This is a genomic window from Bacteroides sp. An269 (assembly GCF_002159755.1).
Taxonomy (GTDB): Bacteria; Bacteroidota; Bacteroidia; order Bacteroidales; family Bacteroidaceae; genus Phocaeicola; species Phocaeicola intestinalis.
In genome coordinates this window covers 1-52,364 of the sequence record NZ_NFJG01000012.1, presented here as the reverse complement: position 1 = coordinate 52,364, position 52,364 = coordinate 1, and the positions used below count along the sequence as shown (strand labels likewise).

Below are 52,364 nucleotides of genomic sequence, written 5' to 3'. Positions count from 1 at the left end.
TTTGCACCGCAATTCAACGGAATGCCCAGATGGCGGAATCGGTAGACGCGCTGGTCTCAAACACCAGTGGAGTAAAATCCATCCCGGTTCGACCCCGGGTCTGGGTACATAAAAAGGCTGATAATCGACTGATTATCGGCCTTTGTTATTTTCCGTTTTTTTAGAGGAACAAAAGTTCACTATCTCACGAAAAATGCGTATCTTTGACCGTTTTAAAAAGTAGACTGAAAAGATATGAGCGAAGAACTGACCCTAAACAGCGGAAATACGTATTCGGCAAGCAGCATTCAAGTATTGGAAGGACTGGAAGCCGTACGCAAACGCCCCGCTATGTATATTGGCGATATCAGCGAAAAAGGATTACACCATCTGGTGTACGAAGTAGTAGATAACTCCATTGATGAAGCACTCGCCGGTTATTGCACCCACATAGAAGTAACTATCAACGAAGACAATTCAATCACCGTGCAAGACAACGGGCGAGGCATCCCAGTAGATTTTCACCAAAAGGAAAAAAAGTCGGCACTGGAAGTTGTGATGACCGTCCTCCATGCCGGAGGTAAATTCGACAAAGGCTCATACAAAGTATCTGGAGGACTGCACGGTGTCGGTGTATCGTGTGTGAATGCATTGTCTACCCACATGGTGACCAATGTGTTTAGAAACGGAAAAATCTACCAACAAGAATATGCATGTGGAAAGCCACTTTATCCTGTAAAGGAAGTAGGAACGACCGATATTACTGGAACCCGTCAGACTTTCTGGCCTGATGCATCGATTTTTACCACTACCGAATACAAGTATAACATTCTCCAGGCACGTATGCGCGAGCTTGCCTACCTGAATAAAGGTATTACTATTACCTTGACCGACAAGCGCGAAAAAGAAGAGGATGGTTCGTACAAACAAGAGGTCTTTCATTCGGAAGAGGGCGTAAAAGAGTTTGTACGCTTCCTTAATTCAAGCAATACACCACTCATCGATGATGTCATCTATCTGAATACTGAAAAACAGGGTATTCCTATCGAGTGTGCCATCATGTACAACACAGGCTTCCGCGAAAACCTCCATTCATATGTAAACAACATCAACACCATCGAGGGAGGTACGCACGAAGCAGGATTCCGCACGGCATTGACTCGTGTGCTGAAGAAATATGCCGAAGACAGCAAGGCATTGGAAAAAGCCAAGGTAGAAATTTCGGGCGAGGACTTCCGTGAAGGGCTGATAGCAGTCATTTCGGTAAAAGTAGCAGAGCCACAGTTTGAAGGACAGACTAAAACCAAATTGGGTAACAACGAAGTGAGCGGTGCTGTCAACCAAGCCGTGGGTGAAGCTCTAACTTATTATTTGGAAGAACATCCGAAAGAAGCCAAACTTATCGTAGACAAGGTAGTATTGGCAGCTACGGCACGCATTGCAGCCCGTAAGGCACGTGAATCTGTACAACGTAAAAGCCCGATGGGTGGAGGAGGGCTTCCGGGCAAGCTTGCCGACTGCTCCAGCCGCACACCCGAAGAATGCGAACTGTTCCTTGTCGAAGGTGATTCGGCAGGTGGCTCTGCCAAGCAGGGCAGAAGCCGCCAGTTTCAAGCCATCTTGCCGTTAAGAGGTAAAATCTTAAACGTAGAGAAAGCCATGTGGCACAAAGCGTTTGAAAGTGACGAAGTAAACAACATCATACAGGCACTGGGGGTACGCTTCGGTGTAGATGATTCGGAAGACAGCAAGAAGGCAAACATTGAGAAGCTGCGCTACAACAAAGTCATAATCATGACGGATGCTGATGTTGACGGCTCGCACATTGATACCCTGATTATGACTTTATTCTATCGCTACATGCCTGAAGTAATCCAGGGCGGACACCTTTACATCGCCAATCCTCCTCTCTACAAATGCACCAAAGGCAAAATCAGCGAATATTGCTATACCGATGAAGAACGTCAGGCATTTATGCAGAAATACGGTGACGGTACCGAAACAGGTATCCACACTCAGCGTTACAAAGGTTTGGGTGAAATGAATCCGGAACAGTTGTGGGAAACGACCATGAATCCGGAAACCCGCATTCTGAAGCAAGTCAGCATCGAAAACGCAGCAGACGCCGACTACATTTTCTCCATGCTGATGGGTGATGATGTAGCTCCACGACGTGAATTCATAGAAAGACACGCCACATATGCGAATATCGACGCATAAGGCGTTTTTATTAACTTCATATTCATTCACAATTAAAAATCCAGCCCCGCATCTTACACTAGGGGAAGCTCCAGCAATGCATTTTGTTGCTGGAGTTTTTTTTATTCCCACATTGACACATTCCCACATTTGCATATTATCATATAATTCCTTATATTTGACACATAAACTAACCAACAGAATCAGATGAAACTCACATTCCGTATCCAATACCATACTGTTTGGGGAGAAGACCTCCGTGTCATCTTCGATGAAGGTGACCCTCTCTTTCTCCAGCTTTCCACCCGCGACGGAAGCGAATGGAAAGGAAGTTGCGATTATTCGCCTGCCGAGTCCGGACGTCCTATCACCTATCGTTACGGGGTGTTCCGCGACGATATGTGCATCCGCAAGGAACTGGGAGCTATTGCACACACCGTGTATTCGGGCAATGTCCAGCAACATCAATACCTCATAGAAGATTGCTGGCGCGATCTTCCTACCGAAAATTACCGTTATAGTTCCGCCTTTAATGATGTCCATCCACTGACATCGCCCAATCGATTGAGCAACAATGTGGGAAGCTGCATCACTTTCCGTGCCCTTTGTCCGGGATTGCATGTACAAGGACAGGAACTGGGAATTATCGGGAGCTGTAGTGCACTGGGTAATTGGGAGTATTGCCGTCCTATCCGGATGCACGAGGTTGCTTCGGGCGTGTGGCAGCTCACATTGGATGCATCGGCACTAAAATCACCATTCGAGTATAAGTTTGTCGCCATCAACGAGAAGACGGGAGCTGTAGAAGAATGGGAAACGCGTCCTAACCGCCTTTTTCAGATACGTCCGCTTCAACGCGGAGAAACTTATCTGCCTGCCGAAGCAGAAGTATTCTTCAACCGTCCTGCCTGCCGTATTGCGGGAACAGCCATTCCTGTGTTTTCGCTCCGCTCGGAAGGAAGTTGCGGTGTAGGTGACTTCGGCGACCTGAAACGGTTCATCACGTGGGCCATCGAGACCGGACAACGTGCCGTACAGATACTCCCTATCAATGATACTACAATGACTGGTACGTGGATGGACTCATATCCCTACAACAGTATCTCCATTTATGCTTTTCACCCGATGTATATTGACCTGCGCCAGTTGCCTGCATTGAACGATGAAGAAGCAATGAAGGCTTTCGAGCGACGCCGTATTACCCTGAACGGCTTGTCGCAGGTTGACTATGAAAAAGTAAACTGCCTGAAACGGGAATACCTGCATACCTTATTCCACCAAGAGCAAGAACAATTTCTGGAAATGCCGGAATTCAAAGCTTTCGTGCAAAAGAACGAAGAATGGCTACAGCCTTACGCTGTATTCAGCGTGTTGCGCGACCGGAATGGCACTGCCGATTTTCGCCGATGGGGAGTGGACAGCGTATACCAAGCAGACCGAGTGCAGCAAATGTGCATCCCCGGAAGTACGTACTACGAAGACATCTGTTTCTACTATTTTTTGCAATACTACTTGCACGTACAACTGCTTGATGCCTGCACCTACGGACGCAGCCAGGGAGTCATCGTGAAAGGTGATATCCCTATAGGTATCAGCCGCAACAGCGTGGAGGCATGGGTAGAGCCTTATTATTTCAATATGAACGGGCAAGCAGGAGCTCCTCCCGATGCTTTTTCCACCAACGGACAAAATTGGGGAATGCCCACCTACAACTGGCAAGTGATGGAGAAAGACCAGTACCATTGGTGGCAACGACGTTTCCGCAAGATGGCAGAATACTTCACGGCCTACCGCATCGACCATATCCTTGGTTTCTTCCGTATCTGGGAGATTCCTTATCATTCTGTCCACGGATTATTGGGGCAATTCGTCCCTTCGCTTCCAATGAGCAAAGAAGAAATACAAAGCTTCGGACTCGATTTCGACAAGGAACGTATGACACGTCCGTACATTGATGACCAGTTGATAGATAAACTTTTCGGTGACAAGGCACACGAGGTGCGCCACACTTTTTTGAAACATCTTCCCAGCAAACTGTATGCCTTGCGACCCGAATACAACACTCAACGTAAGGTCGAGACATACTTTGACGGAAAGGATGACCCCGCCAGTACGGATATGCGCGAAAAACTCTATTCACTCATCAGCGATGTGCTCTTCATCGCTGACCGCGATGACCCTAATAAATTCCATCCACGCATCGCCGTACAGAACGAACCGGTATTCTGCCACCTTTCTGCTAAAGAACAGCAAGCATTCAACCGCCTTTATGATCATTACTACTACCAGCGTCATAATGAATTCTGGTACCACGAAGCGATGAAAAAACTACCCATACTGCTTCAAGCAACCCCGATGCTGGTATGCGGAGAAGACTTGGGTATGGTACCGGGCTGCGTACCTTGGGTAATGAACCAGTTACAAATACTTTCACTCGAAATCCAGCGGATGCCCAAACAAACCGGTATAGAGTTTGGCAGACCCGAGAACTATCCTTACCTCTCGGTATGTACCATCGGCACCCACGATATGACTACCCTGCGCGGCTGGTGGAAAGAAGACTCCACCGTTACCGACCGCTTCTATCATAACGAACTGCACTACTGGGGCACAACACCCGAAGAAGCTCCTGGCTGGTTATGCGAGGAAATCGTCCGCCGTCACCTGCAGTGTCCTTCGATGCTTTGTATCCTGACGTGGCAAGACTGGACCGCAATGGACGAAGCCATCCGTAATGCAGACATTGATGCCGAACGCATCAATATCCCGGCCAATCCACATAATTACTGGCGCTGGCGGATGCATATCACCCTCGAAAAGCTGATGAGTCTTACCGACTTCAATCAACATATTCGCCAGATGATTGCTGAAAGCGGAAGAGCAGACGGATAAAGTTTTTTCTTTAAAACACAGTTTTTCGTTGACTAGTTCTATAGATTGAAAATTCAAAACAGCTAATCTGCGAAAAACTGTGTTTGCTTGCTTAGAAACTGTTTTGAATTTCTCCCAAAAGTTTTTCTCGTCTTGATGCATTCGTTTTCGTATGTACTTTGGGCAATTTTTTGTTCCTTTCCGTTTCTATTCTTCGTCAGCTAGCCCACTATCTTCCTCATCACACAAACGGGAATGCCTCAAAAACGCATTACGGTAAATTCAAAACAATTTCTTAATTTTTAATCCGAATCAGCAGATTCGCCAATATTGCCGTAAGTCCTCCGGTAGTGATGCCTGATGAAAAAATAGTGCGTAGGGTTTCGGGAAGCTGGCAGAGAATGTCAGGTACCAGTTCTACGCTTAAGCCAAAGGAAAAACTTAGGGCAACAACCAATGTTGCCTTGCGGTCAATGTCTTGTGAAGCAATGATACGTATACCTGCTGCTGCCACCGTGCCGAACATCAGCAACGTGGCACCGCCCAGTACCGGTTCAGGCATCAGCGAAAAGACCAATCCCACTGCAGGAAACAATCCCAATATAATCAGCATCGCGGCAATGTAGTAACCCACATAACGGCTTGCTACACCCGTCAGTTGTATCATCCCGTTGTTTTGGGCAAAAATGGAATTGGGAAACGAATTAAGGCAAGCAGCTATCATCGAATTAAAGCCATCAGCAAAGATGCCTCCTGAAGCACGGCGGACAAACTTCTCTCCCTCTACAGGCTCGCCCGAAATTAGTGAGTTTGCCGTAATGTCACCATATGCCTCAATGGCGGTAATAAGATAAATCAATGCCAAGGCTATGATAGAAGATATATCAAAAGAAAGTCCATAACGGAAAGGCATGGGAACATTCAGTCCGCCATAATCCGGGATAGAAGCGAAATCTACCATCCCCAGACACCATGCCACTATATAACCGATAGCGAGTCCAATGACAATGGAACTCATACGCAGGTAACGGTTTGAACTACGGTTAAAAAAGATAATCAAAACCAACACCAGTCCGGCGAGTCCCACATGACGCAGGCTGCCGAAAGTTCCGTCGGCTTGTGCTGCAGCTCCGCCTCCGCAAGCCGTGATGCCCACCCGTATCAGACTCATGCCAATAAGAGTTACCACAATACCCGACACCAACGGGGTGATAATCCGACGGGTATATTTCAATAAACGACTGATAAACATCTCGACCGATGCAGCAGCCATACAGGCACCAAAGATAGCTGAAAGCCCTCCGGTCAGTCCTGCTGCAATAATAGGACCGATAAACGAAAAGCTGGTACCTTGTATGCACAGTAAACCACATCCGATAAAACCTATGCGGCGACATTGGATGAAAGTGGAAATGCCCGAAGCAAATAATGCCATTGATACCAGATAACCAGTTGTTTCCAAATCCAATTTTAGAGCACCGGAAATAATGAGCGGCGGGGTGATAATTGCCACAAAAATGGCCAAGAGATGCTGCAATGCGGCAAAAAGAGTCTCACGCAAGGGCGGACGGTCATCCAGCCCATAGATTAACCCGGAAGATACTACAGGTCCTTGATGTTCTTCCATTATTCGCGGATTTTGATTTCACAATTCTCCAAACTCTCAATGATAGCAAGCGACTCGACGTGTATCCCCTGCTGACGCAAGTAGTCACCTCCGTGCTGAAACGCTTTTTCTATTAAGAATCCCATCCCCACCAATTCAGCTCCTGCCTGCTGTACCAGATCAATGACACCTTTGGCTGCATTACCGTTCGCCAGAAAATCATCAATAAACAACACCCTGTCGCCCGGACACAGGTAATCACGGCTGACACAGACTTCATACGAACGGTCTTTGGTGAACGAATAAACCATTGTGGTCAGCATATTCTCCATGGTACTGGGACGTTTTTTCTTGGCGAACACTACCGGCAATTCGAGAAGATAGCCTACCATAATGGCTGGAGCAATGCCACTCGCCTCGATGGTCATCACCTTATTTATATCTGTACTTGCAAACCGGCGGACAAACTCTACCGCCATCGATTTCATCAAAACCGGATCCATCTGGTGATTGATGAAATTGTCTACTTTCAAGATTCCTCCTTCAAAACATTTTCCGTCCCGCAAAATACGCTCTTTCAGTGCTTTCATATTGTGTAAATTTTGTCTTTCGCGCCACAGATTACATAGATTTGAGAACAATGCTTACATCCGTATTACTATGTTCTTCAGTCTATGTAATCTGTAATGAGTTAATTTTGTGCAAAGGTACGGCTTTTTATCCTATTTCCGGCAATACATGGAGCAGAGATATTATCTGGAAAGCGAAAAAAATCAAACATTCTCCGGTTCTCCATCTACCACCAAGTTTCCTCCACCTGTTACTTCACCGGTAGCCCATTCGGTCACATCGGAATCGCCAATAATCAGTTGTCCGTCATTGATACGGATGGTATACTGGTAGCAATAACCGGCGGCAAATGCGTGACTGATATTTTGCGTGCTTGCCGTGAACGATACGCCGTCGCGTGTATAGCCAATAGAGAATGTCAGCGTCACTTGGCTTTCCGACGGATTGAGCAACAAGGCTATCTGTGTATCGGTAACATCATCAATGGTTGTGCCTCCTGCAGACATCGTCCACTTGTTCTTCGCTTCGGCTCCCGATATTTCAGTCATTAATTCGCTGGTGAAATTGTATGTATGCTCCGTAAAACAACCTTCACCTTCAATGCTGACTTCATTTAACAAAGTTTCCATATTGCCCTCGTCAACCAAAGTTATCAACAACAGACTGTATGTGTGTTTGAACGCATTGGCACCGGTAAAATTAACCGTACCATTATTGTCGCCGAAGTTACATTCTTTTGTCGCTACCAAAAAGTCGTATGTCCCCAGTTCGGCAAGTTTGCCTGACTGAAGACTGAGGTCGGGCATTGGCACTTGGCTGCGCGTAGCTCCCGCTTGGTAAGGATAAAATGCGCAGAAAGCAAAATCACTGGTCAGGTCGGGCCAAGACAGTCTGGCGGCAGCTTCCCAAGTGCCTGCTTTGTTGGTAAACAATGTCGGGCTATCTTCCTCGGGCATAAAGAAACCAATTTCATCCCCCGGATTGAATGACACATTGCCACCCTCATCTGTCGTTGTACGGCTTTCCACACTGCCCGAGACTTCAGCACGCAGGCGGATATCGGTATTTTCTTTTGCCGTTCCCACTTCGGGAACGTTCTCTTGCTGGCAGGCAAACATTGTCAATGACAAAGCTATGCCCAATAATACTTTTGTTTTCATCTGAATATAATTTAATATACTAATCATTTATAACTAACGCAACATTTGTCGGTTGTATCTGTTTGGCACCAGTTTTTTTTCAAGATTATTTCTGCATTCCTTTATTTTCCTTACCTTTGCCCTTAGAAGCTGTTTTGAATTTATCGCACGAAAACGGATACATTAAGCCGAGAAAAACTTTTTGGAGAAATTCAAAACAGCTTCTTAGATAGTAACCAAATTTAAAAACAGCGATATGAAAAAAATTTCATTCTTCCTTCTTTGTTCCCTGATTTCCGTATGGACATATGCACAAGAAGCCAAATACGTGTTTTTCTTCATCGGCGACGGAATGGGAGTCAACCAAGTACAGGGTACCGAACTTTATTTGGGCGAACTGGATGGTAAAATCAGACTTACCCCGCTCGACTTTACCGAATTCCCCTATGCCACTACCAGTTCCACCTATTCAGCAACCAATGGCGTAACCGATTCAGCAGCCGGAGGCACTGCACTTGCCACTGGCACAAAGACTAAAAACGGTACCATCGGCATGGAGCAGGACCAGCAGACCCCCATCGCCAGTATCGCCATGCGGGCAAAAGAGAAAGGATGTCGTGTGGGTATCGCTACCAGCGTAAGTATAGACCATGCCACACCTGCTGCTTTTTATGCTCACAACCCGAACCGGAAAAACTATTACCAGATAGGGAAAGACTTGTTTACTGCCGGTTTCGACTTTTACGCCGGTTCTGATTTTCTCGACCCCGATAACCACGGGCAAGGCGAAAGTCTCTATACGCTTGCCTCACAGTATGGATATACCTTGGCAAGAGGATACGAAGACTTCATGGCAAAAAATGAACAGGCCGACAAACTTATCCTGCTGCAGACCGAAAAAGCTTCGGCAACCTACCGTGATGCTATTCCCTATGCTATCGACCGTCGCGAAGGTGATCTTTGCCTGAGCGACATCACAAGTGCTGCTATCCGTTTCCTTTCGAAAGACCTAAGCAAAGGTTTCTTCTTGATGGTAGAAGGTGGAAAAATTGACTGGGCATGTCATAGTAACGATGCTGCTACAGCATTCCGGGAAGTGGTTGATCTGAACGAATCCATCCGCCAGGCACTTCAGTTTTACGAAAATCATCCCGATGAAACTCTCATTGTCATCAGTGCTGACCATGAGACAGGTGGTTTGGTGCTGGGTACAGGTGCATATGCCCTCAACCTGCAAGCCCTGCAATACCAGCGCGTAAGCGAAACTGCCTTTACCTCCATACTGAACAGTCTACGTCGCCAGACGGGCAACCGCGTGACGTGGGAGCAGGCACGTCAGGCACTTGCCGACAACTTCGGGTTCTGGAATGAACTGAAACTGACCGAACAACAAGCAAAACGCCTTGAGGAAGTATATTGCCGCACTTTTACTGGCTCCGATGTAGAAATGGAAAAAAGTGAATATGCACAAGACGAACCACTGGCAGCCGAAGCCGTACGCATTATCAATGAAATAGCCATGGTAGGTTGGGTCAGTGGCGGCCACTCGGCTGGCTACGTACCCGTATTTGCCATTGGAGCCGGAGCCGACCATTTCCAGGGACGAATGGACAATGTCGAGATTCCGGCACGCATTGCCGAAATTGCACACTACCAGTAAAAAACTGTTTATATTTTACCTAGGTTTGTTTTGAGAATTGTTTTCGAAGGTGTTTTTTGATTTTATAAGGAGGACAAGTAAGCTATCTGACGAAGAACAGAAGCGGAAAGGATCCAAAATTCGTCAAAATAGTTAAAGTTGTTGATTGGGTTGTATTATCAATCCAAAGGGTATCTTTTTATAGTTTCCATATCAAAACCGTACGTTCTTGATATGGAAACCGTATGTTTTCGATATGGAAACCGTACGGTTTCCATATGGAGAACGTAAAAAGAAGACAGTTTGAAACAGATACTGAACCTTTCAATCATACATTGATTTGTATCTGTCCAACAAACTTATCGGAGAAATTAAGAAGCTGTTTTGAATTTCTCCAAAAAGTTTTTCTTGGCTTGATGTATCCGTTTTCGTGTGTGCTTTGGGCGATTTTTTGGTCCTTTCCGCTCCTGTTCTTCGTCAGATAGCCCGCTATCTTCCTCATCACAAAAGCGAAAATGCCTCAAAAACTCATCCCAAATCATCGCACGATAAATTCAAAACAGCTTCTGAAAAAGGAAGAAAAAAATTCGATTATCGAGATTTGCCCAGTCCGTAATGTAATAGCACGTTTCGGTAACAAGTGGGCGTTGCTGGTCGTACTGGTAATCAGCGAGCACGAATGTGTCCGTTTCAATGAGTTATGCCGCCTGATTCCGGATGTTTCTTCACGGGTGTTATCGGGTACGCTCAAGACACTGGAAGCCGATGCCCTTGTTGCCAGAAAAGTGTATCCTACCGTGCCGCCAAAGGTAGAATACCGTCTGACGGATATAGGCCGCTCGCTCGTGCCGCTCATCGCTCAACTGACCGAATGGGCGCAGACGAACATGAAGACCATCGTCAAGCACCGTAAGGCGTTCGATACAAAGGCTGCGAAAGCAAATTAACAGGTTGTTTTCCTGTATATATAACACTTTCTCCTTTTTGTTTAACATCCAAAAGTTTGTCCATGCATATTTTTGCAGTCGTAAAAATATATCTTGTAAAAGCGGTGTGAATATCTATTGTGGCAAAGTAAAGAAATAATGAAAATACAGAAAGGGAAAATTATTGAAATCAATACAGTGGAGGAATACGTCGCCCTGTTTGGCTGTCCGCCGATATGCCATCCACTGTTGAGCGTCTGCCGCCTGTCTGATGTAAAAGACTACAGTCCTATCGGTAAACCGGTGCGGTTGAACCTCTATACCATCACGATAAAGGACAAGACCACCTGTAATGCAAGCTACGGGTGGCGCAGCTATGACTTTACACGCGGCTGCATGAATTTCTTTGCACCGGGGCAAGTGCACAGTTGGGAAGAGAAAACTGTAAACACCGGCAGATGGGGATGGATGCTGGCTTTCCATCCCGACTTCATACGCAAATATCCGTTAGGCGCAAAAATCGGCAGGCTGAAATTCTTTTCCTACGATGTGAGGGAAGCCCTGCACATATCCGACATGGAGCGGAACGTAGTGGAGAATATCCTGGAAAACATCGAGAACGAGTACAGGCAAAACATCGATGCACATACGCAGGACATTATCGTCTCGCAGCTTGATGTCCTGCTGAATTATTCGGAACGCTTCTATACGAGGCAATTCCAGACACGCAGTAGTGTGGAGCCCGACATCGTGACACGGGTACATCTCCTGCTTCAAAAGCATATAGACGAGCATCGCAAAGAGTTTATTTCCGTCAATGCCTTAGCCAGTGAATTGAACATGTCTCCCCATTATCTCAGCGACCTATTGCGCAGCCAGACCGGAATGAACACGCAACAGTACATCCACGCATTTCTGATAGAGCAGGCAAAATCCTTGCTGGCGACTACACAACTGTCCGTAAGCGAGATTGCATACCGGTTGGGATTTGAATATCCCCAACACTTCAACCGCCTTTTTAAGAGCAAGACGGGCATTACCCCATTGGAATATAGAAATATGAACTGACACGTATATGGAACAAACTGAAAACAAAGGAATGTCGCGCCGTTCTTTCCTGAAACGGCTGGGTATCATCGGTGCGTCTACCGGATTGTCTGCCTGCGGACACGGGCAAGCCGGACAAGAAACCATGGGCGGGGAAATGGCTTACCGCACCGACCCTAAGACAGGACAGCAAGTCTCCCTGTTGGGCTACGGTTGTATGCGCTGGCCACCCGCCACCTCTCCACAAAAGGACGGTTGTCCGATAGACCAAGAGACGGTAAACGGATTAATAGACTATGCCATAGAACATGGCGTGAACTACTTCGATACCGCTCCCATTTACGGGCAAGGTTGGTCGGAAACCGTTACGGGGAAAGCATTGAAGCGTCATCCCAGAGAAAAGTTCCTCATTGCCACCAAGATGTCAGGGGCATCCGACCTTTCTCGCGAGAATCTGACAGTCATGTATCACCGCTCGCTTCAGCATTTGCAAGTCGATTACATAGACTATTACCTCCTGCACGGCATAGGTGGTGGCGGAATGAGCCTGTTCAACAAGCGTTTCATACAAAACGGGATGCTCGACTTCCTACTTGAGGAACGGGAACAGAGAAGAATCCGACATCTCGGCTGGTCCTTTCATGGCGATATTGAAGTGTTCAATCGTGTGCTGCAGATGCACGAACAAGCGCATTGGGACTTTGTGCAAATCCAACTCAATTATGTGGACTGGAGGCATGCTTCCGCTTACAATGCCGACTGGCAAAAGGCCATGGGAGACGACACCAACGCCGAATACCTGTACGGAGAATTGGCAAAGCGTGACATCCCCGTAGTCGTCATGGAACCTTTACTGGGCGGAAGGTTGGCCAACGTCACACAAGACGTACTGGCTCAGATGAAACAGAAGCGTCCGGATGACACGGCTGCGGCATGGGCTTTTCGCTTCGCCGGGTCATTCCCGAAGGTGCTGACCGTTCTTAGCGGAATGACTTATAAAGAACATTTGCAAGATAACCTACGTACCTTCTCACCGCTCGTCCCTTTGTCTGAAGCCGAACAGGATTTTTTACAAGACGTAGCGGAACGAATGAAGGACAGCCAGAATATCCCCTGCACCGACTGCAGGTATTGCATGCCCTGTCCATACGGGATAGATATTCTGGCGAACTTCCTCCATTACAACAAATGCGTCAACCACGGCTATGTTTCCAAAAGCCATCTGGATGCCAATTATGAGGAAGCCCGGAGAGCCTTTCTGATAGGTTATGACCGCCGCGTGCCTAAATTGAATCAGGCAAGCCACTGCATCGGTTGCGGGCAATGCGTGTCCCAATGCCCGCAGGGCATCGACATACCGTCACAGATGAGAATGATTGATGATTATGTGGAGCAGTTGAAGCAAGGAACTTTATAGGAAATGATTTCGGTACATTTATCCCACTTCCAATTATTGAAACATTTCTCATAAATGCAGTGCCTGCTTGCTTGATTCTTGCGCAAAATCATTACTTTTGTGCTTATTGAATCCTTTAAGCAAAAGGAATATATGGAGAATTACGAAGATTGCTTCCACCAAACATTGATCGGAAAAGAACGGATGAAGATAAAACAAACTTTGCAAGAGCCGATGAACACATACAATATCATATCCCTTCATGCCCACCCTGAATGGCGCATTCCTGCAGCCAGATGGTTTCAAGAAAAATGGGAAATTCCTTTAGAGGAGTATCTGACAAGTATCGATGAAAGTATTAAAGGAACTGTAGCTGTTCCTCAATGGTACATAGTAATTGAAGGGCAACAGATAATTGCCGGAGCCGGTGTGATAGAAAACGACTTTCACGACCGCAAAGACCTGACTCCGAATATCTGTGCCTTATATGTGGAACCGGAACGACGTTGCCGCGGCATTGCCGGACATCTGTTGGAACATATCTGCAAGAATATGGCTGTAAAAGGTATCAGCACCCTCTACCTCATCACGGAGCATACCTCGTTTTACGAACGTTATGGCTGGGAATACCTGTGCATGGTGAAGGGCGACGATGGGGAACAGATGCGGATGTATAAAAAATCGCCCAAAGCACACACGAAAACGGATACATCAAGACGAGAAAAACTTTTTGGAGAAACTCAAAACAGTTTCTAAAACCTGAGATTCGGTTACTCAAACGACAAATAAGGCATCAATCGCTTCAAATCTTCTTCGCTAAACTCTTCAAAAAGGGATAATTGTGCTATATCTTTCAAATTCCCACGTTTACGGCGATATTCGATGATGGCTTTTGCCTTGTAAAAATCCATATAGGGATGCGAGCGCAGACGGTCAAGGCTGGAATGGTTAACTCTTAACTTCCGGAAAGGAGGAGTTGTTATCCGGAACCAACGGTTCACCAAAGTATCAATGTAAGGAATTTCCTGTAACTGGCTCACGGCGTGAAAGCCTCCAAGACGGTTGCGGTAAGCTACAATCATCCGTGCCAGTCCACTACCGATACCTGGTATATGTTTCAACATAACCGTATCGGCCATATTCAAATCAATTACTGTACCTTCAACATATTTAACCGTTACCGGATAAAGCGTAGTACTATCGCGAAACACTGTTGCTGGCCGGCTCATAGCCGTGTCTTGTCTGCGCAACCGATTATGTATTCCGATACGAACGTAAGGATGCAGCGCTTCGTATTGTTCCGATGTCAAGCCATATATTCGTCTAAAAGCTTCGGGAGTGCGGAATATACCACCTTTCGCACGGTATTTTAGGATATTGCTTATGACGAAATCAGATAGTCCCAAATCACTAAGAGTTGTCGAATCCGCAGTATTAGGGTCAAAAGGAAATAAAACTGTTACCGTAGGGCTAGAATGCATAGGCGATGAACGTCGGTGCAAGCGTTCTTTCTTACGGACGTTTGCCAGAAAAGAGTCTACAGATTCATTATCTGTAGCCGAAGGCAATAATGCTTTACCTTGTTTTTCTTTCAACCATAAATTGCCGCACACAAGAAGTATCAGTACCGCCAACAACATCACAATGGCACGCCGGTCGGCTTTGCTGAAGTAAAAAAAATGTTTCCACATTACGAATAAGACCTATAGCCAACCCAGTTCGTTGACAAAAACCAACAAAATGCCGATAGGAGTAAGATAGCGCAGCAGGAAGATAAGCAGCGGATAATAAGGAGCACGCAATGTCCCCCAATTAGTCACTTCCTCACGTACCTTCTTCTGATCCAATTTCCACGACACAAAGATAGCGACAAACATGCCTGCTACAGGTAACATAATTTTTGCCGTAAGAAAATCCAGTGCATCAAACAGGTTCATACCAGCTATCCGCACATCATTCCAATCACCCAATGCCAGCGATGAAACCACACCGATAATCAAACTACCTGTTGTTACCAGCCACGCTGCGCGGCTGCGCGTAAATCCGAATTTCTCGTGCAGGAAAGCAGTGGGAACTTCATGAAGTGAAATGGTAGAGGTAAGTGCTGCCAGTGCCAAAAGAATGTAAAACAGTATCGCACTGATACAAGCAAATAATGGAACTGCTCCAAAAGCTTGTTGAAATACATTAGGCAGGGTAATGAAAATAAGTGAAGGACCAGCATCGGGTTGGATTCCTACTGAAAAAGCAGCCGGAAAGATAATGAATCCCGATAATATGGAAATGCACGTACCAATGACACATACACTCATAGCTGTATATCCTAGCCGGGTGTCACGATTGAAATAAGAAGCATACGTCGAAAGGCATCCCATACCGAGGCTGAGCGAAAAAAAGGCCTGTCCCATAGCTCCTAAAACTGCATCGGAAGTAATTTTACTGAAATCGGGCTTAAGCAGGAATTCCAATCCCTTTACTGCACCCGGTAACATCACAGCACACACCGCAAGCAGCACAATCAAAATGAACAGCATCGGCATCATAATTTTCGAAGCACGCTCAATACCAGCCTGTACGCCCTTAACCACAATAATATGAGTCAACGCCACAAACACTACCAGCCAGATCAGCGGACGCCAAGGATTCTGAGAAAATTCATTGAACATTGCTACAAAGTCGTCTGCGGACTTGCCAAGCAAATTACCCGTTGCAGACTGGAATATATATTCCAGCGTCCAACCAGATACTACCGAATAATAGCCTAAGATAAGGAATCCAGTCAATACTCCCATATATCCTACATACTTCCATGCGGTTCCGGGAGCCAGTTTCTTGAATGCTTCACCCGTACTTGCCTTGGCACGCCGTCCGATAGTAAATTCAGCGATCATGATGGGTAATCCAAAAAGGAACACACACCCCAAATAAATAAGTATGAAGGCAGCACCTCCATGGTTCCCTGTCTCGTAAGGAAAACGCCACACATTTCCTAAACCTACCGCCGAACCTGCCGCAGCCAAGATGGCACCCAACTTGCTTGCGAAACCGACACGCTCACTATTTTGCATACATTCTGTCCTTTCTGTTTACATTTTAAAGTTCAAGTTCGGCAAATGTACGAAAAAGTTTGTATTTTCGCGGAAAATATGAATAAATTATATGATGAAACACTATCCGCTATCTATCTTCATTATAATTGCGATCTGCTACCTGTCTTTTTTCACTCCACCGAAAACCGAGATGGATGAAATCACCAATTTCGACAAATTGGTGCATCTCTGCATGTATGGGGGGCTGACTGTTATCATCTGGTTCGAATACCTGCGCCGGCACTCCCGTATCCATTGGCATCAGCTGATACTGGTCGGTATCTGTTTTCCAATACTGATGAGCGGCATTGTCGAAATTCTACAAGCGACTTGCACCTCCGACCGCAGTGGCGACTGGCTTGATTTTGCCGCAAACTGTACCGGTGTGTTGTTCGGTTGTCTGTTCAGCTGGTATGTCACACGACGGATAATTCAGAAAAATATGAATAAACCGGTTTGACAAATATATAATCAACAACAGAACTTTATTATGGATATATTGCTGATTATCATTGGTATCATCTGCCTGATAACAGGCTTGTTAGGTTGTGTGTTACCAATACTTCCCGGTCCACCACTGGCATATATCGGTATGCTATGCTTTCATTTTACTGCCCGTATGCAGTTCACTCCTACCCAATTGATTGTATGGGCTGTACTGGTGCTTATCGTGCAATTGCTCGACTATATTATACCTATGTTGGGAAGCAAGTATGCAGGCGGGACCAAATGGGGAAACTGGGGATGTATCGTGGGAACAGTGATAGGCTTGTTTTTTCCTCCTTGGGGCATCCTTGCCGGACCTTTTGTAGGGGCTGTTGCCGGTGAATTGCTCGGCGACAAAGACCTGAAGCACGCTTTGAAATCGGGCTTAGGGTCTTTGGCAGGTTTTCTGTTCGGCACCGCAGTCAAGCTGGTACTTTGTGGATATTTCATCTGGCAATTCATTGCGGCATTCTGAGGTATTATCGGAAATCTTTCAGTTCTTCCTGCAATCGTTGACGGGTAGAATGAATGCGGCTCTTTATTGTTCCTAGTGGCAAATCCATTTTATCAGCTATCTCTCGGTATTTGAATCCCGATACATACATCAGGAACGGAATACGGTATTCTTGAGGTAAGGCATTAACGATACTGTTCATTTCCTTCAAGTCGTATCCGTTATCTACCGTTACAGGCTCATCACTTTCGTTTTTATTTAGGTAAAACAGATTATCAGTCTGGTCAACATAAGTCTGGTCACGTTGTGTCTTACGGTAATTATTGATAAAAATATTACGCATGATGGTATAAACCCATCCCTTGAAATTAGTTTCATCGGTATACTTGTCTTCATTATCCAATACCTTTAGCGAGGTTTCCTGCAGCAGGTCATTGGCATCTTCACGGTCTGCTGTAAGCTTATAGGCGAAGTGACGTAATTCGGTTTGTACGCTCAGTAGATTCTGAGCAAAATTAGCTGTTCTCATTTACTTGTTGTTTATTCGGGTTAATATATGTCTGTCTCTATCGACACTGCAATATTAGCCCGAAAAACAACCCGGAACCTCCTAAAATCCGGTATTCCACCGGTTAAAATCTATCAACGGATAGTTTTTACCCCCTTTTCTATCAGTTCACAGGAGGTATCATCTGTTTTTTCTCCTCCATCTTTCCAAGTAGTATAAGGCTGCTTCATCAGAAATGAATTGTAATATCGGGTCTGACCAGTCACTTCCTTACCGATAAAGGCTGGCAGTTCCACCGATTCGGTTTCCGAACAAAGTTCTACTTCAGCAATTACCAGTCCTTCGTTTTCTCCGTGAAACTCGTCTACTTCGAACACATGTCCGGCATAATCGGCTAGATAACGGTATTTCTCGATGCGCCCCGGCTCACACAATTTCATTAATTCTTCGGCATCAGCCAAGGGGATTTCTTGTTCCCACTCATATCGGCTGGTACCTGCGGCGTTAGAAGGTCCTTTGATAGTAAGGTAACCTTTATTGTCGCGGATGCGGACTCTTACCGTCTTGCCTCGCGCACTACATATATAGCCTTGTTCGATACGGCTTTTTGCACGAGCCAAGCGGCGGTAAGAATCGTCAGTCACCAAAAATTTGCGTTCTATTTCTTGCGACATGGCTGAAGAAGTTTACATGACCGAAAAAGCGACAATCATCAGAATAGCCAGCAGCACCAGTACGATACACATATACTTGATAAGGCGATTGGCTTTTTCTTCTTCCCGGTTGCCATGTACCGGTTTTTTGTTACGTTTTGTTCCCATAGTGTTTTATGTTTTAGATTGGTTATGATTTTAATAAACCGGCAAGGTTCAGGTTTTTATGAAAACCTTGCCGACTTGTTAATTGATTCATGCCTCGCTGTCCGAGAATTCCATCAGATAGGCTTTGATAAAACCGTCTATTTTCCCATCCATTACCCCGTTGACATCCGAAGTCTGGTAATTGGTGCGATGGTCTTTCACACGACGGTCGTCGAATACATAGCTGCGTATCTGTGAGCCCCATTCAATCTTCTTCTTTCCAGCTTCTACCTTTGCCTGTTCTTCCATACGGTGTTGCAACTCTTTATCATACAAGATAGAACGCAACTGACGCATGGCGTTCTCCTTGTTTTTAGGCTGGTCGCGCGTTTCGGTGTTTTCAATCAGGATTTCTTCTTCCTCACCCGTATACGGATCTTTGTATTGGTAACGCAAGCGTACCCCCGATTCTACCTTGTTGACGTTCTGGCCACCGGCACCGCCACTCCGGAACGTATCCCAGGATAAACGGGCGGGTTCTACAGTCACTTCAATCGAATCATCTACCAATGGTGTGACAAATACAGAAGCAAAAGAAGTCATTCGCTTGCCTTGTGCATTGTAAGGCGAAACACGTACCAGACGATGTACTCCGTTTTCTCCTTTCAGGTAACCGTATGCATACGCCCCTTCAATATTCATTGTAACCGTCTTGATACCAGCCTCATCACCTTCCTGCAAGTTAGCGACCGACAACTTATAACCATGACTTTCTGTCCAGCGCATATACATACGCATTAACATGGATGCCCAATCTTGGCTTTCTGTACCTCCGGCACCCGAGTTAATTTTCAGTACACAGTCCATCTGGTCTGCTTCAGAACGGAGCATATTTTTCAGTTCCAATTCTTCCACCGCCTTAACCGCCTTGGCATAAGCCTCATCTACTTCGGCTTCTGTCACCAGTTCATCTTTATAAAAATCAAAAGCCAGTTCCAGTTCATCTGCCAAAGTTTTTACTTCATTATATCCGTCAATCCATGCCTGCAAAGCCTTTACTTTCTTCATCTGAGCCTCTGCCTTTTTCGCATCGTCCCAAAATCCAGGCACTTGTGTGCGAAGTTGTTCTTCCTCTACCTGCATTTTCTTGTTATCAATATCCAGATAACGGTTCAGTGCTTCTGTACGTTCTTTTATGTCTTTTAGTTGGTCTGTTGTTATCATATGTTTACTACTCCTTATTCAACTTGCAAAATTAGCCATTTTTACGTTAGTGTAAAAATTAGGAAACAAGAAAATCACTCTTCATACATTTTGTTGATTTCATTCGCATAATTTTTCATCAATACCGGACGTTTGATTTTCAGGGTATTGGTCAATTCACCTTTTTCCAAACTGAATGGTTCGGGCAATAAGGTGAACTTCTTGATTTGTTCGTAATGGGCAAATTCCTGCTGTAACGTATCGATACGCATCTGGAACAAGGCAATGATTTCGGGTTTCTTCAACAGGTCCGCACGGTCGGCATAAGCAATGTGATGGTCTTGGGCATACTTTTCCACCTGTTTGTATTCGGGCACAATCAGTGCAGAGACGAACTTGCGTTGGTCTGCTATGATAGACACCTGATCAATGTACCGGTCTACCACCAGTTTGGTTTCTATCGCCTGAGGGGCGATATATTTACCGTTTGATGTCTTGAACAAGTCCTTTATCCGATCGGTAAGGTATAAAAAACCATCTTTCATATAACCTGCATCCCCCGTATGAAACCATCCGTCTTCGCTGATTACCTTGCGAGTCAGGGCTTCTTTCTTGTAATATCCCTTTGTCACGGTCTCGCCTCGAAGCAAGATCTCACCATCCTCGCCGAACTTCAGCTCAAGTCCGGGAATAAGCCGTCCCACGGAACCCGTGCGGAAGTCGTCCATCCATCCCAACGAAACAGTGGCCGTAGTTTCAGTCAACCCGTATCCTACTACCATGTTGACGCCTACTGAATGGACGAATTCTTCTATTTGCTTTGACACCGCTGCTCCGGCTGTGGGAAAGAAATTGCCCCGTTCGATACCGATAGTCTTTTTCAGTACACTGTAAATCGTCTTTTCGTAAAACTTGTATTTCAGATGTAACATCGGAGGAGGTGTCTTACCGTTCATCAGATAATCGATGTTGTGTTCGCGTCCTGTCTTAAGCGCATCCAGCATCAGGCTTTTCTTTAGCCCCGAAGCTTCGTTTATCTTTTCATGGACACCTGCATATACTTTTTCCCAAAAACGTGGCACACTGCACATTGCCGTAGGACGAATTTCCTTAATAGTCATCTGTATATCTTGCGGATAAAGGTTGATGCAGAGCAGGCAACCCTTTGTCAGGCAGTAATACGACCACGCACGTTCGAACACGTGCGTAAAAGGTAGAAAATTCATCACCACATCCTGGTCGGTCAAGGTAAGCAATACCTTGTTATGCGCTTGGAAAGCTGCCTCATAACATGAATGATGCAACATCACTCCCTTCGATTCGCCCGTAGTACCTGAAGTGTAAAGAATGTTAGCAAGGTCAGTCGACACTGCAGCCCCCGTGCGCCGGTCTACTTCTGCCTGCAGTTCGTTTGCCTCACCCAACTGGAGGAAATCGTCATAATAAATAGAATGAGTATCTTCTGCTGCCCGCATTACATCGGGACTGAAAATGATGATTCGCTTCAGAGTCTTGCAAAGCTGCTGCACCCGATAGGCCACATCATATTGATATTGTTCGCCCACAAACAAATAGCGGATGGAGGCATCTTCTACGATATAATGCACTTGCGATTCCGAGCTGGTGGCATACAGCGGAATAGTAACTATGCGGCTTTTGAATGCCCCGAAATCGGTATAGAGACATTCAGGCATGTTCTGAGAGAACACACCTACATTTTCCTGTACCTCAACACCTAAAGCCACCAAGGCACGAGCCACTTTCTTTACCTTTCCGGCAAACTGATTCCACGAAACCGGAATCCATACACCTTGTTTGTAGTCACGGTATTTCAGAGCTGCACGTACGCCGTATTTCCCGGCCTGCCGTTCAATCAGTGTAGACAAATAAGATTCACTCATTTAAATTTTATTTATTTTGTAATCGCTACCTGCAAAGATAGGGTTTAATTTGAATAAATGAAGTATCTTTGCTGGCAAAACAAAAGAATCTTATGTTATCGGATACTAATTATTACACTTCGGAAGCACTTACGCTACTGAATTCCCTCATCGGAATCCCTTCCATAAGTCGGGAAGAAGAAGCGGCTGCCGATTTCCTGCAAAATTACATCGAGGAAAGCGGCATCATGACCGGACGCTCGGGAAACAATATCTGGTGTATCAGCCCGATGTTCGACGTTAACCGTCCCACCATCCTGCTAAACTCACATATTGATACAGTCAGACCTGTAAACGGCTGGCGAAAACAACCTTTCACTGCAAAACTGGAAAACGGGAAGCTGTATGGGTTGGGAAGCAACGATGCCGGTGCCAGCGTGGTTTCACTCTTTCAGGCATATCGTTACCTGACTACCACCACTCAAAGCTATAACCTGATATTCCTTGCCTCATGCGAAGAAGAAGTGTCGGGTAAAGGAGGTATTGAAAGTGTACTACCGCAACTGCCTCCCATTGCACTGGGGATAGTGGGCGAACCTACCGACATGCAACCTGCTGTAGCAGAAAAGGGTCTGATGGTACTCGATGTTACGGCTCATGGTAAAGCCGGACATGCTGCACGCGAAGAAGGAGAAAATGCAATTTATAAGGTATTGGAGGATATCGAATGGTTCAGAGATTACCGTTTTTCCAAAGTATCTCCATTATTGGGACCAGTAAAAATGAGTGTCACTCAAATCAATGCTGGTACACAGCACAATGTCATTCCCGACCTATGTTCTTTCGTAGTGGATATCCGGAGTAACGAATGCTATTCGAACGAAGAATTGTTTAACGAAATCACCACTCATATCCATTGCGAAGCAAAAGCACGTTCGTTCCGTCTCAACTCTTCGCACATTGATACTGAACATTCGTTCGTGAAGCGCGCCGTCGAACTGGGAAAGATACCATTCGGTTCGCCTACGCTTTCCGATCAGGCATTGATGCACTTTCCTTCCGTCAAGATAGGACCGGGCAAATCGTCACGTTCGCACACGGCAGACGAGTATGTAATGGTCAGTGAGATAGAAGAAGCCATTCATACCTATATCGCCATATTAGACGGATTGAAGATTTAAGTGATAAGTGATACTCCATTAAACTCAATAAAAAATGCATATAATGAAACCAAACATCTTCCTTTGTGGCTTCTTCCTGTTGTTGTCGGTCTGCCTCGCTGCATGTGGGAGCAGTAAGAATAAAAATACCTCGGAAAAAGAGACAAACCAGGAAAATAACGTGCAAGTACCTGAATTTAATGCCGACAGTGCTTACCTGTACATTCAGAAACAAGTGGCATTCGGTCCACGTGTGCCGAATACTGAAGCCCACCGCAAGTGTGGCGGATACCTTTCACAACAACTGCGCGACTTCGGAGCTACGGTGTATAACCAGTTTGGCGATGTCATTTCATACGATGGAAAAGTACTGAAGATGCACAATATCATCGGTTCGTACAACCTTGACACCAAGAAGCGCGTCCTGCTGTGCGCCCACTGGGACAGCCGTCCTTATGCCGATGCCGGTCAGGAAGCACATTACCATACTCCCATCGATGGTGCCAACGATGGTGCCAGTGGTGTAGGTGTACTGCTGGAAATCGCCCGTCACTTACAACAACAGGCTCCAGCTATCGGCATCGACATCGTGTTCTTTGATGCGGAAGACTATGGTATCCCTGAATTTTATGAGGGCGATTACAAGCAAGACACATGGTGCCTGGGTTCTCAATATTGGGGACGTGTACCACATGTACCTGATTACAAGGCACGTTTCGGCATCCTTCTGGATATGGTGGGAGGCAAAGGAGCAACTTTCTATTACGAACAATATTCCAGTCAAACGGCAAATTCACCAATGAAGAAAATTTGGGATACAGCACACCGACTGGGGCATAAACAGTTCTTCATCAAAGAAAACGGCGGCAACGTGACAGACGACCACATATACGTGAACCGGCTCCGCCAAATCCCGTGTGTGGATATCATCGGTTATGACCCACACAGCGAAACAGGCTTCCACCCTACCTGGCACACAGTGGCAGACAACATGGACTGCATTGATAAGGCAACCTTGCAGGCTGTGGGAGAAACCGTAATGAATGTAATTTATAATGAAAAATAAAAAATAACTCGATATGAAAACAATCAACGAACTACAAGACGAGGTTATCGACGAGTTCAGCAACTTCGATGACTGGATGGACAAATATCAGTTGCTTATCGATCTGGGCAGCGAACAGCCCCCCCTTGACGAACAATATAAAACCGAACAAAACCTGATAGATGGTTGCCAAAGCCGCGTGTGGTTACAGGCAGACTTTATAGACGGGAAAATCATATTTCAGGCAGAAAGCGATGCTTTGATAGTGAAAGGCATTATCGCCTTGCTGATAAAGGTGGTTTCGGGGCATACACCTGATGAAATTCTGGATGCTGACCTTTATTTCATTGACCGGATTGGACTGAAAGAACACCTTTCGCCAACCCGCAGTAACGGGCTGCTTGCCATGGTAAAGCAAATGCGCATGTATGCTTTGGCTTTCAAGGCAAAACGAAGTTGAAAGAAAATAAAAATACGACTGTCCGTATGTAAATACAATTTATTTGCGCAAATGAACACAGATATTTAGGACCTGTTTTGAATTTATCGTGCACACACGAAACGAACACATCAAGCCAAGAAAAACTTCTTGTAGGAAATTCAAAACAGTTGCTTATGCCTGTTCATACGGGCGGTCATATTTTTGAACACTTTATTAATACCCGTTCCTCATCCTTTAATGTAGTGGCAAACAGATATATTTCGCCACCCTCTTTCAATTTTAGTTTCTTCCGCAACTCTGTTACCGAAGCGGGGAAATTGCGCACTGTCAGATTTGCTTTCTCTACTCCCCCCAACAAGGTTTTCAACTCTTTTTTCCCGAACCCAGAAACGGCTTCTACTTGAAACTGACGGCCTGGGAAATCCACTTGATGGTCGGAGGTATACAGATGGCTGTTGGGATGCAGTTTTTTCACACCGTAACGCAAAGCCAACAATCGGTAAGCACCTGCTTTCAGCAAAGTCACTCCTGGTTCATACAGATAAGTTTCCACCTTGTCAGCATACTCACACATCGCATTTCTCTCTTCGGAAAGCGTAAATACAAAAGGTGGTATCAACAAGTTATCAACAATCTGTTTACAATATATACACACCTCAGAACCAATACAATCCGATTTTTCAACAGACTTTTCTAACAGAATTATTAACTCTTTACACTCGTTATGAACAGCCACAATGTGAATTTGCGTGATGTGTTTCAACACCTGAAGAGCTTTAACTATATCCAGCATAGGTGATAACTTAATCATTACCTTCCGCCCTTTTTCCACCAATACCGGTTCGAGTATCCCTATATCGGGTTCACAATCAGATATTGCTACAGTCTTGCTTCCATAACTGTCTCTTCGGGCAGGATCCAGAAACAGACAGTCTACAGGTGTCATTTGCGACAAATAAGATACACCATCCGCACAATGAACATGAATATGTCGCAGTCCTAATGCTGCAAAGTTATGAACAGCTAACTCACACAATGAATTCTGACGTTCTACATAATCTGCCTTCCGGAATCTTTGAGAAATGAACGAACAATCTACGCCTAACCCTCCCGTCAGGTCGGCAAATGTTTCTCCATTTATAAGCGATGCTTTATAGCGTGCCGTTAGTTCAGAAGAGCATTGTTCCATCGATAAATGGGAAGGATAACGCACTGATTCCACCTTTGCCCAAGAAGGAATTTTCCTTTCGGCAACCTGTCTGCCAGCAATCTGGACAGCAGCTTCAAGCATATCCACCTCGGGATATTTCTTCGCTTGAAGCGCCAAAGCACGCACATCATCTCCCCAATGTGCATGAATAAAAGCAAGTGTTTCGGAGGATAATCTTTTCATATGTACAAACTATCTGCTACAAAGATATATTTTTCTTTGTTTACCTATATTCAACAAAGGCAAAAAATAAGGGTGTGCATTTCGGCACACCCGTTAAAAAATGAATACCTGCATTCAACTTCAATATGCCACATAGCTGCCTTGCTTGTAAGATTATTAATCTTCATGCCGAAAGATTATTAATCTTCACGCTGTAAGATTAATAATCTTACAAGGATGCAGCCATATTGCGAAAAGACCCTGTCTTACTTGTCAGCGTGACACTGTCAACAGGAATGACACCGGAAGTATGTATCCATGAAAATGTACAATTGCATACCGTTCAAAGTATAAGTACATGTTTTTACTACACTTGTACAAGTAAACTGCTGATATTCATATCAAACTCATCAATACTCGTCCTCGTTGAAGAAGAAATCTTCTTTGCTAGGATAATCGGGCCAAATGTCTTCGATACTTTCGTAGATTTCGCCTTCATCTTCCATTTCCTGTAAATTTTCAATCACTTCCATAGGAGCACCCGAACGCATTGCGTAATCAATCAGCTCATCTTTTGTAGCAGGCCATGGTGCATCTTCCAATTTTGAGGCCAATTCCAATGTCCAATACATAGTATTTCAGTTTATAAAGTTTTACATTCACATTATCGGGGCACAAAAGTATAACAATTTATGTCATTTGCAACTCTTATCCCAATAAATTTCATCATGGTGTGTTAATTGATTTAACTTTCGTGATAGAACAAACAAATAATCCGATAAACGATTGACAAACTGTTTCACATTTCTGGCTATCTCAAAACCTGTTTCTGCTTCTTCCAGTGCCCAAATACAACGTTCTGCACGACGACATACCGTACGGCATACATGACAGGTAGAAGCTGCATACGAACCGCCAGGCAAGATAAACCCACGAAGCGGAGGCAGAGAAGCATCTAAGGTATCAATGGCTTCTTCCAGCCGGGTAATGTTTTCATCCGTAATCTGAGATACAGGCGACAAATCAGTCTTCGAAGTCTCTGTCGCCAAATAAGCTCCCAAAACGAAAAGTTTATGTTGCACGAATTGCAACAAAGATTTGTCTGTACCTTCTTCCATCTGCGAGACTAGACACCCTATCTGCGCATTGAGCTCATCAACAGTGCCGTATGCTTCAAGTCGAATATGCGTTTTCGGAACTCGTACACCTCCTATCAACGAAGTCGTTCCATCATCGCCTGTACGCGTATAGACCATACTTTTCTTCATAACATCTCTGTTGTATTAAGTTAAAGAAAATTGACAATACGATGTTCTTTCACCCGTTTCTTATCAAAGAAAACCAAACCGATGTCATACAAATCGAATGTGACTCCCGTACGGGTATCTGCAATCGTCTGCTTCCACCATCGTTTTTTCTCAAGAGTAGCATACGGTGCGCCTACAATGATGCACGTACGGTCGGTAACCATAGGCAGCAACCGCTCAAATGCTTCTTTATAATAAGGTGTATGTCCGATGTGTATCAGGTCAGCAAACGGTCTGCCTGTCAATGCCTCGTCAAGCAAGCGGAGTACATTTCCTGTCCGGTAATCCACTAACGGATACGCAGAAAGGACATGTTTTATTCTTGCCTTGTCTTGTCTTTCCTCATCAATCGTAAAGAGAGGGACATGCTTTGCCTCTGCCATATAGCGAGTATCCAGTCCGCACCCTGTCCCTATTTCCAGCATTGATGCCGGCTGCAGATAATTGACCAACCGGAACAGCAACCGGTCGGTTTTTTCACGATAATGGAACAGTTGGTCTTTCTCATCCTCCCGGCTATAGTGCAAAAGCTGAAAAGCATAATAAGGCATCTTTTCATAAATGACCGATGTAATCAGAAAAAAATCGGAAGGTGAATGTACACCATACCCGCACCGGTGCCGGAACCGGCAACACCAATTCCATATCCGCAAGCATAGGTCGGACATCTTCATAACGTATCACGCATTATAAAGACAAGAGGCATAAAGGCACCGAAAGTCCATTACCTCTGTGTCTCCATGCCCCTGTGCCGTTCATTTGTCAACACGGACTTATTCGCGTGCGCCCAGTTTGTCATTCAGATAAAGAACACCGGCATAGTCGTTACATTTTTTCAATTTGTCGACAATACCCTGTGCGGTAGCTTCTTCTTCCACTTGTTCGCGGACATAGCCCCACAAGAAATCCTGAGAAGCTTTGTCTTTTTCTGCCGAAGCTACATTTACCAGATTGTCAATCAACTCAGATACATGACATTCGTGGTTGTACACATGTTCGAATACTTCCAATACGCTGCCCCAGCCTTGCGGAACGACATCGATTTTGTCTACTTTAGCAGCACCGCCGCGTTTTGCGATATAGTCTGCCAAATCGTATGCATGTTGCAACTCTTCTTGCGATTGTTTACGCATCCAGTTGGCAAAGCCATCGAAACCTTCTTTCTGCAAATAGAAAGACATAGAAAGATACAGGTTAGAAGACCACATTTCTGCTGTGATCTGTTCGTTCATCGCGTTTTGTAATTTTTCTGAAATCATAGTCGTATTATTTTTTAATTATTAAATGCAAGAGATAAATACATTATGAGTTTCTACAAAAGAAATGCCAGAACCCACATCGTGCCAAATTGTCATTTCGGATGAAAAGGCTGGAGCATCTGCTTCTTCCCCCAAAAATAGGGAGAAACTCCCACACGATCAATACACCAAGCTATACCAAATGAGCCTGTCACCGTTAATATCATCGCCACGAAAAGAAAACAAAAACCGGTTTCGTCGAACATAAACAATGGTACCAATCCTTTCGAAAGCATAGTAAACACAGGAGAGAAGACCAACAATACCAGCGTATGCCTCCCTACATAGTCGGAAACACGCCTGATACCAGCAGGTATAACCGTATAGAGGCTCAAGAGTACACTCGCCACAAGGTACACAATGGCAACACCCCCCAAAGTGAAACGATTCAGATTCGCCATATCGGCACTCAGCCACACCAAAGGGATCAATGCCCATACAGAAGGACAGAAAAAAGATGTAAATGTCATGCCCGAACGGCGCAAAGCAACTCCAGCCAGGAAATACAAGGCATTGGGTAATGACACAAGTTGACAGGCATCTGCCAGAACGGCATATCCCGTACCTAATACGACCAGACGAGACACAAGCCTCATCTTCTCTGCCCAATGAAATACACCATAATATATTAGCCCGCACAACAGGTAGGTATGCAGATACCAATAGGGTCCCATCGGATGAAGGAATAATTTCTCCAGCATCAGTCCTACACTCAGGCAATCCACCTTATCACGGACAGGAAGCACCGCCGACATCGCCACATATCCCGTTTCCATCACCATGTAAGGGACAAATATCCATGCCATCGCCCTCAGGAATTCACTTGGCCGTTTCTCAATTTGCATCAGGTACCCCGACAAAATCAAGAATACCGGCATGTGAAACGTGTATACCCATTGCTTCGCCAACGGATATTTTTCACTAAAGAACACCAGGTGGAAGGCTATCATCAGCAAGATGCAGACACACTTCAGGTAATCGATTTCTCCGATACGTTTTCCGTTCATGATATTTGAGACTTTTTTATTTGAAAGACCAAAAATACGGAAATAAATCATACGATGTAAAAAAAGTACCCACTAAAACGCACCTATATGCATAGGTCTACGCACATAAGTGCGCAAGAACATGCAAGTATCTCCACCAATCGATGGTATCGTATGTAAAGGCGGCATTCATAAAAAGAAATGCCACACTGTTTTCTGATGAAAATCTATTAAGAAAACAGTGTGGCAAAACAAAAGACAGGTCAATCAACAGAAGAAAAGCTATTGTTAAAAGCCATGATGGGCCAGCTTGCTCTGATTCATGTCAAAATCAAAACTCATCCCTTTAAAACCGGGAAGTGATGTCTGACCTTCGCCTTCGCCCAACAAGATTTCTGCAGCATGAAAATCGAACTTCATATTGCCGGATTCTACAGCATAAGCAGCAGCATTGCCAGCCTCAACTTTTACTTCTACCAGCAAAGGCTGAGCTTCTTCTTCGGTAGATGAAGGAAGGGTCACGGATAATTTCAAAGATTCGGGATGCATGACAAATACCACGCTATCCTTATTGGCGGTCAGTGTCGGTTCGTACCCGATTTTATAATTGACATCACCTACTGCTTCTACAATTTGGTCTGCCAATGCTTCATCTCCGACAACCGAAAGTACAATGTCTTTAATGGGGAAATTGGTAAAACTGATGGTATCATCGGCCACACTGGCAGAAATATCGGTTCCGGCAGGAGTCTCTTCACCTTCTCCGGTATCTTCTCCTTCCAGCGGATTGACACTGCTCATTACCACTTTACCCGTATAATCGCCGAACATGGCATCTGTTGTCACTTCATCGGGTACCTGTGGAGTGTTTTCATCATCGCTGCAAGCCGAGAAGCTTATAGCACATCCCATTAATAACATTGAAACAAGAACTCGTACAGGTTTAATTACTTTTTTCATTTTTCTACGGTTTAAAAATTAATTAATACAGTTTATCTACGACTTCCTTGCAATCGTTTCGCGCAGTAAATGCAAAAGCGCCTTAAATCTTGCACGGCTCAATTGTTAAACAACGTTTCATTGCTGGAAATCAAGCCATTAGACATCCCTTTTCACAAAGAAAACTCATTTTGCAAATTGAGTTTCCACCCCAACCCTAGAAGCAATATGTCTCATAACAAACAATAATTGGATTCAGGTTTATTAACATACCCATGCGCAGTATTTCCCGTCCGATTGCTTTATCCTGAAAACAAGAGTTACTATTGATATACAATTATGGATGAGCATACACGTAAAAGAATTATAGCCTTTACTTCACAATCGGTCAAACAATATGGTATCCGTGCTGTACGTATGGACATCATAGCCCGGCACACAAACGTGTCCAAACGTACCATATATCAAGTATTTGCAACCAAAGACAATTTGATAAATACTTGCCTGGAAGCCTATTCAGGCCGTATGCAAAACCGGTTTCAGCTCATAGCATACAATAATCCCGATCCGTTGGCATGCCTTTGGGAAACATGCAAGGCATACATAGAGAACCTGTATAAAGGGGAATGCATTTTCTGGTTGGATATCTATCGGCATTATCAAGGGATATACCTTGCTATTAACCCAATATGGTGGGACGAACTGAAAAAAAGTATTGCAGCATGCCAGTCAACCCACCGCATCCAGGCAAGCTTGGATACGGATATTTTTCTCCGTTCATTTACGGAATTGCTATACAATGCACGACTCGCGGAATGTGCTCCGGAAATGCTTCACTATGCAGCTTCCCTTATGCTAAAAGGAATCATAGTTCCACAAGCCGTAAGCAAGCTCAATCAATCCAAGAGTATTGTTTTCTGATAAAGAATTGAGAAATTCTATGTTTGAAATGTCAGGCATGTGGCTCTTAGCATTGCAGACGATGATATACACCTACGCTTTTTCTCATCATCCATTTCTTAATTTGTAAATTTCTACAGAGTCCTTTTGGTTTACAAAATACACTTTTAGTACGCCCGAAAAAAAGCAGCCCCACATTTGAATAATTAAATCCGGAACAATAGGTTTAAATAGCAAAACGATAAAGTTTAAACAAAACTGATTATTAGCTACTTATGAAAGCATATAAAATTGATTCAATTTAATTGAATTGAAGTAAATCTGGGATAAATGGGAACAATTGGGGAACAATTCACTATCTTTGCAGTGTTCAATCCTGAAATAAAATCGAAGCTTATGAAAGTGACCGCATTCATACGGAAAACGGCAAAGAAGAATGATTTAGAGATCCAAGCAACCATCTATTTCCGGAAAGAAGGACATCAAGGCAACAAGTGAACTTTCAGCCCCAACCATTGGAGTCCGGAAAAGCAGAGATACAAAGGTCGTGTGGCTTTGATGCCAGAAGATGAAAAGACAGACTTGAACCATAAGGTACAAGCGTTGACCCGAATTTGGTTTCGTCGGTATCAGGGCATAACAAGGACTTTCGCCGTTATAGAGAAAAAGACTGCGGTATTGAACGGTCATACATAAATGAATGAATGGCGAAGTTATCTTACCAAAGCAGACTAAAGAAGATACGAACATAATAGCTTACGAATATGGATAAAAACATTATCATAGAAGAAGTCAATGCCGAATATCTGAAAGGATTTATATACTATATCCGGGGTGTTCGAGTAATGCTTGATATGGATTTGGCTAAAATCTATGGTTACAGCACCAAAGATTTCAATCGTCAGGTCAAGAACAACATTGAGAAGTTTGAGAAAGACTTCATGTTTCAGTTGACCGATGAGGAGTGCGAAATCTTGAGGTGCAAAAATTCCACCTCAAGTTGGGGAGGTCGCAGATACAATCCATACGCCTTTACGGAGCAAGGAATATATATGCTTATGACCGTCTTGAAAGGTGAGTTGGCAACCAAGCAAAGTAAAGCCTTGATTCGCATCTTCAAGCAGATGAAGGACTACATTGTTGACAACCAGCCGTTGTTGGGACAGAGGGAATATCTCCAACTATCTTTGCAAACAACCCAGAACACACAAGACTTGCTTGATTTGCGTAAATCTTTATCAGCTGTTGATGACAAGGTTGCCAGTATAATAGATACATTGGGCAATGTTGTAACCAAGTCGGAACTGGCGAATGTCATGCTTGACTTTAGCAATCCTACCGTCAGAAGGGGCTGGCTGATACTCAACGGCCAACCTGTAGAATCCGATTTGGCTTACCAACAGATTTATGCTACAGCCAAGAAAACAATATTCGTGGTGGATAATTATATCGGATTAAAGACATTGGTACTTTTGAAAGAGGTTTCTGCCAATGTGAAGATTACTGTATTCTCAGACAATATCGGCAATCGACTACATCAGGCGGAGTTTAATGACTTCTGTCGGGAATATCCCGATGTTTCTGTTTCGCTGCAAACATCCGGCGGTATATTCCATGACAGATATATTGTCATTGATTACCAAACAGCCGATGAGCAGATTTATCATTGCGGTGCTTCATCCAAAGACGGAGGGAATAAAGTTACGACCATTACAGCCGTTACCGATGGATGCATTTATCACCCCGTGATAGACCAACTTCTGAATAATCCAGTATTAGTATTACGGTAAAGTCTTGCTAAAATGGGATTTTAAGCATAGCGATAAACAGGACTCATTCAATATCCATTTCGTTTCTTTCGTTTACGGTTTCGCCGAAATAAGCGAAACGCAAATCATTGAATTTTAGCGAAATCCAATTATACTTTTGCACCATCGTTCCGATACGGGAGAGGTGGTGCAATCGTTTATTATGCTGCCGAAGCGGTTGTATCAAACAATCCGGCGGCATTGATTTTGATTATGACAGACTTGATGCAAATTATCTCCAACGGCGCAGCCAATATTAAACTGGAGATTACAGGCGAGGACTTGCGCGTATTCTCGGACGAGCTCATCAATCGCGCGATAAACGAAGTGGCATTGGCTTTCCGTGCAGCGGATGAAGAACGGCTACTAAGCCGGGAAGAAGTAAAGGATATGTGCGGAGTATGCGATGCGACCTTATGGAACCGACACAGAAATTGCCGATACTTCTGTTGGTATCTGAAGAACGTAATACAGGAAAGAGTACATTTCTGAACTTTCTGAAAGCAATGTTTCAAGAAAATGTCACGTTCAATACTAATGAGGATTTTCGTAGCCAGTTCAATGCGGATTGGGCGGGCAAATTGATGATTGTCGTGGACGAGGTGTTGCTCAACCGCCGTGAGGATAGTGAACGGTTGAAGAACCTAAGTACGGCACATTCCTACAAGATGGAAGCCAAAGGCAAAGACCGCTATGAAGTACAGTTCTTCGCCAAGTTCGTGCTGTGTTCCAACAACGAGAATTTCCCCGTTTACATTGAGCCGGAGGAAACACGTTATTGGGCCTGCTCCCAATGCGTTGTCTTATTTCACTTACCAAATATCCGTGTTGCCGGGGCAGAAGTATTCCGCATCATCCAAGAAAGTGGGACGCTTTTATACCGTTACCCGTGAAAAGTTGAAAGACTACCGTTGAATTTGTTGAATCTGATGAAACATAAGAAAGAACGTATGCATATGGCCTATATGATTCAACAACACCATCAACAGATTTCAACGGAAAACCTTGCCTACCAAAAGAGAATATCGGTTGCTGACAACGCTGTCGGATGTAAAGCATCCTCTTTTTTCTTCCCTCTTTTCGTATTCCGTTCAACGGATTCAACAAAATCAACGGTGGAATCTGTTTCAGACATCACGACAAGGACGACAAGAATCCACACTTCCACTTTTTGGCAAACGTGGTACTGGATGATGGCACACGCGCCAATCTTGCCAACATCGGAAAGGCGGCAAAGGAAGCATCCATTTCCGTAACGGAACAATGGGGATTGACACCAGCCAATCATCGAAAGAGGATGCAAGCCGATGACAAGAAGGACACCGATAAAAATGAAAATCGGACAGCAGAAATACATAACCACAGACACCAGAATTATATCGAATGGAACAGCAGCCCTATATCCAAAGAGGACACCAATTCCGATTTTACAGCGAACAGCAATGGGGAAAGCGCATTAACATCTATTAGTGGCAATCTAATGGAAGGCATCGCCGAACTTATCATTCAACCGACTGTTGCCCGGATAGGCACAGGCTGCGGCACCAGTGACAACACGCTCAACCATGACAAGGATAAGAACAAACAACGAAAAGGAGGACGTAAAAGATGAAAACAGAAAACGAAAATAAGCGCACCAAGCGCAAAGAAATACAGTTTAGCGAAGCGGAATACACCGCGATTGAAAAGAAAGCCAATGCCGCACGGCTGTCTGTGGCAGCGTTCATCCGCGAATCTGCATTAGGCAAAAAACTGTCAGCTGCACTCACCATAGAAGAGAGCGAGCGGATGAAACGCACGGCCAACATCAGCTACAAGATGCAAGTCAACCTCAATCAGATTGCACGGCTGGCCAATATCCACGGTTTACCTTTTGTAACAGACGCTATCCGCGAATACATCTGCCGTACCAACGAATATTTCAAGACCGGTTCATGGCATGAAATGGATTTATCTGCCTATGAATCCGAGCAAAAACAGCGGGAACAACTTGCCGCAAAAGTACGTGAGCTTCAAGAGAATAACACGGAATTACAGAAAGCGGCAACCAACTATTACCTTTATACCGCCGAAGGTGAACGCCTTTTCTGCGAACGGCACAATTGCCGTATTTATCCTGACAACCGAGGTATCTATTGGCATTTCAAGGTTACCGATTATCCGGCTTATACACTTCCGACAGAAATTAGTCGGGCATATCTTAACCATGAGATTTCGATACGGGATGTGTATGTGTATTGGCGTAAGAATGCTATAGAATAACGATAGATTTGTTACTTATAGGTTCCTAAAAAGTCTTGCACTCATTTAATAGCTATATAGTTTGTTCTTTTCAAAAAATATGCAGACCTTTGCAACATCATAATCGAGCGAGATTGATGGTTAAGGCAAACGTAGTATATAATTTAATAATTAATCAGATGCTGTCGAGTTTATTACGGAGACTCAAACTCGGCGGTTAAATAACAAGAGTCACCTTAACCTTCATTTTTACGATTATGAGAAAAGACGAAGCCTTGTTGTCATTGCTTCAGAAAGCAGACAACGAAGATTTGAGAGTGTTGGCAGACATTATTACCACGGACAAGAAAGGTGGACATCGCTTTAATGAACTGCTGACAATGAAGGATAATTATGCAACTTATTATCCTCACAATATGCGTGCATTGGTATCGGATATTGTTGATGAACTGCAATGTTATGGTGCCAATACGGTGATGACTCTTTTGCGTGGAGGCAATGGAGTATGTTATCATATTATCTTGCGAGATGTTGCAAAGAAGTTGAAGGTCAACTTTAACAAGAACACAAGTGACGAGAATATAGAACGGTATATCCTTCAGAAAATGTTCGATGATCTTGTGGAGAAGTTGTCTGCAGAAGAATTGTACACTTTGGCTGAAAGCATGAAGGTTCGTTTAGCCGCCGGATTAACGAAGCAAGCCATTATTGCTATTTTGCAAGCTGCTATTCGACGGGGAGGTTTTCAGAGCTATATTTTCATAGTGGTGGCCGCTAATGCGATAGCCCGTGCGTTGCTTGGACGAGGATTGTCGTTGGCTGCAAATGCAATGTTGATGCGGCTTACTTCTCTCTTTGCCGGTCCTATAGGTATAGCATTAAATATTTTGTGGGCGACAATTGACATTGCTGGTCCTGCCTACCGGGTGACGATTCCTGCAGTAGTACAAATCGCATACATTCGTAACAAGGTGCAACACCCCGAATGGAATGAATCGTTGCTTGAATAACCCTACTCTTATTATATAAACTGTTACAGAGATTATTTGGCTTGAAGTTTTCAGCATTTGAGTCAGATTATTCTTCTACTTTTTTCTATTTTTGTATTTATAAACTTGAAAACTCATTTTTATGGCAACATATAGTGATTATGGAACAGGCATTGAAGCTCAATATATTGAACTGATTGACCGGATGCTCAGAGAAAAAAGAGATTATATCTCTACAGTAGATGTATTGAAACGTTTTCAAGAGGAGTATAATCCCAAGATTTCATTAAAACCATCTTTAAACAAAGTTCTTGATAAGGCCAAAGGTCGTATTAGAAAATGTTTACAGGCGCAAGGATTGGATTTTGATGAACAAATGATTGATGGATTCAAGGAATTCAAATATCCGGAGAATGTGCCTGAGGACTTATTGTCTCCATTGAGAAAAAAGACGCGGAAACTTCGTCAAAAGACTTTGACAGATTTAATTCAGAAGTCTCAAGGCTTGTTTCCTGCTTCTTGGCTGGCAAAGTTTCAGCTTCAAGCTGAGGAAGAAATAAATGGAAGTAGCGCATCGCCCATTATTACATTTGATTCCAATGAGCAACTATGGAATTTGGATTTATTGCCTACATTCTATTATGCCATAAGAGATAAACAGGTTTTAAAGTTTACGTACGCTCCTTATGCCAAACCGGAACGCACTTTTATCTTTCATCCTCACTATTTGAAAGAATACAATTTGCGTTGGTTTGTCTTTGGATTAGCGATAGAGGGAGAGGGGAAGCAATACCCTTCCAATAATTGTGCGTTGGATAGAATTGTTAGTGAGATAGAAAAAGTAGAGAAGGTGAAATACATTCCATCGTCTGTGGATTATTCTACTTACTTTGATGATATTGTTGGGGTGACACGTCTTAAAGGCCATCAAAAAGAGATAATTGAGATAGAAGCCAAAGACTATTATACATACATGAGGATTCTAACCAAACGATTGCATAAGAGTCAAAAAGTACTGCAGACTTGGAATGAACAATCGAAGACGGGACGTTTTTCCATTGAAGTAATCCCCAATAATGAACTTTTGGGATTGCTGATGAGTTTTGAAGGGCATATTGAGGTTTTGGGAAACTACAGAACTAAGTTTAGAGAAGAAGTAAATAGAATGTATAACGTATATAACGATTGAGTATGATTGAGAAAATGCAGCAAGAGCTTGAAAAGGGAGGAGTGAAATTCCTCCCTTGGATAGGGAATGAATACGAGGAAGGTATTTATTACAATGAGGAAGGGAAACTTTGCCCTGGCAAAGGGAAAAAATGGATGATACTTGGCGAAAGTTTTTATTGGGGGGATGAAGATGATGATAACGCGGAAAGTAATGATGATGCATCTTACTTTGTAAAAAACTTAATTGGACAGATAATAAGTGGGAATCCTAATTTTAATATCAGGACGTTTATACGATTTGAAAATGCTATGGCTTATGAAAATGAGGAATGGGAATTAACTCAAAGACAAAACTTTTGGAATCATTTAGTTTTTTATGATTATGTACAAGAGCCCTTGAAGTATCCGCGCTTATCTCCTACAGAAGATCAATTTAAGGATTCGGAAAAGTCTTTTTGGAGAGTGATTGAGATTTGTAAGCCCGATATCATTATTGTGTGGGGAAAGCGGTTATATAATCATTTACCACAAGAAGGCGAACAAGGTAAAGATATTGAGTGTGATGAGGATAGTGTTGAAACATGGATATATAAAAATAATATTCGAGTGATACCTATTATTCATCCAGCAGCTCCTATGTTTTCTACTAAAAGAATTTTTAACATATTAAAAAAAGTATGTAATGGATAATTTAAAATGGTCTGATGAAGATAAAAGCATTCGAAATAAGCTGTTAGAAAAGTATTCGAATAATATAGATAAGAAGATTTGGAGTATCAGGGGAGATTATGATGTTTTGGATAATTATCTTGAGTATCGTTTCCGTTTTTTAAATGAATGTGGTCATATACGTTATGACAAAGATTCGTTAGATTGCACGGTAGGATCTTATTTCCCTGAAACAAATGCTAAATATGCAGCTTTTAACACAGGTTTAAGAGGACCAGGGAATCATATGATTTGGGGAGTTTATGAATTTAAAGCAGATGCATGGAGCTTTATTGATTTTTATGCACATGGATATGATGAAAGAAAAAACGGGAATAGATTAGATAAAATACCTGTAACTACAGAGGATGAGTTTCATTTTCTAAAAGAAAATGGAGATTCTTTCTTTACTAAAGATAATTGGAGTAAGGTTAATAATTTTTATTCTAAAAATTTGATTATTCGCAGTGAACATTTACTACAGAATAGCAATCAGAAAAATCGAAGTAAGTTTTTATCAAAAAGGCTAACTTCGTGTTTTCATTATTTTATGGACGAAAAAAAACTCATCCCACCTCGAATAGAAGATCAAAAAGAGCTCATTAGAAAGCTAATAGAATATCAACTAAGAAGTCAAGAAGGTGGTGAAATGTTAAAATGGGGGCATTGGCGATGGGAGTGTCCTTCTAATAGAACAGCGAAAGACGAAAGTGATTTTGAACCTTTAAGTCTGCTGTCCCCTATTTATATTCTCACAGAGCGAAAAGCAATACCAGATTTAATAGTTCCTATTACTATCAAAAAGCCAAAAGGTGCAGCAGCTGTTTTTGAAGTAGAAACGGTACTTTCTATCGAAGATGCATATAAGTGTGCAATGTTGGTTGACCCCTATTTTGAATCATTGTGGTTAATACATGATAATGTAATGGAATATATAAAAGAACAATCTCCTAAAAAACTTTAGCACCTATCATCCTCCTCAAATATTTCCATAAGCAAAAAGAAGTATCTACATTTGCATAAACACTTAAGAGATCTTTGGCTTTCATGGCTTTTGGCAAGGTCCGTTTTTAAGTTAGAATTAAAGCGAATTAGAATGATCATAATTATGTTTAACTTAAAACCAGTAAAGTATGTATAACATTCTCATTGCCACAGGTAAAGTTTTGATTAACATTCCTACCAGAGACTTAGCCATTGCCGCCGGAAGTTATCTTGCCGGTAAGTACCTCAACAAGAAAATCAAAGCGGCAAAAAAGCCTTGCTAGTAAAACGTTGAAGAGATTTACCAGTGTAAAAGCTGGTAAATCTTTTTTTGATTTAACCGTATTATAACTTGAGTAGTCTATGAACGCATTTCTCAACATCGGAAATATTATCAACTTCGTGTTGATTCTTCTGTCGCTATCCGTAAGCGTATGGTGCGTCTATCGCTGTAAGAGAGGGAACAAGCGACGCAAACTTTATTATACGGGAATTGCGCTATCTTTGCTGGTGATAGCTTTGTGTGTTCGAGGCTCATATAAAATATTTCACTACTGTGACTTATATAATAAGATTGTTCGCCCTACAAAATCATACTATCTGAATGAGTTGACTTTGTCTCCTGAAGAATGTAGAGAGGATTTTGAAGAAATAATGGGCATAGTGCAGGAGAATTACGCATCGTTAGCCCATCACAAGCATATTGATTTGGCAAAACTTAATGAAGCGTATAAGGAAGAAGTGAGTAAGGTCAAGGATGCGGAGCAATACGGTTTGCTCCTATTACAGTATTTCAGCGCTTTAAAAAATATGCATACGTATCCTTTCTTTTCGAGATACCAAAGCGGTGTATATGCAGTCAGCAGAAATGATTCAGTTTGGATATCAAGATGCTTGAACAAAAGCGTTGATTTGCAACGTAAAGACCTGATAATCGCAATCGATGGTATGCCTACGGCTGATTATATCAAGAAAGAAATGAGAATTACTCCTGCGTCTACAGATGTGGCAAGGAAGAAAACTGCTGCGATAAATATATTCGCTTCATACACTGATACTTGTAAACGGGTTACGGTGCAACGTAGCGATTCTGTTTTCGATGTATTACTACCCCTCTTTAAAGAAGAAGAAATGATTGCGGCATTGAAGAAGCAGGCAAATGCAACAGACAGTTCACGCATCTATTTACCTTCTGTAATAGCTCCTAAAGTCTCATCCTTGTTGGCGAAAACATTAAAGAGGTATGATAATATTGGGTATATCCGTATCCATGATTTCGATCCCGGCAGTGTAGAAGATTTTTGCCGACAAATCAAAGAGGAATTTAAATGCCCCTATCTGATACTTAACTTGCAGGGAAATTTAGGTGGGAAAAAGGGCAATGTAATGAATATTGCGTCTTATCTGATTTCAAAATCCATTACTATTGGAAATGCTATCGTAAAAAATGACACGGCTAAATGTTATAAAGGGAAACTATTTGTCTTGACAGATAGGATGACTTCATCGGGAGCAGAAAGTTTGGTGGCAATCTTGAAAGAACAGCCTAATGTCATGGTAATAGGCTGCTGTACCGCCGGGGACTGTGGAAGCACAGCTTTCAATTTCAAGACCTCACACGGTATAGAATTCAAGTTAGCTACAGAATCGCCTTTTCTGTTGCCGGATGGTGTAACGTGGAGTGAAGGACAAGGAATTGCCCCTGACATAGAGGTGGAGGAAAATTTACCATGGGAAGAAAAGAACGCTTTTAGTATAGCAATAGATTTAATAAACCAAGACAAACTAAAAAATAACACTTATGAATTCAAATGATTTAAAACAGTTATTGATTTTTCTCACAGCACGTGAGGGAGCTATGATTTCTTTTTCAAGAGAAGATGTGGAATACTTGAATGATGAAACAGACATTCAAGTGTACACAGTAGAAACAAAGGATGTTTCAATCAATAGAATGCAAGAAGTTAGGGAAAAGTTTAAGCAGCAAACTGAGTTTGTTGCAGGCAACTTCCAGCACTGTCTGTTCCTTATCGAAATGAATCCTGAACATCAGCTTTTGACCAAAGAACTTCAAGATTTCTTTGACGGGAAATTTCATAAGACACTCAAATGGGAACTAAGGAAAAATTCTCAAATAACATCCTTAAGAATTACCGGTGTTTTTAGTAGGAAAAGCATTGGTCGCTTAAAAGATTTACTGAATCGGTATCAATTTGAGGATATAATACCGCACATACAGCAATTATTCAGCCAGACTCCTATTAAAAAAGTGAACAAACTTTATGAGAGCTTAAAGTTTTACGAGGCAACGCCAACAGATAAAAGTATCCGCATTGCATCAAGATTTGAAGGCTGCTATCCGAAAACAGACATCAATGCTTGTGTTTTAGATGAGCAGAGAGTGGTTGTTTCTCCGGTAGTAGGTTATGATTCCTTATCGGAATTGACAAATATGCCTATTTATATAGATAAGGACGTACATATCTCTGAAAAAGAAGTTTTGGCCGGATTATTGCTGGAAGCAACTACAGGGGCATAATTGGAATTTCCACTTAAACCGAAAATCAATAGATAACACATATCTATTTCATCTTTTAGGCGAAAGTCTCAATGGTGTTTAACTCCATTTAATAATCGGTATAGAATCCTTTCTACGGGAACAAAATGGGAACAATGAGCACAAAACAAAATCGACTAAGTATTGATATTTAATCACTTAGCCGATTTGCTCGTACCCAGACCCGCATTTGAAATAATTAAAGTGGGGAAAATGTGGGTAAAAAGAAAAACGCAGAAAAATACATTAATATAACTATATATCAACTATTTACAATCATATTAAATTTTAATCCGAATTAATCCGATTGCAAATTATTTAGCAGATGTGGGGAAAATGTGGGGAAAATATCTATATTTGCATCCAGATAGATATTTAACCTGTAAGCCTATGAAAGTAACTTTCATCATTAAAAAAGCGGCAAAACGGTATGATACTGAATCAACCGCAACTATTTATATCCGTCTGAGAAATGGAAGACAGCTTGATTCTGTTGCTCCTACCCAGCTTTCAATCAATCCCAACCTGTGGGATGAAAAAGCAGAGTGTGTAAAAACAAAAGCTGTCTGCAACGAAGATTTAAGGACTGGCATAAATGAAGAGATACGAAAGCTGAAAACCTATGTGGAAAAATCCTTTCATACGGAAAAAGAGTCCGTTGATAAAGAATGGCTGAAACTGACCTTAGACAGATATTATCATCCTGAAAAGTATTTCACACCGGAAGAGATTGTCATCAAGCCGACTTTCGGAGAGCTGTTTGACAGCTTTCTGGAAAAGCATCCGTTATCGGAAGTAAGGAAAAAGAATTTCAGGGTGGTAAAAAGAGCCTTATTGCGTTATGAACTGTATGTACGGGAAACAAAAAGAGGACAAAAAGGATTTGTTCTTGATATTGATACCGTCACACCTGAAACTCTTCGGGACATGTGGGACTTCTTCGAGAACGAATACCAATATTATGAATTGTACCCGAGCATTTATGAAGCCATTCCAGAAAAGAGAACTCCGCAACCACGTGGAAAAAACACTCTGATAGACTGCTTTTCAAGAATACGCACATTCTTTCTGTGGTGTTTCGACAGCAAGCTGACCGCTAACAGACCGTTTGACAAGTTTCCGATAGAGGAATGTAAATACGGAACCCCTGTTTATATCAACCTTGAAGAAAGGGACAGGATTTTCAATGCTGACCTGTCAGCCACTCCACAGCTGGAGATACAGAGGGACATCTTCATTTTCCAGACACTTATAGGATGCAGAGTAAGCGACCTGTACAGAATGACCAAACTGAACGTGGTGAACGAAGCCATTGAATACATACCGAAAAAAACCAAAGAGGGCAATCCTGTAACGGTACGTGTTCCGTTGAACGATAAGGCAAAGGAGATTCTTGAACGGTATAAAGACCATGAGGGAAAACTCCTGCCGTTCATATCCGAACAGAAATACAATGAAGCAATAAAAAAGATATTCAAACTTTCGGGAGTGGACAGGATTGTCACTATATTAGACCCGTTGACACGTGATGAAGTCAAAAAACCGCTTTATGAAGTGGCAAGCAGCCACCTTGCAAGACGCACCTTCATCGGTAATATTTATAAGAAGGTGAAAGACCCTAATCTTGTTTCGGCACTGTCGGGACACAAGGAAGGCAGCAAGGCTTTCAGACGATACAGGGATATTGACGAAGAAATGAAGAAAGACCTCGTTAAACTTTTAGACTAAGCCTATATGGGACAACAGGAATATGACAATTTCAAAAGACTGATAAGGGAGTGGCTTGACAGCCATCCCGATGAATATGCGACTTTCGTGGAAGAAATGAACGACAAGGAGTTCAAGGGATTTGTCAAGGTTTTCAAAGTTGCCACAACCTTGGTACCGAAATACAAGGAAGCCACACGCAGACGGATCGGAGACGACAAAATCTCCGATTTCGAGGAACTGGAGAATGTGCTTCTGGATTCTGACCTTGCTCAAAAGATTGTAAACGAGTTCCATCATTCAAAAAGGCGGAGCATCACACCTGCCATGCTCGCATGGCTGTACTACGGACGGAGCTATGAGTGCATGGTGGAACAGGGAGAGGAACTGGCCAAAAGAAAAGGTATTACAAGACTATACAAATGGCTTGTTTCCTATATGGTCAGGTTCATCATCAAGAAGAGCATCAGCAGCGGCATGAGAACCAAGGAGGACTGGGTGGCTTTCAGAAAGCAGCAGAAAGCCATTGAGGAAAACAACCTCGTGGAATGGTCTATTGAGGATGAAGAAGACATTGAAGAAACCGAAACGGAAGATACGGACAGCCTGCAGCAAGGACAGTCCAAGAGTGCCGGACGAAAAGCCGACACACGCACCCTGCCGGAGCTGCTGATAGAGAACAGGGATGTCATTCTGGAAAGAATCGGAACAAGGCTGAAAACGCATACGACCGAAACGGACATCGCACGTCTGTACATCGCACTGGTGGAATACCGTTTCATGCGCCCCTGTCCCATAAAGACTTTCCGGAACGCACTGCAACAGCAATACACAGACCTCAGCATCGTACACGAAAGGGGAATACAGAAAGCATACAGGAACCTTACCACACCTTTCGGAGGCAGCAAAAAACTGATAAAGGACATCGGGGAAGACCATGTTGCCATCGAGGAATTGAAGGCTTATCTATCCGCTTGAAACTCGTTTAATTCGTTTTTGGATTTTACGAATTTAACGCATTGAAATCCATTGATTTACGATTATTTTTCGTTATATATTTGTGCCACTATCCTAATCGGGGTAGTGGCTTTTCGTTTATAATACTGCCGAAACGGGAAGTCTTACAACCGGCAGTTTCAACAAGCCTATGACAGACCTGATGGCAATTATCCAAAGCGGAAACGGCAACATCAAACTGGAAGTGACAGGCGAAGACCTGCTCATGTTTTCAAACCAGCTGATAAGCCGTGCCAAGCATGAACTCTCCACCGCCATTGCGGAAGCGAGAAAGGAAAAGTACCTCACAAAGGAGGAAGTGAAGAAAATGTGCGACGTGTGCGACACCACCCTTTGGCACTGGGCAAAGAAGAACTATCTGAAACCCGTGAAGGTGGGGAACAAGGTCAGATACCGACAGTCGGACATACAGAAAATCCTGGGTGAACGCAATCCTTCAATCTGAGCCTATGAAAGAGGAAGAATACATGCGTGTGGGAACGACACTGTACAAGGTCGTAAACCAGCCCTGCGCCAGCGGAGGGTATGAGAAAAGACGTGTGATATGGAACAACAGCACACTCAGGCAGGACTACGGGAAAAACTATCTTGCAACCGTCCCGAAGTATGACGGATTCTGTACCGTTCCCGACCATCTGAACTACCGGAAGGAGATTGACGGTTTCCTGAATCTGTACGAACCGATAGAGCATACTCCGCAGATAGGGGATTTCCCGAACATACGTTCTCTGGTGCTACACATTTTCGGTGAGCAGTACAATTTGGGACTGGACTATCTGCAACTGCTGTTCCTGCAGCCGTTGCAGAAACTCCCCATACTCCTGCTGGTATCGGAAGAGAGGAACACGGGCAAGAGTACGTTCCTTAATTTCCTGAAAGCCGTATTCGGGGATAACGTGACATTCAACACCAACGAGGATTTCCGGAGCCAGTTCAATTCCGACTGGGCCGGAAAGCTGCTCATTGTCGTGGACGAGGTGCTGCTCAACCGCAGGGAAGACAGCGAGCGGTTGAAGAACCTGAGCACCACTTTCAATTACAAGGTGGAAGCCAAAGGGAAAGACCGCACGGAAATAGCCTTCTTCGCCAAGTTCGTATTGTGTTCAAACAACGAGTACCTGCCTGTAATCATAGACGCAGGGGAAACACGATACTGGGTAAGGAAGATAAATCCGCTGCAGAACGATGACACGAATTTCCTGCAAAAGCTGAAAGAAGAAATTCCTGCCTTCCTGTTCTTCCTGACGCAAAGGGAGCTTTCAACGGAAAAGGAAAGCCGTATGTGGTTCAATCCGAAGCTGACACATACGGCAGCCCTGCAGAAAATCATCCGGAGCAACCGCAACCGTCTGGAGATAGAAATGGCTGAACTGTTCCTTGACATCATGTCAAACATGAATGTGGAAAGCGTATCATTCTGCCTGAATGACCTCATGACACTGCTTGTCTATTCGCAGGTAAAGGCAGAGAAATATCAGGTTCGGAAAGTGGTTCAGGAAGTATGGAAGCTGACTTCCGCACCGAACTCGCTTTCCTACACCGCCTATGAGATTGCTCCCCACCGTGACTGCCACTACGAGACGAAAAGGAAAATAGGAAGGTTCTACACGATAACCAAGGAACAGCTGACCGCTATATGATTATTTTGATGAAATGATGAATACAGTATATAACACATTGTATTACAGTATAATATAAATTCATCATTCATTCATCGGAATATAATGCTGATGAAAAGAGAAATCATCATTTCTTTTTTGGCAAGCAGTCTGATGAGACATTGATGAAGTGTTACCATTTTGTATAACAGTACATTACAGGTAAAGTTCATCAAATCATCGTTTTTTCATTCATCACAAAACCGTACGAAAATGACAACCGAAGAAGCAAAAAAGATAAGAATCGCAGACTATCTGCACAGTCTGGGGTATTCCCCAGTAAAGCAGCAGGGGGTAAACCTCTGGTACAAATCTCCGTTCAGGGAAGAGAACGAGCCATCGTTCAAGGTAAACACAGAGCGTGAACAATGGTTCGACTTCGGTCTGGGAAAGGGCGGCAACATCATCGCACTGGCGGCACATCTTTACGCAACGGAGAGTGTTCCGTATATCCTGAAACGCATAGAGGAACAGACACCGCATGTCCGTCCCGTTTCTTTCTCTTTTCACAGGCAGTCTGCCACCGAGCCGAGTTTCCAGCAGCTTGACATCGTGCAGCTGTCTTCTCCTGCCCTGCTTTCTTACCTGCAGGAAAGAGGGATAAATACGGCACTGGCGAAAAGAGAATGCCGTGAGGCACACTTCACCAACAACGGCAAACGGTATTTCGCCATTGCCTTTCCGAACATATCGGGCGGATATGAAATCCGCAACCGATATTTCAAGGGCTGCATCGCACCGAAAGAAATATCACATATCAGACAATCGGGAGAGCCGAGAAAAGCATGTTACGTTTTTGAGGGGTTCATGGACTACCTTTCCTTTCTGACACTAAGGCTTGAAAGCTGTCCGCAATTCCCCGATCTCGACAGACAGGACTACATGGTTCTGAACTCTGTTGCCAATGTTTCCAAGGCACTCTATCCGCTGGGCAGCTATGAACGCATCCACTGTTTCCTTGACAATGACCGTGCAGGAATGGAAGCCCTGCAGCAAATCAGAAAGGAGTATGACAATACCAGACATATACGTGACGCTTCACACATTTACAGCGGATGCAAGGATTTGAACGAATACCTGCAAAAACGGGCAGAGACAAAGAAACAGGCTCAATCCATCAAAGTGAAGACACCGCCCAATAAACCGGGAGGCTTTCGGTTATAGCCCACTATAACTACACGCTTCGCTTACGTAGTTGTGGGCTCTCCCGAGGGGATTAGGGTTTTACCCTAATGACCCACTCAGGGCGTTTCTCCCCTGAGAACCCAGAGCAAAGAGTGACCCTCTCTTTGCAATCTCCGCTTATGGGTTGCACCCCTAAGAACCCCATGCGTTTACGGACAGCAGAAAAGCAAACAATAAAGTACAAACCAAAAAACAAGTATCTATGGCAACAAAATCAAGCATACATATCAAACCCTGCAACATCGCATCGAGCGAGGCTCACAACAGGAGGACTGCCGAATACATGCGCCACATCGGAGAGTCCAGAATCTATGTCGTTCCTGAACTCTCCACCGATAACGAGCAGTGGATAAATCCCGACTTCGGCAGTCCGGATTTGCGGACGCACTATGACAATATCAGACAGATGGTAAAGGAAAAGACCGGACGTGCCATGCAGGAAAAGGAACGGGAGCGCAAAGGCAAGAACGGCAAGACAGTCAAGATTGCGGGATGCTCACCCATACGTGAAGGAGTGCTGCTTGTCAGGTCGAACACCACACTGGCAGACGTGCGTAAATTCGGTGAAGAGTGTCAAAGACGGTGGGGAATCACACCGCTGCAAATCTTCCTGCACAAGGACGAAGGGCATTGGCTGAACGGTCAGCCGGAAGCGGAAGACAAGGAAAGCTTCAAGGTCGGGGACAGATGGTTCAAGCCGAACTATCATGCCCATATCGTTTTCGACTGGATGAACCACGAAACCGGAAAGAGCCGAAAGCTCAATGACGATGACATGATGCAGATGCAGACCCTTGCATCAGACATCCTGCTGATGGAGCGTGGGCAGTCAAAGGCTGTTACAGGCAAGGAACATCTGGAACGTAACGACTTTATCATCGAGAAACAGAAAGCCGAGCTGCAACGCATGGATGCAGCCAAACGGCACAAAGAAGAACAGATAAATCTTGCCGAACAGGAACTAAAACAGGTAAAATCAGAAATACGCACTGACAAGCTAAAGAAGACAGCCACCACAGCAGCGACAGCCATAACAAGCGGTGTTGCTTCTCTTTTCGGAAGCGGAAAACTGAAAGAACTGGAACGTGCCAACGAAAAACTGCAAGACGAGGTTTCAAAACGGGACACCAATATTGAAAAATTGCAGAGCCAAATACAGCAGATGCAGAAACAGCATGATACGCAAATCCACAATCTCAGGGAAATGCACAGACAGGAACTTGACATGAAGGAAAAGGAACTGTCACGGCTCGCCAGAATCATAGACAAGGCTTTCAGGTGGTTCCCGATGTTCAGGGAAATGCTACGCATGGAAAAGTTCTGTGCCATGCTGGGGTTCTCTAAAGAAATGACTGAAAGTCTTTTGGTCAAGAAAGAAGCCTTAAAATGTAGCGGTAAAATCTATTCGGAGCAACACAGACGGAACTTTGACATAAAGGATGATATTTTAAGGGTGGAGAATGACCCTGACGATGAAAGCAGGCTGAATCTGACAATAAACAGGAAGCCGATTGCCGAGTGGTTCAGGGAGCAATGGCACAGGCTTAGATATGGAACAAGACTGTCGCAGCAGGAAGAAAAGAAAAGTAGAGGATTAAAAATGTAAATACATTATACCACAAGATACTGAAAATATTATCTGCGACATTGGAAGTATAAATTTTCCAATGTCACAGATGATACATAAACTTCAATAAGTTGGCAATAATTCATCTAAAATCTTTCATCATTTTTATAGCAGGTTTATAATTTTGCATAACAGCTTTTTTCAACCAAAACATACCTTTCTTTGTATTTGGTATTTCAAAAGCAGATAAATATAAATCTGCTAAAAGCATTTGAGCTTCCGCGTTACCACGCTTTGCAAGTGGTATGTATAATTGCTCAGCCTTTAATAACAATCTATGGACATAAATCGAACAGTATGATGGATATTCGCTTTCAGCTCCAGGACATTCTGATGGATATAACTTTATAGCTTCAGCTACCAACGATTTTCCTCTTTCCAATTGCAAACGATCATTTTCAACTCTAAAACAAAAAGCACTTTCAATTTTTATTAGAATCGTTTTCATGCAATCTAACGATTTAAACAGGAAATCCTTGGATTCTATTTCTATGAAATAATTATCTAATAATTTTACTCCGTCGTTATTCCTTACATAGCAGTCAAGTTTCTTCTTAATTATATTGTCGGATAAATCTCCATGCATAAAATAATTCCTCAATAAACGGCAGAAATTATTTACATAATCTAAAAGATTTGCTTCAATATCAAGGTCATTTACCAAATACCTTTTCTCATATGTTCTACTAATAGCATCGTATAATTTTTGAACCTGCTGAGCTTCCGTTTCTATTTTATAATATTTTATAATTGCATTTATACATCCTTCATAATACGAAAAGATAGAGCAGAAGAGGATTTTCCTAACTTCTTTACATAAAGATGATATCCTCTCATCTTCGCTATCAAAACCTTGTAAGATTGTATAATAAACTTCAAAATCCCCACTAGAATTTTGTTTAGCCAAATCCAATGCTTCTTTTTGAAACTGGGCAAACGTTTTTTGGTAATAATTATCAATTTCAGAAATTAACTGCGATAAAATACCATACCGATATTCTATCATATACCTTATTTCGTTATAGCCTTTTGAAATCATCTTAATGTCCTAAAAAACTATAATCATCATCAAATCCATCAGGCATATCACCATACATTCCATCAGTCATTGCATCCCATGTCTCAGCCGCATAATCTATGTCATTATCACCATAAGAACATCTAGTCCATTTAGTTTCTAATAAATGACCGCTTTTATCATATTTTTCAGTATAATCACCCCTGCCGACAATTACAACTCCATTCTTAAATCCACCAAAATGAAAAAATACAGGAATCTTACATCCGTCTATTTTTTTACCTTCAAAAACAAGAAAGCGATTAATAGTAAATAAAATATACCCGTTAAAGTCCATAAAGCCATACTCCCCCTGTTTAGTACTGAATCCAATTGCATTTTCTCCTATCGTATCGGTATAAAGATAATATTCTTCATTTATCCTTGGCTCAAGGATTATTTCTTTATCTTCTATACAAAATATTCCTTGTAAACCATTTTTCACAATTATCAGATGTGATAATGTGCCGCAAGCTGTTCTTGTTTTTATATCATCATAAACAAAAGGTAGTATTGGTGCATAAAATGAACTAGTAATAGTCTCTGTACGACTCAAAGCACCTTTTTTCCCATTATACGTTCCAATAATCACATTACGGAAAATTTCTAATGAGCTAAACGATGGTGCTATAACAAAATTTCCGGCTTTATCCATTCCAGCAAATAGACCATTTCTCTTCAGAATATAAAGATCTAACTGCTCTTTATAAAAGGAAAATTCAGATGGTATTGGAGACCAGCATTTTTTTTGCTCAAAATATAAGATTTGAGTTGTCACGCCTGCTTTTTCAGTTGTAATACATTTCTTAGACCAATCTATACAAATAGAATCGTATTCTGGTGGAAGAAAAGGACTTCCATCTATTTTCACAATTCCAATTTTCCCATTTTTAGCACCAATAGATATTGGTTTATCATCAAAACGTTCTACATATTGCCAACCTATAAATCGAGTAGTTTTTTCAATCCCATTGATTCTATATTTATAAATCGGAACTCCTTCAGCATCAAAGTCAAAACGTTTCAATCCCTTTACACCTGTAAATATGTTGTCCCCAATGTCAATATTGTCATAAATGCAAGGTATGACTACCTCATTTCTTCCATTTATACAACCCCATTTCTTATTCTCTTTAGAATAATTAATATCACCAAAATAACGCTCACTTGTTTCCCCAGTGTCTATATAGCTAAATGGGGTTAAAGTGTTTATTTTAGGCTCATTATAATCTGCAACCTCTAGAAAACTATTATCGGAAAAATTCATTAAAAATTTCTTGCCTTCTATATCTACAATCTTATCTTTCATTATTAGGTAGCAGCTAAAACATAAAACTAAAAATCTTTTTCTGCGAAGTATTGAACCGTTCAATTTCCAAAGAGAGGGATTTCTTTAATTGACCAGCCATAAAGTCTAAGAAAGGCTGATTAACTTCATCTTCCTGTGATAACCGTAAAGCTGAAATATATTCTTCTCTATCTTCCTTAAATATCTTAGTTGGAAAAAGATTATAGCAAAACTGAATGTAATTCATCAGCAGGCGGGCTGTTCTTCCATTACCATCAACCCACGGATGAATAGTCACCAAGTTAAGATGAGCATTGAAACTTAGTTCGTATTGTTCCCGAAATGTTCCCACTGTCTTTTGCTTTTCCTGTAATAAGGTGCAAAATTCATCTATTTTGGCAGGGACTTTCTGATAACTCATATAAGAACGTCCACCAATACCAGCCGTCACGCCACACAAGCGAAATTCACCTTTGGAAGAATCAAAAGAGCCTCCCATAACGTTATAAATACTGCCTGTCGTACGCATCAATGTCGAATTCAGCTTTTGCAAAAACGCTGAATTAATTGGCTTCTTACATTTGGCTTCCTCTTTGGCAAACTCATAAGCTTTCTTTAAGTCCTCATTCATCAAATGATATACCAAAGGCTTCCCTTTAGCTGTCAATCCCTCATCGAAAAGCATTTGTGCCTCCACTTCGGTGAGTGTAGAACCCTCAATTGCTGTAGAATGGGTAATAAGAGAATAGAGGTAGTACTTTTCATAGTCCACCGCTTCACTAATACCAAGTTGCTGAAACTTCTGGTATAACTGTTCAATCTCTTGCCAAACACCTTGTTCCATTGACGTTTATTTAATTGGATTTATTTCTTTTCAAAGGTAATGTATTTGTATTGCGTAGCCAAAGAAAATAATGACTTACTACTATATTTTTTTCGCCTGTGGGGAAAATGTGGGGAAAAATCAGACAAGTAAAAAGGCTAAGTAATTGATAATTCAATACTTAGCCTTTTATTCTGTACCCAGACCCGGGGTCGAACCGGGATGGATTTTACTCCACTGGTGTTTGAGACCAGCGCGTCTACCGATTCCGCCATCTGGGCATTCCGTTGAATTGCGGTGCAAA

At 43.0% G+C, this 52,364-nt stretch carries 52 protein-coding genes, 2 tRNA genes and 1 pseudogene; 33 read left to right on the top strand and 22 right to left on the bottom strand.

Features of this window, described 5'->3' with window-relative positions; all coding sequences use genetic code 11:
* The first annotated feature begins 23 nt into the window (after nt 1-23).
* From B5F71_RS04410 to B5F71_RS04400, 3 genes are all read left to right on the top strand, one after another.
* Nucleotides 24-107 (top strand) — tRNA-Leu (locus tag B5F71_RS04410).
* 127 nt (nt 108-234) lie between these two features.
* Nucleotides 235-2,199, top strand: a complete 1,965-nt coding sequence (gyrB, locus tag B5F71_RS04405) for a DNA topoisomerase (ATP-hydrolyzing) subunit B (RefSeq protein WP_022039830.1) — start codon at nt 235-237, stop codon at nt 2,197-2,199.
* A 186-nt stretch (nt 2,200-2,385) separates the two neighbouring features.
* The gene (locus B5F71_RS04400; RefSeq protein ID WP_087207964.1) at nt 2,386-5,070 is read left to right on the top strand and encodes a 4-alpha-glucanotransferase; all 2,685 of its coding nucleotides are present in this window, start codon (nt 2,386-2,388) and stop codon (nt 5,068-5,070) included.
* Nucleotides 5,071-5,344: 274 nt separating this feature from the next.
* On the opposite strand, the gene B5F71_RS04395 is transcribed toward B5F71_RS04400, so the two are convergent.
* The 3 genes from B5F71_RS04395 to B5F71_RS04385 all read right to left on the bottom strand — a co-directional run bounded on the left by B5F71_RS04395 (nt 5,345) and on the right by B5F71_RS04385 (nt 8,385).
* A complete protein-coding gene (locus B5F71_RS04395) occupies nt 5,345-6,676 on the bottom strand; it encodes a nucleobase:cation symporter-2 family protein (protein WP_087207963.1) in 1,332 nt (443 codons plus the stop codon).
* Nucleotides 6,676-7,245 carry a xanthine phosphoribosyltransferase gene (xpt, locus tag B5F71_RS04390; protein ID WP_022039932.1) on the bottom strand — a complete coding sequence of 190 codons (570 nt, stop codon included), beginning with the start codon at nt 7,243-7,245 and terminating at the stop codon, nt 6,676-6,678. Before xpt ends, B5F71_RS04395 begins: the two co-directional genes overlap by 1 nt.
* 183 nt (nt 7,246-7,428) lie before the next feature.
* Entirely contained in the window at nt 7,429-8,385 is a 957-nt protein-coding gene (locus tag B5F71_RS04385) for a fimbrillin family protein (RefSeq protein ID WP_158098034.1), read from the bottom strand.
* Between the two features lie 235 nt (nt 8,386-8,620).
* Between B5F71_RS04385 and B5F71_RS04380 the strand changes: the two genes are divergently transcribed.
* Complete coding sequence (locus B5F71_RS04380) at nt 8,621-10,024, top strand: alkaline phosphatase (protein ID WP_087207959.1); 1,404 nt, start codon at nt 8,621-8,623, stop codon at nt 10,022-10,024.
* Between the two features lie 350 nt (nt 10,025-10,374).
* Here the strand turns inward: B5F71_RS04380 and B5F71_RS20115 are convergent, their stop codons facing one another.
* A complete protein-coding gene (locus tag B5F71_RS20115; protein ID WP_158098033.1) occupies nt 10,375-10,545 on the bottom strand; it encodes a hypothetical protein in 171 nt (56 codons plus the stop codon).
* Between B5F71_RS20115 and B5F71_RS04375 the strand changes: the two genes are divergently transcribed.
* From B5F71_RS04375 to B5F71_RS04360, 4 genes are all read left to right on the top strand, one after another.
* The gene (locus B5F71_RS04375) at nt 10,519-10,950 is read left to right on the top strand and encodes a helix-turn-helix domain-containing protein (RefSeq protein WP_087207957.1); all 432 of its coding nucleotides are present in this window, start codon (nt 10,519-10,521) and stop codon (nt 10,948-10,950) included. The two genes, B5F71_RS20115 and B5F71_RS04375, sit on opposite strands and share 27 nt — an antisense overlap.
* Nucleotides 10,951-11,088: 138 nt before the next feature.
* Nucleotides 11,089-11,997: a helix-turn-helix domain-containing protein gene (locus tag B5F71_RS04370; protein ID WP_241148551.1), complete on the top strand. Its 909-nt coding sequence runs from the start codon at nt 11,089-11,091 to the stop codon at nt 11,995-11,997.
* A gap of 7 nt (nt 11,998-12,004) precedes the next feature.
* Nucleotides 12,005-13,393, top strand: coding sequence for an aldo/keto reductase (locus tag B5F71_RS04365; RefSeq protein WP_087207956.1), 1,389 nt, complete (start codon nt 12,005-12,007; stop codon nt 13,391-13,393).
* Nucleotides 13,394-13,525: 132 nt separating this feature from the next.
* Complete coding sequence (locus B5F71_RS04360) at nt 13,526-14,128, top strand: GNAT family N-acetyltransferase (RefSeq protein WP_241148550.1); 603 nt, start codon at nt 13,526-13,528, stop codon at nt 14,126-14,128.
* A 14-nt stretch (nt 14,129-14,142) separates the two neighbouring features.
* Here B5F71_RS04360 and B5F71_RS04355 read toward each other — a convergent pair whose 3' ends face one another.
* Both B5F71_RS04355 and B5F71_RS04350 read right to left on the bottom strand, forming a co-directional pair.
* Nucleotides 14,143-15,063 carry a helix-hairpin-helix domain-containing protein gene (locus tag B5F71_RS04355; protein WP_087207954.1) on the bottom strand — a complete coding sequence of 307 codons (921 nt, stop codon included), beginning with the start codon at nt 15,061-15,063 and terminating at the stop codon, nt 14,143-14,145.
* Between the two features lie 12 nt (nt 15,064-15,075).
* Nucleotides 15,076-16,440 carry a sodium-dependent transporter gene (locus B5F71_RS04350; protein ID WP_022039116.1) on the bottom strand — a complete coding sequence of 455 codons (1,365 nt, stop codon included), beginning with the start codon at nt 16,438-16,440 and terminating at the stop codon, nt 15,076-15,078.
* Nucleotides 16,441-16,522: 82 nt separating this feature from the next.
* Here B5F71_RS04350 and B5F71_RS04345 point away from each other — a divergent pair, with 82 nt between their 5' ends.
* Nucleotides 16,523-16,921 (top strand): VanZ family protein, encoded by a 399-nt coding sequence (locus B5F71_RS04345; protein ID WP_087207952.1) that lies wholly within the window; start codon nt 16,523-16,525, stop codon nt 16,919-16,921.
* Nucleotides 16,922-16,948: 27 nt separating this feature from the next.
* Nucleotides 16,949-17,422 (top strand): DUF456 domain-containing protein, encoded by a 474-nt coding sequence (locus B5F71_RS04340; RefSeq protein WP_162609931.1) that lies wholly within the window; start codon nt 16,949-16,951, stop codon nt 17,420-17,422.
* Nucleotides 17,423-17,426: 4 nt separating this feature from the next.
* On the opposite strand, the gene B5F71_RS04335 is transcribed toward B5F71_RS04340, so the two are convergent.
* From B5F71_RS04335 to B5F71_RS04320, 5 genes are all read right to left on the bottom strand, one after another.
* A complete protein-coding gene (locus B5F71_RS04335; RefSeq protein WP_087207948.1) occupies nt 17,427-17,930 on the bottom strand; it encodes an RNA polymerase sigma factor in 504 nt (167 codons plus the stop codon).
* 113 nt (nt 17,931-18,043) lie between these two features.
* The gene (locus B5F71_RS04330; protein WP_022039120.1) at nt 18,044-18,583 is read right to left on the bottom strand and encodes a CYTH domain-containing protein; all 540 of its coding nucleotides are present in this window, start codon (nt 18,581-18,583) and stop codon (nt 18,044-18,046) included.
* A gap of 12 nt (nt 18,584-18,595) precedes the next feature.
* Nucleotides 18,596-18,730 carry a hypothetical protein gene (locus B5F71_RS21160; RefSeq protein ID WP_022039121.1) on the bottom strand — a complete coding sequence of 45 codons (135 nt, stop codon included), beginning with the start codon at nt 18,728-18,730 and terminating at the stop codon, nt 18,596-18,598.
* An 87-nt stretch (nt 18,731-18,817) separates the two neighbouring features.
* Nucleotides 18,818-19,933, bottom strand: coding sequence for a peptide chain release factor 2 (gene prfB / locus B5F71_RS04325; protein ID WP_022039122.1), 1,116 nt, complete (start codon nt 19,931-19,933; stop codon nt 18,818-18,820).
* Between the two features lie 74 nt (nt 19,934-20,007).
* Nucleotides 20,008-21,813, bottom strand: a complete 1,806-nt coding sequence (locus B5F71_RS04320; protein WP_022039123.1) for a long-chain fatty acid--CoA ligase — start codon at nt 21,811-21,813, stop codon at nt 20,008-20,010.
* A gap of 92 nt (nt 21,814-21,905) precedes the next feature.
* On the opposite strand from B5F71_RS04320, the gene B5F71_RS04315 reads away from it, so the two are divergent.
* The 3 genes from B5F71_RS04315 to B5F71_RS04305 are packed head-to-tail and all read left to right on the top strand — an operon-like array spanning nt 21,906 to nt 24,457.
* A complete protein-coding gene (locus B5F71_RS04315; protein WP_087207946.1) occupies nt 21,906-22,973 on the top strand; it encodes a M20 family metallo-hydrolase in 1,068 nt (355 codons plus the stop codon).
* Nucleotides 22,974-23,016: 43 nt separating this feature from the next.
* On the top strand, nt 23,017-24,018 hold the full coding sequence (locus B5F71_RS04310) for a M28 family peptidase (RefSeq protein ID WP_022039125.1): 1,002 nt from the start codon (nt 23,017-23,019) through the stop codon (nt 24,016-24,018).
* Nucleotides 24,019-24,031: 13 nt separating this feature from the next.
* A complete protein-coding gene (locus B5F71_RS04305; protein WP_022039126.1) occupies nt 24,032-24,457 on the top strand; it encodes a SufE family protein in 426 nt (141 codons plus the stop codon).
* A 175-nt stretch (nt 24,458-24,632) separates the two neighbouring features.
* Here the strand turns inward: B5F71_RS04305 and B5F71_RS04300 are convergent, their stop codons facing one another.
* From B5F71_RS04300 to B5F71_RS04270, 7 genes are all read right to left on the bottom strand, one after another.
* On the bottom strand, nt 24,633-25,832 hold the full coding sequence (locus B5F71_RS04300; protein WP_087207944.1) for an SAM-dependent methyltransferase: 1,200 nt from the start codon (nt 25,830-25,832) through the stop codon (nt 24,633-24,635).
* A gap of 389 nt (nt 25,833-26,221) precedes the next feature.
* Nucleotides 26,222-26,443 (bottom strand): DUF2795 domain-containing protein, encoded by a 222-nt coding sequence (locus tag B5F71_RS04295; protein WP_013618052.1) that lies wholly within the window; start codon nt 26,441-26,443, stop codon nt 26,222-26,224.
* Between the two features lie 63 nt (nt 26,444-26,506).
* Nucleotides 26,507-27,079, bottom strand: coding sequence for a cob(I)yrinic acid a,c-diamide adenosyltransferase (locus tag B5F71_RS04290; RefSeq protein ID WP_022039088.1), 573 nt, complete (start codon nt 27,077-27,079; stop codon nt 26,507-26,509).
* Nucleotides 27,080-27,099: 20 nt separating this feature from the next.
* Nucleotides 27,100-27,792: a hypothetical protein gene (locus B5F71_RS04285; RefSeq protein WP_087207943.1), complete on the bottom strand. Its 693-nt coding sequence runs from the start codon at nt 27,790-27,792 to the stop codon at nt 27,100-27,102.
* 99 nt (nt 27,793-27,891) lie between these two features.
* A complete protein-coding gene (locus tag B5F71_RS04280) occupies nt 27,892-28,377 on the bottom strand; it encodes a ferritin-like domain-containing protein (RefSeq protein ID WP_022039090.1) in 486 nt (161 codons plus the stop codon).
* A 92-nt stretch (nt 28,378-28,469) separates the two neighbouring features.
* On the bottom strand, nt 28,470-29,423 hold the full coding sequence (locus B5F71_RS04275) for an acyltransferase (RefSeq protein WP_022039091.1): 954 nt from the start codon (nt 29,421-29,423) through the stop codon (nt 28,470-28,472).
* Nucleotides 29,424-29,690: 267 nt separating this feature from the next.
* Nucleotides 29,691-30,362, bottom strand: coding sequence for a DUF4840 domain-containing protein (locus B5F71_RS04270; protein WP_087207941.1), 672 nt, complete (start codon nt 30,360-30,362; stop codon nt 29,691-29,693).
* Between the two features lie 318 nt (nt 30,363-30,680).
* Between B5F71_RS04270 and B5F71_RS04265 the strand changes: the two genes are divergently transcribed.
* The 20 genes and pseudogenes from B5F71_RS04265 (at nt 30,681) to B5F71_RS04180 (ending at nt 48,871) form a co-directional block, all read left to right on the top strand.
* Complete coding sequence (locus B5F71_RS04265) at nt 30,681-31,262, top strand: TetR/AcrR family transcriptional regulator (RefSeq protein ID WP_087207939.1); 582 nt, start codon at nt 30,681-30,683, stop codon at nt 31,260-31,262.
* Nucleotides 31,263-31,571: 309 nt separating this feature from the next.
* On the top strand, nt 31,572-31,739 hold the full coding sequence (locus tag B5F71_RS20110) for a hypothetical protein (protein ID WP_022039094.1): 168 nt from the start codon (nt 31,572-31,574) through the stop codon (nt 31,737-31,739).
* Between the two features lie 266 nt (nt 31,740-32,005).
* Nucleotides 32,006-33,031 (top strand): ORF6N domain-containing protein, encoded by a 1,026-nt coding sequence (locus B5F71_RS04260; RefSeq protein ID WP_087207937.1) that lies wholly within the window; start codon nt 32,006-32,008, stop codon nt 33,029-33,031.
* A 231-nt stretch (nt 33,032-33,262) separates the two neighbouring features.
* The gene (locus B5F71_RS04255) at nt 33,263-33,541 is read left to right on the top strand and encodes a DNA-binding protein (RefSeq protein WP_343285795.1); all 279 of its coding nucleotides are present in this window, start codon (nt 33,263-33,265) and stop codon (nt 33,539-33,541) included.
* Nucleotides 33,466-33,831 (top strand): annotated as a pseudogene (locus tag B5F71_RS04250) (primase-helicase family protein); the annotation flags it as partial. The gene B5F71_RS04255 and the pseudogene B5F71_RS04250, both read left to right, overlap by 76 nt.
* Before the next feature lie 389 nt (nt 33,832-34,220).
* Entirely contained in the window at nt 34,221-34,661 is a 441-nt protein-coding gene (locus tag B5F71_RS04245) for a hypothetical protein (RefSeq protein ID WP_241148548.1), read from the top strand.
* Nucleotides 34,658-35,311, top strand: a complete 654-nt coding sequence (locus B5F71_RS04240) for a hypothetical protein (protein WP_087207935.1) — start codon at nt 34,658-34,660, stop codon at nt 35,309-35,311. Before B5F71_RS04245 ends, B5F71_RS04240 begins: the two co-directional genes overlap by 4 nt.
* 236 nt (nt 35,312-35,547) lie before the next feature.
* On the top strand, nt 35,548-36,300 hold the full coding sequence (locus B5F71_RS04235; protein ID WP_087207933.1) for a DUF3944 domain-containing protein: 753 nt from the start codon (nt 35,548-35,550) through the stop codon (nt 36,298-36,300).
* Nucleotides 36,301-36,421: 121 nt separating this feature from the next.
* Nucleotides 36,422-37,468 carry a WYL domain-containing protein gene (locus tag B5F71_RS04230; RefSeq protein WP_087207931.1) on the top strand — a complete coding sequence of 349 codons (1,047 nt, stop codon included), beginning with the start codon at nt 36,422-36,424 and terminating at the stop codon, nt 37,466-37,468.
* Between the two features lie 2 nt (nt 37,469-37,470).
* Nucleotides 37,471-38,139 carry a hypothetical protein gene (locus B5F71_RS04225; RefSeq protein ID WP_087207929.1) on the top strand — a complete coding sequence of 223 codons (669 nt, stop codon included), beginning with the start codon at nt 37,471-37,473 and terminating at the stop codon, nt 38,137-38,139.
* A complete protein-coding gene (locus B5F71_RS04220; protein WP_087207927.1) occupies nt 38,132-39,121 on the top strand; it encodes a DUF3825 domain-containing protein in 990 nt (329 codons plus the stop codon). The genes B5F71_RS04225 and B5F71_RS04220 overlap by 8 nt, the downstream gene beginning before the upstream one ends.
* Nucleotides 39,122-39,290: 169 nt before the next feature.
* Complete coding sequence (locus B5F71_RS21155) at nt 39,291-39,425, top strand: hypothetical protein (RefSeq protein WP_262483241.1); 135 nt, start codon at nt 39,291-39,293, stop codon at nt 39,423-39,425.
* A gap of 79 nt (nt 39,426-39,504) precedes the next feature.
* Nucleotides 39,505-40,956, top strand: coding sequence for a S41 family peptidase (locus B5F71_RS04215; protein WP_087207926.1), 1,452 nt, complete (start codon nt 39,505-39,507; stop codon nt 40,954-40,956).
* Nucleotides 40,943-41,680, top strand: coding sequence for a hypothetical protein (locus B5F71_RS04210; protein ID WP_087207924.1), 738 nt, complete (start codon nt 40,943-40,945; stop codon nt 41,678-41,680). The genes B5F71_RS04215 and B5F71_RS04210 overlap by 14 nt, the downstream gene beginning before the upstream one ends.
* Before the next feature lie 408 nt (nt 41,681-42,088).
* On the top strand, nt 42,089-43,426 hold the full coding sequence (locus B5F71_RS04205) for a site-specific integrase (protein WP_087207922.1): 1,338 nt from the start codon (nt 42,089-42,091) through the stop codon (nt 43,424-43,426).
* A gap of 6 nt (nt 43,427-43,432) precedes the next feature.
* Nucleotides 43,433-44,383, top strand: coding sequence for a DUF6043 family protein (locus B5F71_RS04200; protein ID WP_087207920.1), 951 nt, complete (start codon nt 43,433-43,435; stop codon nt 44,381-44,383).
* Nucleotides 44,384-44,552: 169 nt separating this feature from the next.
* Nucleotides 44,553-44,867, top strand: a complete 315-nt coding sequence (locus B5F71_RS04195; protein ID WP_005797547.1) for a helix-turn-helix domain-containing protein — start codon at nt 44,553-44,555, stop codon at nt 44,865-44,867.
* Between the two features lie 4 nt (nt 44,868-44,871).
* Nucleotides 44,872-46,062 (top strand): DUF5906 domain-containing protein, encoded by a 1,191-nt coding sequence (locus B5F71_RS04190; RefSeq protein ID WP_087207919.1) that lies wholly within the window; start codon nt 44,872-44,874, stop codon nt 46,060-46,062.
* A 231-nt stretch (nt 46,063-46,293) separates the two neighbouring features.
* Nucleotides 46,294-47,244 carry a toprim domain-containing protein gene (locus B5F71_RS04185; protein ID WP_087207917.1) on the top strand — a complete coding sequence of 317 codons (951 nt, stop codon included), beginning with the start codon at nt 46,294-46,296 and terminating at the stop codon, nt 47,242-47,244.
* 223 nt (nt 47,245-47,467) lie between these two features.
* Nucleotides 47,468-48,871, top strand: a complete 1,404-nt coding sequence (locus B5F71_RS04180) for a mobilization protein (protein ID WP_087207915.1) — start codon at nt 47,468-47,470, stop codon at nt 48,869-48,871.
* A 103-nt stretch (nt 48,872-48,974) separates the two neighbouring features.
* Here the strand turns inward: B5F71_RS04180 and B5F71_RS04175 are convergent, their stop codons facing one another.
* The 4 genes from B5F71_RS04175 to B5F71_RS04160 form a co-directional block, all read right to left on the bottom strand.
* Nucleotides 48,975-49,898: a sel1 repeat family protein gene (locus B5F71_RS04175; RefSeq protein ID WP_241148547.1), complete on the bottom strand. Its 924-nt coding sequence runs from the start codon at nt 49,896-49,898 to the stop codon at nt 48,975-48,977.
* Between the two features lie 34 nt (nt 49,899-49,932).
* A complete protein-coding gene (locus tag B5F71_RS04170; RefSeq protein ID WP_087207911.1) occupies nt 49,933-51,258 on the bottom strand; it encodes a WG repeat-containing protein in 1,326 nt (441 codons plus the stop codon).
* A gap of 13 nt (nt 51,259-51,271) precedes the next feature.
* Nucleotides 51,272-52,081 carry a Fic family protein gene (locus B5F71_RS04165; protein ID WP_087207909.1) on the bottom strand — a complete coding sequence of 270 codons (810 nt, stop codon included), beginning with the start codon at nt 52,079-52,081 and terminating at the stop codon, nt 51,272-51,274.
* Between the two features lie 176 nt (nt 52,082-52,257).
* Nucleotides 52,258-52,341: transfer RNA gene (locus B5F71_RS04160), tRNA-Leu, on the bottom strand.
* Between the last annotated feature and the right edge of the window lie 23 nt (nt 52,342-52,364).

What these genes read in the sequence shown, in the direction of transcription:
- gyrB (WP_022039830.1), top strand. Translation starts at nt 235, where the DNA reads ATGAGCGAAGAACTGACCCTAAACAGCGGAAATACGTATTCGGCAAGC.
- B5F71_RS04400 (WP_087207964.1), top strand. Translation starts at nt 2,386, where the DNA reads ATGAAACTCACATTCCGTATCCAATACCATACTGTTTGGGGAGAAGAC.
- B5F71_RS04395 (WP_087207963.1), bottom strand. Translation starts at nt 6,676, where the DNA reads ATGGAAGAACATCAAGGACCTGTAGTATCTTCCGGGTTAATCTATGGG.
- xpt (WP_022039932.1), bottom strand. Translation starts at nt 7,245, where the DNA reads ATGAAAGCACTGAAAGAGCGTATTTTGCGGGACGGAAAATGTTTTGAA.
- B5F71_RS04385 (WP_158098034.1), bottom strand. Translation starts at nt 8,385, where the DNA reads ATGAAAACAAAAGTATTATTGGGCATAGCTTTGTCATTGACAATGTTT.
- B5F71_RS04380 (WP_087207959.1), top strand. Translation starts at nt 8,621, where the DNA reads ATGAAAAAAATTTCATTCTTCCTTCTTTGTTCCCTGATTTCCGTATGG.
- B5F71_RS04375 (WP_087207957.1), top strand. Translation starts at nt 10,519, where the DNA reads ATGCCTCAAAAACTCATCCCAAATCATCGCACGATAAATTCAAAACAG.
- B5F71_RS20115 (WP_158098033.1), bottom strand. Translation starts at nt 10,545, where the DNA reads ATGATTTGGGATGAGTTTTTGAGGCATTTTCGCTTTTGTGATGAGGAA.
- B5F71_RS04370 (WP_241148551.1), top strand. Translation starts at nt 11,089, where the DNA reads ATGAAAATACAGAAAGGGAAAATTATTGAAATCAATACAGTGGAGGAA.
- B5F71_RS04365 (WP_087207956.1), top strand. Translation starts at nt 12,005, where the DNA reads ATGGAACAAACTGAAAACAAAGGAATGTCGCGCCGTTCTTTCCTGAAA.
- B5F71_RS04360 (WP_241148550.1), top strand. Translation starts at nt 13,526, where the DNA reads ATGGAGAATTACGAAGATTGCTTCCACCAAACATTGATCGGAAAAGAA.
- B5F71_RS04355 (WP_087207954.1), bottom strand. Translation starts at nt 15,063, where the DNA reads ATGTGGAAACATTTTTTTTACTTCAGCAAAGCCGACCGGCGTGCCATT.
- B5F71_RS04350 (WP_022039116.1), bottom strand. Translation starts at nt 16,440, where the DNA reads ATGCAAAATAGTGAGCGTGTCGGTTTCGCAAGCAAGTTGGGTGCCATC.
- B5F71_RS04335 (WP_087207948.1), bottom strand. Translation starts at nt 17,930, where the DNA reads ATGAGAACAGCTAATTTTGCTCAGAATCTACTGAGCGTACAAACCGAA.
- B5F71_RS04330 (WP_022039120.1), bottom strand. Translation starts at nt 18,583, where the DNA reads ATGTCGCAAGAAATAGAACGCAAATTTTTGGTGACTGACGATTCTTAC.
- B5F71_RS21160 (WP_022039121.1), bottom strand. Translation starts at nt 18,730, where the DNA reads ATGGGAACAAAACGTAACAAAAAACCGGTACATGGCAACCGGGAAGAA.
- prfB (WP_022039122.1), bottom strand. Translation starts at nt 19,933, where the DNA reads ATGATAACAACAGACCAACTAAAAGACATAAAAGAACGTACAGAAGCA.
- B5F71_RS04320 (WP_022039123.1), bottom strand. Translation starts at nt 21,813, where the DNA reads ATGAGTGAATCTTATTTGTCTACACTGATTGAACGGCAGGCCGGGAAA.
- B5F71_RS04315 (WP_087207946.1), top strand. Translation starts at nt 21,906, where the DNA reads ATGTTATCGGATACTAATTATTACACTTCGGAAGCACTTACGCTACTG.
- B5F71_RS04310 (WP_022039125.1), top strand. Translation starts at nt 23,017, where the DNA reads ATGAAACCAAACATCTTCCTTTGTGGCTTCTTCCTGTTGTTGTCGGTC.
- B5F71_RS04305 (WP_022039126.1), top strand. Translation starts at nt 24,032, where the DNA reads ATGAAAACAATCAACGAACTACAAGACGAGGTTATCGACGAGTTCAGC.
- B5F71_RS04300 (WP_087207944.1), bottom strand. Translation starts at nt 25,832, where the DNA reads ATGAAAAGATTATCCTCCGAAACACTTGCTTTTATTCATGCACATTGG.
- B5F71_RS04295 (WP_013618052.1), bottom strand. Translation starts at nt 26,443, where the DNA reads ATGTATTGGACATTGGAATTGGCCTCAAAATTGGAAGATGCACCATGG.
- B5F71_RS04290 (WP_022039088.1), bottom strand. Translation starts at nt 27,079, where the DNA reads ATGAAGAAAAGTATGGTCTATACGCGTACAGGCGATGATGGAACGACT.
- B5F71_RS04285 (WP_087207943.1), bottom strand. Translation starts at nt 27,792, where the DNA reads ATGAAGATGTCCGACCTATGCTTGCGGATATGGAATTGGTGTTGCCGG.
- B5F71_RS04280 (WP_022039090.1), bottom strand. Translation starts at nt 28,377, where the DNA reads ATGATTTCAGAAAAATTACAAAACGCGATGAACGAACAGATCACAGCA.
- B5F71_RS04275 (WP_022039091.1), bottom strand. Translation starts at nt 29,423, where the DNA reads ATGAACGGAAAACGTATCGGAGAAATCGATTACCTGAAGTGTGTCTGC.
- B5F71_RS04270 (WP_087207941.1), bottom strand. Translation starts at nt 30,362, where the DNA reads ATGAAAAAAGTAATTAAACCTGTACGAGTTCTTGTTTCAATGTTATTA.
- B5F71_RS04265 (WP_087207939.1), top strand. Translation starts at nt 30,681, where the DNA reads ATGGATGAGCATACACGTAAAAGAATTATAGCCTTTACTTCACAATCG.
- B5F71_RS20110 (WP_022039094.1), top strand. Translation starts at nt 31,572, where the DNA reads ATGGGAACAATTGGGGAACAATTCACTATCTTTGCAGTGTTCAATCCT.
- B5F71_RS04260 (WP_087207937.1), top strand. Translation starts at nt 32,006, where the DNA reads ATGGATAAAAACATTATCATAGAAGAAGTCAATGCCGAATATCTGAAA.
- B5F71_RS04255 (WP_343285795.1), top strand. Translation starts at nt 33,263, where the DNA reads ATGACAGACTTGATGCAAATTATCTCCAACGGCGCAGCCAATATTAAA.
- B5F71_RS04240 (WP_087207935.1), top strand. Translation starts at nt 34,658, where the DNA reads ATGAAAACAGAAAACGAAAATAAGCGCACCAAGCGCAAAGAAATACAG.
- B5F71_RS04235 (WP_087207933.1), top strand. Translation starts at nt 35,548, where the DNA reads ATGAGAAAAGACGAAGCCTTGTTGTCATTGCTTCAGAAAGCAGACAAC.
- B5F71_RS04230 (WP_087207931.1), top strand. Translation starts at nt 36,422, where the DNA reads ATGGCAACATATAGTGATTATGGAACAGGCATTGAAGCTCAATATATT.
- B5F71_RS04225 (WP_087207929.1), top strand. Translation starts at nt 37,471, where the DNA reads ATGATTGAGAAAATGCAGCAAGAGCTTGAAAAGGGAGGAGTGAAATTC.
- B5F71_RS04220 (WP_087207927.1), top strand. Translation starts at nt 38,132, where the DNA reads ATGGATAATTTAAAATGGTCTGATGAAGATAAAAGCATTCGAAATAAG.
- B5F71_RS21155 (WP_262483241.1), top strand. Translation starts at nt 39,291, where the DNA reads ATGTATAACATTCTCATTGCCACAGGTAAAGTTTTGATTAACATTCCT.
- B5F71_RS04215 (WP_087207926.1), top strand. Translation starts at nt 39,505, where the DNA reads ATGAACGCATTTCTCAACATCGGAAATATTATCAACTTCGTGTTGATT.
- B5F71_RS04210 (WP_087207924.1), top strand. Translation starts at nt 40,943, where the DNA reads ATGAATTCAAATGATTTAAAACAGTTATTGATTTTTCTCACAGCACGT.
- B5F71_RS04205 (WP_087207922.1), top strand. Translation starts at nt 42,089, where the DNA reads ATGAAAGTAACTTTCATCATTAAAAAAGCGGCAAAACGGTATGATACT.
- B5F71_RS04200 (WP_087207920.1), top strand. Translation starts at nt 43,433, where the DNA reads ATGGGACAACAGGAATATGACAATTTCAAAAGACTGATAAGGGAGTGG.
- B5F71_RS04195 (WP_005797547.1), top strand. Translation starts at nt 44,553, where the DNA reads ATGACAGACCTGATGGCAATTATCCAAAGCGGAAACGGCAACATCAAA.
- B5F71_RS04190 (WP_087207919.1), top strand. Translation starts at nt 44,872, where the DNA reads ATGAAAGAGGAAGAATACATGCGTGTGGGAACGACACTGTACAAGGTC.
- B5F71_RS04185 (WP_087207917.1), top strand. Translation starts at nt 46,294, where the DNA reads ATGACAACCGAAGAAGCAAAAAAGATAAGAATCGCAGACTATCTGCAC.
- B5F71_RS04180 (WP_087207915.1), top strand. Translation starts at nt 47,468, where the DNA reads ATGGCAACAAAATCAAGCATACATATCAAACCCTGCAACATCGCATCG.
- B5F71_RS04175 (WP_241148547.1), bottom strand. Translation starts at nt 49,898, where the DNA reads ATGATAGAATATCGGTATGGTATTTTATCGCAGTTAATTTCTGAAATT.
- B5F71_RS04170 (WP_087207911.1), bottom strand. Translation starts at nt 51,258, where the DNA reads ATGAAAGATAAGATTGTAGATATAGAAGGCAAGAAATTTTTAATGAAT.
- B5F71_RS04165 (WP_087207909.1), bottom strand. Translation starts at nt 52,081, where the DNA reads ATGGAACAAGGTGTTTGGCAAGAGATTGAACAGTTATACCAGAAGTTT.